We start from the raw sequence: 43,750 nt of genomic DNA on the forward strand, positions 1-43,750 counted from the left end.
ACGCCCGCCGCGCTGCCGCCCGCCCTGCCCGCCGCGCTGCGCCGCCCGCCCCAGCTGGTGGGGCGCGAGGCCCTGTGCCAGGCGCTGGCCCGCCACCTGGCGCTGGGCCGCAGCGCCTTGCTGGCCGGGCCGGGTGGGGTGGGCAAATCGCGCCTGCTGCAGCACCTGGCCGGCGCGGCCGAAGGCTTGGTGTGGGTGGACGCCCGCCCGGGCGATGCGCTGGTGCCAGGCGGCGTGGTGGGGCAGCTTTTGGCGGCGGCGCTGGCGCGCTTTGCACCGGCGCTGGATGCCGCCACGGCGGCCGACCTGCGCATCTGGCTGCCGCACACCGAGACGCGCGCCGTGCCGGACCTGCGCTCAGGCCTGGAGCATCTGCGCACCCTGGAGGCCGTGGTGCGCGCGCTCTCGGCCTGCCACGCGCGCGGCCTGCGCCTGCTGGTGGTGGACGACCTGCAGTTCGCCGACAGCGCCAGCCTGGAGCTGCTGCACCGCCTGCTGGGCCGCTGGCTGGCGCAGGCCGCCGAGGCCCCCGGCCAGGCCCCTCAGCTGCTGATGGGCGCGCGCCCCCAGGAGCTGCCGCCCGCCGGCCTGGCGCTGCTGGCCACGCTGGCCGGCCACGAGCAAGGCCAGGTGTTTGAGATGGTGCCGCTGGAACCCGCGGCGGTGGCCGAGCTGGTGCACAGCCTGCAGCTGCCCGCCGCGCTGGATGCAAGCTGGGGCGCGGACGGCCGCCAGGCCCTTGCCGCCGCCCTGCACGCCACCGTGGGCGGCAGCCCGGCCTATGTGCTCGAAGCCCTGCGCCAGCTCGCGCTGGACGGCTTTGCCAGCTGGCAGCCCGGCCAGCCCCTGCCCGTGCCGGCCTCGCTGCGCGAAACCCTGCGCCGCCGCGTCGAGCGCCTGCCGGCCGAAGCCTTGCAGCTGGCCCAGCTCGCGGCCGTGGCGCAGGCGGATTTCGACATCGAGCTGGCCGAGGCCGCGCTGGGCCGCCCAGCCCTGGCGCTGGCGCCCCTGCTGGCCGCGCTGGAAGCCGCCTGGGTGTTCGATGGCGCGCGCTTCAGCCACGACCTGGTGGCCGAGGCCGTGCACAGCCTGCTGCCCGCCGCTTTGGTGGCGCCACTGCACCGCCGCGTGGCCGAGCACCTGATCGCCCGCGGCGGCCAGCAGGCCGCACGCATCGCCCACCACTTGCAGGCGGCAGGCGCCGCACGCCAGGCCGCGCCCTGGCTGCTGCGCGCCGGCGCGGCGGCGCGCGCACGCTGGCAGCTGGCCGAGGCCGCCGAGGCCTTTGAAGCCGCCTCCCTGGGCCTGGATGCCCCGGAGCAGCAGGCCGCCGCCTTCGATGCCGGCTGCGAGGCGCTGCGCTGCTGGGTGGAACTGCGCCGCTTTGCCCGCACGCAGGCCTTGCTGGAGCGCATGGCCGAACAGCCGCGCAGCATGGCCGAGCGCGCCCGCCTGCGCGCCCGCGCCGTGCTGCACCTCTTCCACAGCCGCCGCATGGGCGAGTCCGTGGCAGCGGCCCAGACCCTGGCCGACGAACTGGCGCAAAGCGTGGCCGAGCTGCCGGCCGAGGAGCTGGTGTACGCGCTGCGCGCGGTCTGCCTGGCGGTGCAGGGCGGCCTGCCCGCGGCGCGCGTGCTGGCCTTGTGCGACGCCCTGGAGCCCGCCGTGCGCGCGCAGGGCGGCGAGTTGCAGGCCGGCTTTGCGTTGGCGCGCGGCGGCACCCTGCTGTGGGACGCCCAGCCCCTGCAGGCCAGCGTGGCGTTGGAGGCCGCCTGGCTGGACCTCGGGCCGGGCTGCGACCCCTTTCTGAAGCGCTCGGTGGGCAACCAGCTGATGCGCGTGCGCCAGGCCCTGGGCGACCTGCCGGGCGCCTGCGCGCTGGGCCAGGCCCTGCTGACCCCGCAGGCCGGCGCGGACGACGCCAGCTTCGCGGCCGATGTGCTGAGCCTGCTGGCGCTGATGCAGGTGGCGCAAGGCCAGGGTGCCGAGGGCCTGCGCAGCATCGAGCGCCTGCGCGCCTGCCTGCAGGCCGCGGGCGAGCCGATGCGCGAGCTCTACGCCATCACCATCGCCCTGTGCCTGCTGATGCTGGGCCGCCCCGGTGACGCGCGCGCCGAGCTGGACGCCCACACCCAGCCACCCGGCCGCGAGGGCTATGCGCTGTACGACTTCGCCCTGCTGGTGGCGCGCGCCCGCCTGGCCCGGGCCGCGGGCGAAGACCTGGCGCCCTGGTGCGCGCGGCTGGAGGCCGTCGGCCCGCTGCCCACCGGTGGCCAGCTGCAGCGCCGCGTGGCCCTGGCGGCCCTGCACCCCGCGCCCCTGGCCGAGCTGGAGGCGCTGCTGCAGGCCTTGCGCGAGCGTGGCCAGCATGGGCTGCTGCGCACCGTGCTGCTGGCCGCGGCCCGCGCCGCGCAAGCCGAAGGGGCGCGGGCGCGCGCTGTGGAACACGCCCAGTCCGCGCTGGCCCTGGCTTCTTGCGTGGAGGCCTGGAGCGACGAGCCCGCCAGCGTGTGGTGGCAGGCCTATGAAGTGCTGCGGGCCTGCGGTGCGCACGACGCGGCGCAGGCAGCGCTTGCCGCCGGCCAGCGCTGGGTTCAAGCCGGTGTGGCGCAGTGGCAGACGCAGGCCGAGCGCCACGCCTGGTGCCAGGGCAACCCGGTGCACCGCACGCTGCTGGCTGGGGGTGCAGAGGGCTGATCAGCCCGGCGCCGTGAAGCGATACCCCACGCCGTAAACGGACTGGATGGCCGCACCGCCGCAGCCGGCGGCCTCCAGCTTGCGGCGCAGGTTCTTCACATGGCTGTCCACGGTGCGGTCGCTGACGTCGCGGAACTCGTCGGCGTGCAGCAGGTCGAGCAGGCTGGCGCGCTCGAACACGCGGCCGGGCTGCTGCACGAAGCCGCGCAGCAGCCGGTACTCCACCGGCGTGAGGTTCAGCCACTGGCCGCGCCAACCCAGGCGCTGACCGGCTTCGTCCAGGCTGAAGCCGCCACTGCCAGGCAGCTCCACGCCGGCCTGGCCGATCAGCCGGCCCTGCGCGCGGCGCAGCAGGGCGCGCACGCGCGCCACCACCTCGCGCGGGCTATAGGGCTTGCAGAGGTAGTCGTCGGCGCCGATCTCCAGGCCGAGCAAGCGGTCGAATTCGTCGATGCGCGCGGTCGCCATCAGGATGGGCACGGCCGAGCGGCTGCGGATGCGCTGGCACAGCTGCAGGCCGTCCAGCCCGGGCAGCATCAGGTCCAGGATCACGCAGTCCCAGGGCCCCTCCTGCTCGAAGCGCTGCCAGGCCAGGGTGCCGTCGGCACAGGGCTCGGGCTGGTAGCCGGCGTGCAGCAGGTAGTCGCGCAGCAGGGCGCTGATGGCGGGGTCGTCCTCCACGACCAGCACGCGCGCCGTCATGGCTGGCGCTCCGGCAGCCACAGGCTCACGCGCAGGCCGCCGAGCGGGCTGGGCCCGGCGTCGATCTGCCCGCCATGGCGCTGCACCCAGGCACGCGCGATGCTTAGGCCCAGGCCGCTGCCGCTGTCTTTGGCACTCCCTCTTTGGCGCGCCGGATCGGCGCGGAACAGCGGGTCGAAGAGGCGCGGCAGCAGCGCCGGCGGCACGCCGGGCGGGCTGTCGTCCAAGGTGATGCGCACGCCCGCGCCCTCGTGGGCTGCGGCCAGGCGCAGCTGGCCCGGGGCGTCGGTGTAGGCGCGGGCGTTGGCGAGCAGGTTGTCCAGCACCTGCACGATGCGCTCGCTGTCCCAGTGCACCCGGCTGGGCAGGGGCTGCAGCGCCAGCTCCAGCTGCAGGCCAGCGGCCTCCAGCGCGGGGCGGTGGCGCTCGGCCAGTTGCTGCAGCAGGGCCGAGGGGTCCAGCGGCGTGGGCTCGCAGGGCAGGGCCTGCAGGTCGGCCAGGGCCAGGTGGTGGAAGTCGTCGGCCAGGCGGCGCAGACGGTTCACTTCGGTGCTGAGCGACTCCAGGCGCGCGCTGTTGAGCGGGCGCACGCCGTCGCGCACGGCGTCCAGCTCGCCGCGCAACACGGTCAGCGGCGTGCGCAGCTCGTGCGAGAGCTCGGCCAGCCAGCGCCGCCGGCTGGCCTCCAGCCCTTGCAGGGCCTCGGCCAGGTGGTTCACGTCGTCCACCAGGGCGTCGAACTCATTGCGCGTGGGGGCATTGCGGCGCGGGAGGCGCACGGCGAAGTCGCCCTGCGCCAGGCGGTGGCTGGCGCCCTGCACCTCGGCCAGCGGGCGCAGCCAGCGCCCGGCCAGGCGCCAGGCCAGCGCCGCGGCCACGGCCGCCACCAGCAGGCCCACGGCCAAGATGCCGAGCAGCTGGCGGCGCAGGAAGCGCTGGTCCAGCACCTCGGGGGCCTCGGGGCGCGGCAGCAGGCGCGCCAGGGCCACCGTCTGGCCGTTCAGCACCACCGGTTCTTCCAGCTGCCGGCGCCCCGGCGGCGGGCTGCGGCCCCAGAGCAGCTCGCCGTCGGGCGTATGCAGCGTCAGGCCGCGGCGCGCGCGTTCGCGCTCGGGGTCGGCGCCGGGCGGGGGTGGGGGTTCGCCGGGGGGACCGTAGCGGCCTTCGCCCCCGCGGGGCGGCCGCCCGCGTGGCGGTGGGCCGGCTTCGGGCGGGGGCTCGCTGCCATCCTGGCCGGGCGGGCGCAGGTGCTCGGGCTGCTGGCGCAGGCCCTCCAGGCCATGGCGCTCGATGGCGGCGCGTGCCGCGCCCGCAAAGGCCGTGAGGCGCTGGCGGTCCTGCGTGGCCAGGTAGTCCGAAAAGCCCTGCTGCAAGTGAAAGGCCATGAAGCCGCCCATGGCCGCCACCGCCAGCAGGGTGGTGGCCAGCAGGGTCAGGGCGAGCTGGTGCGTCAGGCGCATGGCGGCACTCTAGTGCGCGGCGGCCGGGCAACTGTGGAGGGGCTCTCCACAGTTGGCCCATGCTGGCTGCACAGTGCGTGCGCAAGCTGTGCGGCATCCTGTTCCGGAGCCCCGCCATGCGCCCTTGCCGCTCGATCCCTCTGTTGATTGCCTCCTGTCTGGCCCTGGCCGCCTGCGGTGGCGGCGGCCAAGAGGCCAGCCCCACCGTGCAGGCCGAAGCCGCACGCCCCGCACCGCCGCAGCCCCCCGCACCGCCGGTACCACCCGCTCCGCCGCTGCCGCCCACCCCGCCGGCCTCGGTTCCCGCGCCCACTCCGGCCCCGACGCCGACTCCCGATCTCAGCGCCCGCGCCGCCGTGGGCGATCAGCTGTTCCATGAGCGCGCGCTGTCGGCCAGCGGCCAGCTCGCCTGCGCCAGCTGCCACGACCCCGCCCGCGGCCATGCCGATCCGGCTGGGCGCTTCCTGCCCATCGGCGGCGCGGGCCACAACCAGCAGGGCCTGCGCAGCTCGCCCAGCATCCGCTACCTCGACCAAGCCGGCGCCTTCACCCGCGACGCCCAGGGCCAGCCGCGCGGCGGCCTGATGTGGGACGGCCGCTTCAACAGCCGCGTCCAGCAGGCCGCCGGCCCGTTGTTCGCCGCCAACGAGATGGCCAACGCCAACCTGGCCGAGTTCGCCCAGCGCCTGCGCGCCACGCCGGCCTACCCGGCCCTGCTGAGCGCCTACGGCCTGCCGGCCAACGCCAGCGACCAGAGCCTGCTCGCCGCCAGCACCGATGCCCTGGCCCGCTACCAGGCGCAGGATCCGGAGTTCAAGCCCTTCAGCAGCAAGTTCGACGCCGTGCAGGACGGCCGCGCCAGCTTCACGGCCGCCGAGGCGCGCGGCTTCGCCGCCTTCAACGACCCGCAGCGCGGCAACTGCGCCAGCTGCCACAGCAGCCGCCCGGCCGGCAATGGTGTGCGTGCGCTGTTCACCGACTTCAGCTACCACGCGCTCGGCGTGCCGCGCAACCAGAGCCAGGCCACGCTGGATCCCAGCTTCTTCGACCTCGGCCTGTGCGGCCCCACGCGCAGCGACCTGGCGGCCGACGCCACCCTGTGCGGCCGCTTCAAGACCCCGACCCTGCGCAACGTGGCGCTGACCGGCCCCTACTTCCACAACGCGCGCTTCAACAGCCTGGAGGAGGTGGTGAGCTTCTATGCACTGCGCGATGTCGACCCGGCGCGCTTCTACCCGGTACTGAACGGCCAGGTGCAGCGCTTCAACGACCTGCCGGCGCGCTACCAGGGCAATGTGGAGCGCCGCGCCCCCTTCGCCCCGCTGGCCGGCAACCGCCCGCGCCTGAGCGCGCAGGATGTGCAGGATCTGGTGGCCTTCTTGAACACACTGACCGACCAGCCGAACTGAGGCCCTGGCGGTACAGCTGAAACCCCTTGTGACATGATGAACCGGCTGGGCAGAGGGACCACTGCCGGAGGAAACGATGGCCGCTTGGGGCAAAGCCCTGGGACTGTTGCTGCTGCTGACAACCGCCGCATGGGCCCAGGGGCCGAGCGTGCGCCTGGGCGCCGTGCAGGACTGGGTGTACGACCCGCGCAAGCCCGATGCCGCCTTGCAGGGCCCAGGCCTGGAAGTGGCCCGTGCGGCGTTCGGCGTACGCGGCATGGAGGTCGATTTCCAGGTGCTGTCGCAAGGGCAGTGCCTGGCCCAGGTGCGCAGCGGGGCGCTGCCGGCCTGCGTGGCGGTGCTGCGCAGCACCGGCATGGATGAGACCGACCTGCTGTGGCCCCTGCGGCCGATGTTCAAGGTGGTGCCCAAGATCTATGCGCTGGCCTCCAAGCCCGCGCCGCGACAGGCGGTGCGCACGCGCGACCTGGAGGGCCGGCGTGTCGCCTTCAACCACGGGCAAAGCCACGGCCCGGAGTTCGACAGCAATCTGCGCGTGCAGCGCCTGCTGGCCGGCAGCGAGCAGCAGGCCTTCCTGCTGCTGCAGCGCGAGCGTGCGGACTACGCCATCGCGCTGGACTTCGTGGCCCGGGTGCTGTGGCTGAAGCAGCCGCAGCTGGAGGCGCAGTTCCGGGTCGTGGGCTGGGCGCTGCCCACCGAGGTCTACACCGTGTTCTCGCGCCGGCACCCGCAGGGCGAACGCCTGTTGCAAGAGTTCGAGGCCGGCCTGCAGCAACTCGCCGAACTGGGCAGCCTGCAGTCCATCGAGAACGGCTGGGCAGCCGGCTTCTGAGTGTCCCGGGCCGGCCTCAGGGCTGTGGGCGCAGCGTCAGCTCGCAGTCCAGCTGCACCGCATCCTGCACGGCCAGCAGCCCCCCCAGCAGGCTGAAGGGGGCCAAGCCATGCCGGCTGTGCTGCAGCACCAGGGCGCCGTGCAGTTGCAGTTGCTCGGGGCGGTGGGCCACCTGCAGCGGCAGCCAGTAGTCGGCCGCGCGGCCCGCCAGCCAGACGCGCAGTTCCGCCAGCCACCAGGGCGCCGCGCCCTGCAGGCAGCGCAGCTGCAGCCAGACCTCGGGGTGGGCCTGCGCCTGCAGGGCCGTCAGCAGGTTGCGGCGCGTGGCGGCGATGGCCTCGGCCTTCACCGGTTTCTCGTTGAACTCGCCCCCTGCCGCGGCGCGCCACTCAGGGCGGTCCAGCTCCAGCTGGTCCAGACGCACGCGCAAACCGCCCTGCGTGCCCTGCAGGCCCTGGGCGGGCAGCCATAGGCGGGCGTCGAAGGTGCCGGCTTGCAGGATGTGGTGATGCCCCAGGCGCGCCATGGCGCCGCCGCGAAACGCCACGATGCGCAGCCGTGAGGCCGCGGCATCGGCCTGCCACACCTGGCCCCCGGGCGGCAGCGCGGTGGGCAGCAATTGCTGCGGCTGCGCGTCGAGCGTTGGAGACGGTGCTTGGGCCGCACAGCCTGCCAATGGCAGGCTGAGCAGGGCGCGCCTACGCATGGCCCAGGGTCACTTGAAATCCCCGGCCCAGACGAACTGCATGGCGGCAGTTTTGAGGTACTTGCGCACCGCGGCGTTCACCTGCTCCAGCGTGGCGGCCTGCAGCTCGGCATCCACCTCGGCGCTGCGCTGCATGGTGCGGCCCAGGTCGGCCTGGCTCTGCAGGGCGCCGGCCAAGCCGCCGTCCTGTGCGCGGGCCAGGGCGCGGGCGGCCAGCAGGGCGCGCTTGGCATTCGTCAGCTCTTGGGCGCTGAAGCCGTCCTTGGCGGCGCGCTCGAATTCCTCGCGCAGCGCCTTTTCCACGCGCGGGCGGTTCTGCGGCGCAAAGATGGCGCCGAATTCCCACACGCTGTGCGGCTCGTGGGCATTCCAGTCGATGCTGCCGAAGGTGCCATAGCTCAGGCCCTCGCGCTCGCGGATGCGGCTCCACAGGCGCGAGTCGGTGTTCTCGGCCAGGATGTAGTTGGCCAGCATCAGCGGCACGAACTCGGCGTCGCCTTCCTTGACGGGCAGCGAGAGCGCCACCACGCCCATGGCGTTCTGCTTGTCCGGCGTGGCGATGGTCTTTTCCGCGGCGGGCAGCTCGGCCCAGGGGCGGGTCAGGCGCTGCGGCGGCAGCTCGGCGCGCCAGTCGTTCAGCAGCGGCGTCACGGCGGCCTGCACGGCGGCGGCGTCGAAGTCGCCCACCAGGGCCAGGCGCAGCTGGTCGGCGCCGTAGTGGCGGCGGTGGAAGGCGCGCACCTGCTCCAGCGTCACGGCCTTGAGCGCCGGGCCCACTTCGTCGAAGGGGCGGGTGTTGCGCGCGTCCCCGGCGGGGAACTGGCGGCGCAGTTGCTCCAGCAGGTTGGGGGCCAGCTGCTCGGGTTCGGACTTGGCGGCATCCAGCCCCGCCAGGGCGACATTGCGCTGCTCCTCGAACACCGCGGCATCCAGGCGCGGCTCGCGCAGCATCTGCAACGCCAGCTGGGCGGCCGCGGCGGCGTGTTCGCGGGTGGTGGACCAGGCCAGGATCACGCTGTCGCCACCGGCGCCCACCTGCAACTCCATCTTCAGCGCGTCCATGCGGTCGCGCAGCGCGGCGCGGTCCAGGGTCTGGGTGCCTTCGTCCAGCAGCGCGGCGAGCAGATCGGACACCGAGCGCCGGCCGCGCAGGCTGTCGGCATCGCCGAAGCGCAGCTGCAGGCGGGCCTGAACCAGGCCGCCGCGGGTGGGCTTGGGCAGCAGGGCCAGGCGGGCGCCGCTGGGCAGCTGCAGGCGCTGCACCTTGGCCTCGATGGCCAGGGGGGCGGTGTCAAAGGCGGCCACCGCGGCGGCCGCGTTGGCGGGCTTGAAGGTGTCGAGCTGCGCGGCCACGTTCACGGTTTCGGGCTTGGGCGGGCGCTGCGGCAGCTCGGTGGGCACGTAGAGCGCGAGGCTGCGGTTGGCTGGCAGCAGGCGTTCGGTGGCCACGCGCTGCACTTCGGCCAGCGGCATTTGTTTGACGCGGTCGCGCACCAGGAAAAACAGGCGCCAGTCCCCGGCGGCAATGGCCTCGGAGAGTGCGTTGCCCACCTGCTGCGGGTCACCGAACAGCTTGTCCCAGCGGTTCAGCCAGCGCGTGCGGGCGCGCTCCAGCTCCTGTTCGCTGATGGGCTCCGTGGCCACGCTCTCCAGCACCTGCACCAGGGCCTTGGACAGCGGCTGCGGGTCGGCGCCGGGCTGGGCGTCGGCGCCGAAGAGCAGCACGCCGGGTTCGGCAAAGGCGGTGGAGAAGGCACTGACGCTGGCGGCCACGCGCTGCTGCTCCACCAGGCGCTGGTGCAGGCGGCCGGTGGGGGCCTCGCCCAGGATGCCGGTCAGCAGCTCCACCGCGGCGTAATCCGGGTGAGCCGCGGGCGGCACGTGGTAGCCGGCGGTGGCGCTGGGGGTGCCGCCCTTGCGGCGCACCACCACCTCGCGCTCACCGTCCTGCACCGGGTCCAGGGTGTAGAGCTTGGGCAGCTGGCGCACGGGCTTCTTCAGCTTGCCGAAGCTGGCCTCGATCCAGGCCAGGGTCTGCGCCGGCTCGAACTTGCCGGTGACGATCAGGGTGGCGTTGTCCGGCTGGTAGTACTGGCGGTAGAAGGCCTGCAGGCGCTGGATGTCCACCTGCTCGACGTCGGTGCGGGCGCCGATCGGGCTCTTGCCGTAGTTGTGCCACTGGTACATCAGGCCCAGCAGGCGCTCGAACACGATGGTGCCGGGGCTGTTCTCGCCCATTTCCATTTCGTTGCGCACCACCGTCATCTCGGTGTCGAGGTCGCGCCGCGCGATGTAGCTGTTCACCATCGCATCGGCCTGCCAGCCCAGGTACCACTTCAGGTTCTCGGGGTTGGCGGCAAAGCTGGCGAAGTAATTGGTGCGGTCCGTCCAGGTGGTGCCGTTGAAGTCGAAGCCACGCTTGGCGAACTCGGCCATCACGTAACGGTGCGTCGGCGTGCCCTTGAAGATCAGGTGCTCCAGCAGGTGCGCCATGCCGGTTTCGCCGTAGTTCTCGTGCTTGCTGCCCACCCGGTAGGTCATGTTCACCGTCGTGCTGGGCTTGCTGGCGTCGGGTGCCAGCAGCACCTGCAGGCCGTTGGGCAGGCGGTACTCGGTGATGCCCTCGACCGCGCGCACGGGTTTCAGGGGCGCGGCGTGGGCGGCGCCGACGATCAGGGCCAGGCCCAGCATCCAAGTCTTCATGGCGAACGGGTGTGCAGCGAAAAGGCGCGCAGCTTAAGGCGCGCGCGGGCCGGCATCCAAAAGCAAAAGGCCCGCCTTCGACGGAAGGCGGGCCTGCGGATCGAAGCAACCCCGGGGCGCAACCCCGGTGCGGCTTACTGACTGCGTCGTGCGGTGATGACCACGGTGGGAAGCTGGTGCACCACCGCCTTGTGGCCGGTGACCACCACCGTGGGCAGCTGGTGGATGACCGGGGTCACCATTTCCATCGGGGCCGAGGCCAGGGCCGCGGCGCTGGCGAAGGTCAGGCCCACCATGGTGATCAGGGTCAGGCCTTCGGTCAGGGTGTTCAGAACCGGGCGGGTGTTGAAGGACTTGCTCATGGTGTGCTCCTGGGGGGCTTGGGGTTGTCGATGGCTGGACTGTGTCGACCCAGGGTTTTCCCGTAAATCGCGCTGCGATGGATTGCGGCTCAGCGTGAGCCAACTGCGCGCAGGGCCGATCAACCGCGGCCTGGGCGCCTCGTCTGCCTGCTCACCGAGCAGGTCGAACACGCCAGGGCTGCATCAGCGGGCGGAAAGATGCACACCGCACCTTCTGGGTGCGTCGCAGGGCGGGTGGCCGTTGAAGGACCTAGCGCCTATTCACCGGAACCGGGCTTTTGTCAGTGATCTTCTTGATGGCCACGTCCAACCGGTGCATGACGTCCTCGGGAACGCTTTTGCTGCACAGCAAATGCCGGGGCTCGCCGGGTGGCATGTTCTTGTAGCGGATCTGCACGAAGTCGGCGAGTTGGAAACCGGCGGCCTCAATGGCAACGGCCGCTTCCTCGGGCGCCATCAGCATGTAGTCGGCCATCCCCAGCTTGATCTGCCGGACCATCAGCAGGTTCTCGTCCGGAGTGGCCCGGCGGTTGGGCTGCAACCTTTCGATGAGCGAATCTAGCGGTGCACCGTAGGAGTAAGCCAGCTTGACCAGCAAGCGCAGCGACTTGTCATTGAACAAGTCCTCGATCGAGGCGTAGCCCTTGAACCGCTGCTGATTGCTGGCGGCAGCAAGAACCAGTTGCGGCTGATCCTGGTAAACCGGCTTGCTGTAGCGGCCGAACTCCTCCCGCTCGGCCTTCCAGAACATGCCGATCATGCAGTCCTGCCCCGTGTTTTCTTTCAGGGAGCGGAGCTGACGCGCGAAGGGGGTTTCCTCGATGCGCACCGGTACTTGCGCCAGCTTGAACGCTTGGTAGGACGGCCCCCCCGTCAAGCCGACCAGGCCCTCGCCTTGCACCATCATGTAGGGCGGGCGCTGAACGTAATGCAGGGTCACGGGCCGCTCAACGGGTACCTGCGCAGCGGCCATCACCGGCCACAGCAAGCTGCCGACCGCACCCGCTGCACGTGACGCGGTTCGGCGTACATGTCCGCAGACGCGCCGCGTACCACGGCCTAACCGAACAACAAGGCTTGGCATCGCTGAGTTGGGCTTGTCTTTCATGGCCTCGCCGTGGTCTTCAACCCCACCAAAAGCGCATCGGTGCTTGCCGGGTCTGGCGCAGGCTCTCTGCCGGGCTGCGCGCGACCCTGAACCCATGTTACGGCCCTCACACCCCCGCGCCACTCCGGGCGGCACGAACATGCGCCAGCATCTCGTGCACCTCATGCGTCATCACCGCCAGGAAGAGCACCAGCACCAGGTAATAGGCCGCCCACTCCCAGCGTTTGGCCGGGCTGACCTGGTAATAGCCGGCTGCCTGCGGGCTGTTGCGAAACTTCCAGACGCTCCAGGCCTGCGGGGCGGCCAGCAGCATCAGGATCAGCAGCACCGGGCTCGGGTTCCAGAAGAACACCGCACCCAGGATGGGCAGGCCGAGCAGCCAGATCTTGGGTGAGAGCACCGCGGTGATGCGTCCGCCATCGAAAGGCGGCAGCGGCACCAGGTTGAAGAGGTTGAGGAAGAAGCCGCTGTAGGCCACGGCCAGCAGCCAGGGCGTGTCGCCACTGTTTCGCGCCAGGAAGTAGCAGACCAGCGCCCCGATCGTGCCCAGCAGCGGCCCGCCCATGCCCACGAAGGCCTCGGTCTCGGCGTCGTGCGGCATCTTCTTCATCTCGATCCAGGCACCCAGAAAGGGGATGAAGGTGGGCAGCCCCACCGGCAGGCCCTTCACGCGGGCGGCGATGTAGTGGCCCATCTCATGCACGAACAGCAGCGCGATGAAGCCGGCCGCGTAGCGCCAGCCAAAGATGAAGGCGTAGATGACCAGCGAGATCAGCATGCTGCCGCCGCTGGCCAGCAGCGGGCCGAGCTTGGCGCCGGAAAAGAGCAGGGCGAGGAGCTTGAGCATGGGGCGGGATTGTCCGGGCCCAGAAGGGCAAAAGGCCTGGCGGGTGGCCAGGCCTTTGCGTGGGGAACCCGGGGCTGCACCCGGGCGGGGCTTACGCGACGTGGGCGCGCTTGGCGACGACGACCACCGTCGGCAGCTGGTGCTTCTTGACGGTGATCTCGACGGTGGGCAGCTGGTGGACGACGGGTTCCACCATTTCGATCGGGGCCGAGGCCAGGGCCGCGGCGCTGGCGAAGGTCAGGCCGGCCATGGTGATCAGGGTCAGGCCCTCGGTGATCTTGGTCAGGGCGGGGCGGGTGTTGAAGCTCTTGGTCATGGTGTTCTCCTGGGTGCAGCGGGGGTGGTCGATGGCTGGACTGTGAACCTCGACCGCCCGCGCGCCCAGGGCCTTGCGCTGAACCGACGCGGCGGGCGGATGAGCTGCAGCCCGCGCCGTTGAACGGAGTCAGCGCTGCAGGTGGCGCGCCAGCAACTGCTGCAGCTCACCGCTGCGTTCCAGCTGGGACAGCCCCGCTTGCAGCGCCGCTTGCAGCGCCGGCCCGAGCGGGTGCTGGCGGCTGACCATCATGTGGAAGGCATTGGGCCGCTGCACCGCCAGCGGGGCGCGGCCGAGCTCGCGGTCCTGCGCCAGTTCGTAGCCCGGCAGACCGGCCAGGCCGTGGAAGACCTCTTCGCCCACCACGATTACGTCGATGCGGCCCAGATGCAGCATCGCCACCAAGCTGGCGTAGTTCGGGGCGCGCTGCAGGCTGGCCATGTCGATCTGGTCCAGCTGCGAGTAGGTGTAGCCATGCACGCCGCCCAGGCGGTAGCGCTTCAGATCCGCCTGGCCCTGCACCTGCAGGCCCTGGGGGTGCACGCGCTTGCTCCAGAAGTAGTAGGTGCGCGTGCTGTAGATCGGGGCGCTGATGAGGAACTCGCGCTCGCGCTCCGGGTTGCGGGTGGCGTTGAGCAGCATCTGGTAGTTCTGCCCGCGCCGCACCTCCTGCAGGCAGCGGGCCCACGGCAGCAGCTCAATGCGGTACCTCATGCCCAGCGGCTGCAGCAGGCGTTCGAGCAGGTCGACCGAATAGCCCCGCACCCGCCCGGTCTTGCGGCCGTCCTGGCGCTCCACATAGGTATAGGGCGGCCACTCGTTGGCGTCGTCGCAAACTTGCACCGTCCAGCCACGCAGCCGCTCATCCGCCTGGGCCGGCACACCGCCCAGCAGCAGGATGAGGATCAGAAGCAGACGCATGGAGTCCACCTTAGCTCCAAAAAAGCACAAAGGCCTGGCGGATGGCCAGGCCTTTGCGTGGGGAACCCGGGGCTGCACCCGGGCGGGGCTTACGCGACGTGGGCGCGCTTGGCGACGACCACCACCGTCGGCAGCTGGTGCTTCTTGACGGTGATCTCGACGGTGGGCAGCTGGTGGACGACGGGTTCCACCATTTCGATCGGGGCCGAGGCCAGGGCCGCGGCGCTGGCGAAGGTCAGGCCGGCCATGGTGATCAGGGTCAGGCCCTCGGTGATCTTGGTCAGGGCGGGGCGGGTGTTGAAGCTCTTGGTCATGGTGTTCTCCTGGGTGCAGCGGGGGTGGTCGATGGCTGGACTGTGAACCTCGACCGCCCGTGCGCCCAGGGGCGTGCGCTGAACCGACGCGGCGGGCGGATGAACTGCAGCCGGCGGCGGTGAGTGGTTTCACGCGGCCAATCGCTGGGGGCGTCGCATTCCTGAATGCCCACACCCTGCACGGGGCGGAGTCGGGTTCAGCAGAAGGCCCAGCCAGGCGAACCCAGCGCGCGTGGCGCTGCGACCAGCCCGAAAAGCACAAAGGCCTGGCGAATGGCCAGGCCTTTGCACGGGGGAACCCGGGGCTGCACCCGGGCAGGGCTTACGCGGTGTGACTGCGCTTGACCGTCATCACCACTGCGGGCAACTGGTGCTTCTTGACGGTGATCTCGACGGTGGGCAGCTGGTGCACGACCGGCTGCACCATCTGGATGGGTGCGGTGGCCAGGGCGGTGGCGCTGACGAAGGTCAGGCCGACCATGGCGATCAGGGTCAGGCCCTCGGTGATCTTGGTCAGGGCGGGGCGGGTGTTGAAGCTCTTGGTCATGGTGTTCTCCTGGGTGCAGCGGGGTGGTCGATGGCTGGACTGTGAGCCTCGACCGCCCCAGCAACCAGCGCCTTGCGGCGAAGCGACGCCGGGGCCGGATGAACTGCAGCCCGGGGCGCTGAACGGCAGAAAAGAAAACGCCCGCACGGGGCGGGCGTTTCGCGCTCAGGGGGCTTGTCCAGCCCGGCCCCTAGATGGGTCCAGTCCTTCGGCGCGCGTCACCGGGTCCTCAGGACCTCGCTCGGTCGCGACTCGCCCAGCTTGGCCCCCCTAGATGGGTCCAGTCCTTCGTCGCGCGTCACCGGGTCCTCAGGACCCGGCTCGGTCGCGACTCAGCCATTCCACTGGGCCAGCAGGCGCTCCCACTTGGGCATCACGGCCTTCACGTGACGCTCCTTCACATGGCCATAGCCACGGATGTCTTCCGGCAGGCGCGCCAGTTCCACCGCCTGCTCCAGGTTGGCCACGCTGAGCTTGGCCAGCAGCGCGTCGACCATCTTCTTGTAGCGCTGGATCAGCTCGCGCTCCATGCGGCGCTCTTCGGTGTAGCCGAACACGTCCAGCGCCGTGCCGCGCAGGCCCTTGAGCTTGGCCAACACCGCGAAGGCCGGGCGCACCCAGGCGCCGAAGGGCTGCTTGACCAGTTCGCCCTTGTCGTTCTTTTTGGCGAACAGCGGCGGGGCCAGGTGGTGCACCAGCTTGTAGTCGCCCTCGAACTGCGCGGCCACCTTGGCCGTGAAGCTCGGGTCGGTGTGCAGGCGGGCCACCTCGTACTCGTCCTTGTAGGCCATCAGCTTGAACAGGTACTTGGCCACGGCCTCGCTGAGTGCCTTGCCGGCGCCGAGCTTCTCTTCGGCGGCGCGCACCTTGTCCACCACGGCCTTGTAGTCGGCGGCGTAGGCGGCGTTCTGGTAGCCGGTCAGGAACTCGACGCGCTTCGCGACCATCTCGTCCAGGCCGGGGCGCTTGACGATCTGGATCACCGACTCCGCGGCAAACAAGGCCTTGACCTTGGCGTAGTCGGCGGCGCAGCGGCGGCCCCATTCGAAGGCGGCCTTGTTGTTGTCGATCTGCACGCCGTTCAGTTCAATGGCGCGCTGGATGGCGGCGTAAGAGAGCGGGATACGGCCCTGCTGCCAGGCGAAGCCCATCATCAGCGGGTTGGTGTAGATCGAATCGCCCAGCAGCTTGACGGCCACTTCCTCGGCGTCGAACTTGCCCAGCAGCTCCTTGCCGACGGCGTTCTCCAGCGCCTGCTCGCAGGCACCCTCGGGGTGCTGCCAGTCGGGCTGCAGCACGAAGGCGGCGGTCGGGCTGCTGTGCGTGTTCAGCGCCACATAGGTGCGGCCCGGGCGCATGGTCTGCAGCGTGGCCTTGTTGGCGGCCACGATGGCGTCGCAGCCGATGATCAGATCGGCCTCGGCGGTGCCGACCTTGGTGCAGTGGATGGCGTCCTGGGTGTTGGCGATCTGGATATGGCTCCAGGTGCTGCCGCCCTTCTGGGCCAGGCCGGCGGCGTCCTGCGTCACCACGCCCTTGCCTTCCAGATGCGCGGCCATGCCGAGCAGCTGGCCGATGGTGATGACGCCGGTGCCGCCGACGCCGGCCACCACGATGCCCCAGGCCGTCTCGCAGCTCGGCAGGGTGGGGTGGGGCAGCTCGCCCAGCAGGGCGTTGTCGAAGGGCGAGTTCTTCTTGGCCTTGGCCTTCTTCAGCTGGCCGCCTTCCACGGTGACGAAGCTGGGGCAGAAGCCCTTCACGCAGCTCAGGTCCTGGTTGCAGCTGTTCTGGTTGATGGTGCGCTTGCGGCCGAAGTCGGTTTCCAGTGGCTCAATCGACATGCAGTTGCTCTGCACGCCGCAGTCGCCACAGCCCTCGCAGACCAGCTCGTTGATGACGACGCGCTTCTCGCTGACGGCCATCTTGCCGCGCTTGCGGCGGCGGCGCTTCTCGGTGGCGCAGGTCTGGTCGTAGAGGATGGCGGTGGTGCCGGCGATCTCGCGGAACTCGCGCTGGATGCTGTCCAGCTGGTCGCGGTGGTGCACCAGCACGCCCGGGGGCAGGGCCACGCCGGTGTACTTCTCCGGCATGTCGGTGACGATGCAGAACTTCGCCACGCCTTCGCTGATCACGCTCTGCATGATCTGCAGCACCGAGTGCCCTTCGGGGCGCTCGCCGACCTGCTGGCCGCCCGTCATGGCCACCGCGTCGTTGTAGAGGATCTTGTAGGTGATGTTCACGCCCGCGGCGATGCTCTGGCGGATGGCCAGGATGCCGCTGTGGAAGTAGGTGCCATCGCCCAGGTTCGCAAAGATGTGCTTGGCGTTGCTGAAGGGCTGCTGGCCCACCCAGGGCACGCCCTCGCCGCCCATCTGCGTGAAGGTGGCGGTGTTGCGGCCCGGCATCCAGCTCACCATGTAGTGGCAGCCGATGCCCGCCACGGCGCGCGAGCCCTCGGGGACCTTGGTGCTGGTGTTGTGCGGGCAGCCCGAGCAGAACCAGGGCACGCGGTCGGCACCGCCGGCCACTTTGAGCTCGTCGGTCAGGGCGCGGTCCTTGGCCTCGATGACGGCCATGCGCGCATCCAGGCGCGCGGCCACGTCGGCGTCCACGCCCAGGCGCTTGAGGCGGCGGGTGATGGCGCGGGCAATGAGGGCCGGCGTCAGGTCGGCCTGGGCGCGCAGCAGCCAGCGGTCGCTGGGGTTGGGGCTGGCCCATTCGCCGCCGCTGCGGTCGCCTTCGGTTTCCTCGAACTTGCCCAGCACGTTCGGGCGCACGTCCGGGCGCCAGCCGTACAGCTGTTCCTTGATCTGGTATTCGATGACCTGGCGCTTTTCCTCGATGACGAGGATCTCCTGCAGGCCGGTGGCGAAGTCGCGCGTGATGGTCGCTTCCAGCGGCCACACCACGTTCACCTTGTGCAGGCGGATGCCCAGGCGGCGGCAGGTTTCGTCGTCCAAACCCAGGTCGTGCAGGGCCTGGCGGGTGTCGTTGTAGGCCTTGCCGGAGGCGATCAGGCCGAGACGGTCGTGGGCGCCCTCGATGACGTTGTAGTTCAGCTTGTTGGCGCGCACGTACGCCAGGGCCGCGTACCACTTGTAGTCCATCATCCGCGCCTCCTGGTCCAGGGGCGGGTCGGGCCAGCGGATGTGCAGGCCGCCTTGCGGCATCTCGAAGTCCTCGGGCATGAGGATCTTGACGCGGTCGGGGCTCACGTCCACCGTGGCGCCGCTCTCGACGATCTCCTGGATCGTCTTCATGCCGCTCCACAGGCCCGAATAGCGGCTCATGGCGAAGGCGTGCAGGCCCATGTCCAGGATGTCCTGCACCGTGGTCGGGAAGAACACCGGGAAGCCGGCGGCCTTGAACACGTGGTCGGACTGGTGCGCGGCGGTGGAGCTCTTGGCGATGTGGTCGTCACCGGCAATGGCGATCACGCCGCCATGCTTGGCCGTGCCGGCCATATTGGCGTGCTTGAACACGTCGATGCAGCGGTCCACGCCCGGGCCCTTGCCGTACCAGATGCCGTAGACGCCGTCGTACTTCTTCTCCTGCGGGTGCAGGTCCAGCTGCTGCGTGCCCCACACGGCGGTGGCGCCCAGCTCTTCGTTCACGCCCGGCTTGAAGACGACGTGGTTCTTCTCCAGGTGCTTGCGCGCGGCCCACAGGGCTTGGTCATACGTGCCCAGCGGCGAGCCGCGGTAGCCGCTGATGAAGCCGGCGGTGTTCAGGCCGTTCATCGCGTCGCGCGTGCGCTGCAGGATGGGCAGGCGCACCAGGGCCTGCACCCCGCTCATGAAGGCACGTCCTCGCTCCAGCGCGTACTTGTCGTCCAGGGTGACGGATTCGATCGCGCGGCGGATGTGCTCGGGCAAAGGGGCGTTCATGGGTGGAAGCTCCTGAGGCGGGGGCCAGGGTTGGGGAAGTGTGCGCCGCAGGGCCTGCGGCAGGGGGCGGGCAAGCCCTTGTGGGGCCATTCCGGGCAGCCGGCCAGTGTAAGAACGAAGCCCGGATCGATGTTTGCGAACTTTGCCGGTGAAACGGCTGTTTGAGCAAGAATCTTGCTGTCGATACCGATTGGTGGAAACCATGGCTGAAGCAAAACCGCCCCGCACGAAAGACCCGCGCCGAGCCATCGCTGCCGCCAAGGCCGCGGCGGAGGCCCAGGAAGAGCGCGGTGGCGAGGGCCTGGACCGCTATGACATCGCCATCCTGGCCGCGCTGCAGCAGGACGCGCGCCTGACCAATGCCGAGCTGGCTGCGCGCATCGGCCTATCCGCCGCCCCCACCTGGCGGCGCGTGCGCTGGCTGGAGGAGCAGGGCTTCATCACCGGCTACCGCGCCGAAATCGACCGCCGCCGCATCGGCCTGGGCGTGCTGGCCTTCGTCAAGGTGGACGCCGACCGCAACAATGCCGCCGCCACGCGCCAACTGGAAGCCGCCTTGCGGGCCCTGCCCGAGGTCATCAGCTGTCACTACATCAGTGGCGCCGGCACCTTCGAGCTGCAGGTCGTGGCCACGGACCTGGACGCCTTCAGCCGTTTCACGCTCGACACCCTGCTGGTGCTGCCGAACGTTGGCGACGTGCACACCAGCTTCTCCCTCGGGGAGGTGAAGGCTGCGGGGGCCCTGCCTTTGGGGCACCTGCAGCTGCGCTGATACGCTGCCGGGCCGATGAGCCCCAAGCGCCGCCAGACCGACAAGCCCCAGCCCCTGGAGGGCCTGCTGGGGCGCGAGCCCAAGTTGCGCCAGCGCATGGCGCAGCAGCTGCTCTCCTTCGGCCTGGTGCTGGCCAACAGCCTGATGCTGGGTTACGCCGTGCTGCTCGCGCGCACCCCACTGGGCTGGTGGCTGCTCTGGGTGGGCCTGGCGCTGACGGTGCAGCTGGGCATCAGCCTGGCGGTACGCCTGGGCTGGACGGCGCGCCTGCCCGACCCCTCGCTGGCTTCCACGCAGATCGGCCTGATGCTGCTGCTGGGCGCGGCGGCCTACCCGCTCTCCGGCCCGCTGCGCGGCTTGGTGGTGCCGATGATGATGCTGACCCTGGCCTTCGGCATGTTCGCGCCCTCCGGCCGGGCCATGCTGCGGCTCAATGCCCTGGGCCTGGCGCTGATTCTTTCCGCCATGGCCTTTGACTTCTGGGTCTGGCCCGGCCGCGGCCAGCCGGCCGAGACCGTCGGCCATGCGCTCTTCGCCATGGTCTGCTTCCCTGGCCTGGGCCTGCTGCTGCTGCGCATGGCGCGCCTGCGCGAGCGCCAGCGTGAGCAGCGCCAGGCGCTGAACGAGGCGCTCACGCGCATCAACCGCCTGGCCACGCGCGACGACCTCACCGGCCTCTACAACCGCCGCCACGGCAAGCATGTGTTGCAGCAGGCCCTGCAGCGCCAGAAGCGCAAGCCCACCGGCCTGCTGGCCGTGCTGCTGGACCTGGACCACTTCAAGAAGATCAACGACACCAAGGGACATGCGGCCGGTGACGCCGTGCTGCGCTGCTTCGCCAAGGCCCTGCACCAGAGCCTGCGCAAGGGCGACACCGCGGTGCGCTGGGGCGGCGAGGAGTTCGTGGTGGTGCTGGAGCCCACCGCCAGCGAGGGCTTGCTGGCCTGGGTGGCGCGGCTGAAACTGGCCATCGAGCGCCAGCCCCTGGTGACGGAACGCCCCGAGCTGCGCTTCACCTTCAGCGGTGGCGCCGCCTTCTGGCGCCCGGGCGAGACCCTGGAGCAGTGGCTGGAGCGGGCCGACGCCGCGCTCTACCGCGCCAAGGCCGAGGGACGCGATCGCGTCATCGAGGCCTCATGAAACGGCTCGCAGACGCCTTGCTGGGCCTGGAGCCCAAGCTGCGTCTGCGCGCCAGCCAGCAGCTCTTCGCCACGCTGCTGTTCCTGGGCTGCATCCTCATCCTGCATTACGCCGCCACGCTCAGTGGCGCGCCGCGCGGCCTGGTCTGGGCCTGGACGGTGCTGAGCATCGGCGCGCAGCTGCTGTTCTATGGCCTGGTGCGCAGCGGCTGGTCGGCGCGCACGGCCGAGCCCTCGCTGACGGTGCCGCAGATCGTCGTGGCCCAGGCCGCCGCCGCGGCGGCCTATCCCTTGAGCGGACCCCTGAGCCCGCTGGTGCTGCCCATCAGCATGCTGATCCTGGTGTTCGGCATGTTCCGCCTGAGCGGCGCGGCGGCGGTGCGTCTGGCCTGGCTGAGCCTGGCGATGCTGAGCGGCGCCATGGCGCTGGCGGTCTGGGTCTGGCCGCGTGATGTCGCCCTGCCGCTCGTCATCGGCCACTGGATGATGGCCCTGGTCACCTTCCCGGGCGTGGCCATCCTCACCGGGCGCATCTCCACCATGCGGCACCGCCTGCGCGAACAGCGCGAGCAGCTGAACCAGGCGCTGGCGCGCATCGAGGAGCTGGCCACGCGCGACGCGCTGACCGGGCTCTACAACCGCCGCCATGCCCAGAGCCTGCTGGAGCAGGCCTGGCAGCGCCGCCAGCGTGGCGGCAGCCCCTTCTGCGTGGCCCTGATCGACCTGGACCACTTCAAGCGCGTCAACGACTACCACGGCCATGCCGCCGGCGACGCCGTGCTCTGCGCCTTCGCGCACTGCGCCGAACAGGGCCTGCGCACCACCGACACCCTGGCCCGCTGGGGCGGCGAGGAGTTCCTGCTGCTGCTCGACCACACCGACACCTTCGGCGCCCTGCAGGTGCTGGAGCGCATGCAGGCCGCCGTGGCCCAGCTGCTGGTGCCGGTGGGCGAGGAGCTGCTGCGCGTGGGTTTTTCCGCCGGCCTGGCCGCCAGCCAGCCGGACGAGACCCTGCCCAAGATGCTGGAACGCGCCGACCAGGCGCTCTACCGCGCCAAGGCCGAGGGCCGCGGGCGGGTGGTGAGGGTTTGAATCCAAGCATGAGTACCGCCGCCCTGCCACCCCGCCACGCCTTGCTGGCCCTCTCGGTCGTTGCCATCTGGGGCAGCAACTTCGTCGTCATGAAGTGGGCGCTGGCCGCCTTCAGCCCGGTCTGGCTGGCGGCCCTGCGCTTCAGCCTGGCCGCACTGCCCCTGCTGTGGATCGCCCGCCCGGCCGCGCCCTGGCGCATCCTGGCCGGCTACGGCCTGCTGATCGGCGTCGGCCAGTTCGGCCTGCTGTTCTGGGCGCTGCAGAGCGCCATCTCGCCCGGCATGGCCTCGCTGGTGGTGCAGAGCCAGGTCTTCCTGACCCTGCTGCTGGCCCTGCTGCTGCGCGGCCAGCGCCTGCGCGCCATCCAGGGCCTGGCGCTGGCGCTGGCGGCCAGCGGCATCGGCTGGATCGCCTGGCAGCTCGACGGTTCCGCCAGCCCGCTCGGCCTGGCCCTGGTGCTGGCCGCGGCCTTGAGCTGGGCCATCGCCAATCTGGTGGGCCAGGCGGCCGGCAAGGTGGACATGCTCGGCTTCATGGTCTGGAGCAGCGCCTGCGCCGCGCCGGCCCTGATCGCCCTGGCCTTGATCTTCGAAGGCCCGCAGGCGCTGGTGAAGGGCGTGCAGGCCGCGCACTGGGACAGCTGGCTGGCCGTGCTCTGGCAGGCCGTGGGCAACACCCTGTACGGCTACGGCGTCTGGGGCTGGCTGCTGGCGCGCCATGCGGCCGTGCAGGTCGTGCCCATGGCCCTGCTGGTGCCGGTGTTCGGCATGGGCTGCTCGGCCTGGTGGCTGGGCGAGAGCCTGGCGGCCTGGAAGCTGCAGGGCGCGGCGCTCGTCATGGTGGGCTTGGGCCTCAATCTGTGGAGCCAGTGGAGGGCCTCGCGATGAAGCGGCGCGGCCTGATGCTGCTCCTGGCGGCGCCGGCCTGGGCCGGCGACTTGCCGCCCGTCTACGAGCTGGAGCTGCGCTGGGTCGAATGGGGCCGCAGCTCGGGTGGCTTGAGCACCGCCCAACCCCCCGCCCAGGGCCTGAGCACCACGACGCCCGGCATCCCCACCCTGGGCCCGGGCCTGCGCGTGCAGGCCGGCGCCACCGCCGAATGGGAGCTGGAACACCCCGGCGCAGGCTGGCAATGGCTGCAACTGCGCCAGGGCGGCGCCCGCATCCAGTGGAACGCCGCCCAGCCGCAGCCCTGGCGATTGCGCTTCACCCCCACGCCGCGCGGCCAGGCCGTGCAGCTGGCGCTGGAGTTTCAGCAACCCGAAGGCTCCGGCGGCCGCCAGCTCTGGCGCAGCCAGCTCACCGTGCGGCCCGAGCACTGGGTGGTGCTGGCGCGCAGCGGCATGGCCCAGCCCCCGCTGCCGCCGGGTCAGCTCAGCACCCTGGCCCTGGGCCCGCAGCGCGAGCTGCAGATCCGCCTGCGCCAGATCCTCGATCCCTCGGAGTGAAGCAGAACCCATGATCCGCATCGCCCTGGTCGCCCACGACCGCAAGAAGGACGCCATGGTGGCCCTGGCGCGCGAGCACCTGGGCTTTCTGCAGACCTGCCAGCTGATGGGCACCGGCACCACCGGCGGCCGCCTGAAGAGCGAGCTGGGTCTGGCGGTGGAATGCCTGCTCAGCGGCCCGCTGGGCGGCGACCTGCAGATCGGCGCCCGCCTGGCCACCGGCGGACTGGACGCCTTGATCTTCCTCCGCGACCCGATGACGCCGCAGCCGCATGAGCCCGACATCAATGCCCTGGTGCGGGCCTGCGATGTGCACGATGTGCCTTGCGCGACGAATGTGAGCAGTGCGCGGATGGTGTTGGGGGCGTTGCAGCGATATTCGTAATCTGGCGTTAATCGAATAATGCGCCATGACTACTTTCCTGCTCTTAGGCGCTTGAGCATTGAAAACGGAAGCGCCAAATACATGATGGCATAGTCAATTGACGAAACAAGTGCAAGCACTGCGATCGGCCCGATTAGAAACTGACCCACCTCGGACTGTGTCGCGGCAGCAAACAGTTTTCCTCCCCAACTGCTGCTTGCTACGTGTCTCAACGGTGCAAACCAAACAAGACAGCAGAGGGTGATGACAATGGGGATCCACCCGAGATACGCAACTGTCAAGATTTTCGTGGTGCTGTTGCCGGAACCTAGCCGGACGGTGGTAAATCTGTCGGCTGGGCTGGTTTCCATGGCCAGGAATGCCGCCAATGGGAGTGCTGCAATTATCGAGATTCCATAAAAAACTGATGAGCTTGGCGGAAATCTCATTGGCTCCGCCATCATGAGTTCTAAAGAAGGAATGAAAATAAAAAATGAACCTATCAGCTTGGCTGTATTGGCATCAATGGCGACGCAAATGAGAGCCAGCATCTGCAGGCCGATCCAGATCCCTAGATGTCTGTTCATTGTGGAAACCGAAAAAAGCTAATAAAAAAATGCTCATGCATACAGGCCTGCACGAGGCCTTGGATTGGCAATTTTCTTCATTGGCCCGCAGCTTCTTGGCATTCAGTTGCCCTTGGGCGGCGCATACGCCGCCAAACCTGCCTGTCCCCGCGTCCCCAGCGCCTGCACCGCAAACACCCAGTCGTCCCGCGACACGCCCTTGAGCAGCGCCTCGCGCGCCTGCGGCCCCAGGTCCAGCGCCTGCTGCCATTGCGCCGCCTCGCTGCGCCGCCACAGCACGCGGTAGCCGCTCGCACCGGCCACGGGGGCCCATTGCAGCCGGGTGTCGTTGCTGAGCTCGCGCGCATCCACGCGCACCTCGGCGGGCGGGCCCGGGGCCCAGGCCAGGCTGAGCAGGCCGGCCAGATTGGCCTGCGTCACGCGGGCCACATAGGCGGGGTCGACGAACTCGGGCAGGTCGCCAAAGCGTTGACCGTTCTCCACCCGGATGTTCTGGTGCTGGTGGGCGTAGTTCTCGAAGGGTTCGCTGAAGCGCACGGCGGCCAGGCCGCGTTCCAGAAAGGGCAGGTGGTCGCCGCCGCGCAGGGTGCGGTCGCGGCGCTGGATCAGGTTGACCTGAAAGCCCGGCACGTAAGCCTCGACGGCGCGCTGCAGATGGCGGCCGAACTGGGCGGTGGGCAGGTCCTCGGCGCCGCCGGCGGCGGCCAGTTCCTGCTGGGCCTTGAGGCGCGGATGCGTCTCGGCATTGGCGCCGCGCAGCAGCAGGCGCAGCAGCGGGTCCAGGCCGTCGGCAAACAGACGCAGGCTGTGGGGCGCGTGCTCGCCCAGGGCGCCGCGCGGGCTGCCGACGATGTCATTGGTGATCACGCCCTCGACGCCGGCGCCGGCATCGAACTCGCGCGCCAGCTGGGCCGCGCCCAGCAGGCCCTGCTCCTCACCGGCCACGGCGGCGAAGACGATCGTGGCGTCCAGCGGGCGGGTCTTGGCGGCCTGGGCGGCCAGGCAGGCGGCCTCCATCACCGCCACGGTGCCGGAGGCGTCGTCATTCGCGCCCGGGGCCTCGCCCTCGGCGTCCATCACGTCGCCGTTGCGGCTGTCGTAATGGCCCAGCATCAGCAGCACGCGCTGGCTGCCGGCGCGGCCGGGCAGGGTGGCCAGCACGTTGACGATCTCGGTGGGGGCGGCAATGCGCCGCCCCGGCGGCTCGGTGTGGCGGCGCGTCTCCACCTGCAGCGGCGTGCCGGCGGCGCAGGCGCGCAGCTCGGCCTCGATCCAGCGCCAGGCCGCGCCGATGCCGCGCGTGGGATGGCTCTGGCTGGAGGTGGTGTGGCGGGTGCCGAAGGCGGCCAGGCGCTCGATGCGGGCCTGCAGGCGCGTGGGCGAGACCTGCTCCAGCGTCTGGCTCAGCAAGGTATCGGCTGGCGGTGCCGGTGGCGGCGCAGCCTGCGCCGTCGCAGCGAACAGAAAGGAAAGCAGCGTCAGGCGCATCCGGGCCTCCTAGCATCGGGGCCCGCACCCTAACCCAGGAAGCCATCCCCATGCACGCGGCAGACCTTCGCTCCGGCATCCTTGAACTGGCCCCCGAGCCCGAACAACGCCAGACCCTGCTGGCCCTCGCCGGTCTGGATGGCCGGCCCCCCGCGCGCCTGCAGCAGTGGCCGCGCGCGCTGGCGCCGCTGGCTGGCCTGCTGTTCGGCCTGGGCGTGGTGATGTGGGTGGCGGCGAACTGGGCCGATTGGTCGCGCCCGGCGCGCTTTGCGCTGCTGCAGGCCACCTGGCTCATCGCCCTGCTGGGCGCCTGGCGCCTGCCGCGGGCGCGGGCCGGCCTGGGGTTGGCGGCCCTGCTGCTGCAGGGCGGCCTGCTGGCCTTTTTCGGCCAGACCTACCAGACCGGCGCCGACCCCTGGCAGCTGTTTGCCCTGTGGGCGGCCTTGAGCCTGCCGCTGGCGCTGGCCCTGCGCAGTGATTGGGTCTGGGTGCCCTGGACCCTGCTGGTGGCCCTGGGCGTGCAGTTGTGGATGCACACCTACAGTGGCCACCGCTGGGGGCTGGAGGCCAGCACCCTGGGCGTGCAGTTCACGGCCAGCGTGGCCCTGCTGGCGGTCTGGCTGGCGCTGGGGCCCGAGCTGCGCCGCTGGAGTGGCAGCGGGCCCTGGGCCGAGCGCGCCATGGCGCTGTGGCTGGCCATGAGCCTGGGCGGCTGGGGCCTGTTGGCCTTGTTCGCGCGCGAGTGGGGGCTGCTGTACTTCTGGGCCGGTGCGGCGCTGGCGGGCGGCTTTGCGCTGCGCTGGCGCGGCGGGGACCTGGTGCAGCTCTCCATCCTGGCCCTGGCCTGGGACACCTGGGCGGCCTTCGGGCTCGGGCGCATCCTGTTTGAAGGTGCGAGCGGCGACCCCTTCGGGCGGCTGCTGCTGCTCGGTCTGCTGGTGACCGGCCTGCTGGCGGGCAGCGTGAACCTGCTGATGCGCCGTGCGCGCCAAGGAGAAGGCGCATGAAGGGCCCGGAACTGTTGCGCGCCGCCGAGGCGCAGGGCCTGATCGAGCCCGGCCAGGCCTGGCCCGCCGGCCGCCCCTGGCCGGTGCTCTTGATGACGGCGCTGGGCGCCTGGCTGGCGGCCATTCCGCTGCTGGGCGCGGCCGGCGCGCTGTTCGGCGCGGTGTTTGAGCGCTCGGTGGGCCTGTACGGCGTGGGCGCCGCGGCGCTGGCGCTGGCGGTGTGGCTGCTGAAGGACCGTGGCCAGCCCTTGTTCGTGGAGCAGCTCGGCCTGCCCACGCTGCTGGCCGGCTTGCTGTGCATCGGCGTGCGCCTGACCAAGGACCTGCCCGACCGTGGCGCCGCCTTCGTCATGGCCCTGCTTTGCCTGGCCCTGGCCTGGGGCTTCGGGCGGGCCTGGCTGCGCATGCTGCTGGGCGCGGCGGCCGGCGGCCTGTTGCTGGCGGTGCTGCAGTGGGACGGTTTTGGCCGTTCCTCCGTCTGGCCCTCGGCCCTGCTGCTGCTGGGGGGCGTGGCGGCGCTGTGGTGGCTGCGCTGGCCGCAAGGGCGCGCGGCAGCCTGGTCCGATGCTCTGGGCTGCGGTCTGTTCTGCGCCCTGGTGGTGGCCTTGGCCCTGGATGCCGGCATGAGCTGGATGCTGGCCGGCCTGGGCCCGGTGGCCTGGAACTGGGCCTGGATGTGGCGGGAGGGCGCTGCGCTGGCCGTGCTGCCGGTGGCCCTGGGCGCGGCGAGCCTGCTGGCCTGGCGCTGGCCCGCGCTGCGCAGCCCGCGCTGGGCCGCCTGTGCGCTGCTGCTGGCCCTGGCCAGCCTGCCCCTGCCGGGGTTGGCGGTGCTGGCCCTGGCCGCCGCCCTGGCGGCGCTGCAGCAGCGCGCGCGCCTGGCCGTGGCCGCCGGACTGGGCATGCTGTGGGTGCTGGGCAGCTTCTACTACCGCATGGACTGGACACTGCAGGGCAAGGCGATCGGGCTGATCGCCCTGGCCGGCCTGCTGGCGGCGGTGGCGCGCTGGCCGGGCCGGGCCAGCACGGCGCCAGTAGCGCCCGCAGCCCACAGCCTGCCCATCGGCTTGGCGCTGGCCGCGCTGGCCGGCCTGCTGCTGGTGAACATCGGCATCGTGCAGAAGGAGCGCCTGATCGCCAGCGGCGAGCCGCTGTTCGTGGAGCTGGCGCCGGTGGACCCGCGCTCGCTGATGCAGGGCGACTTCATGCGCCTGAACTACAGCCTGCTGGCGCAGGCCGGCGAGCCCGCGCCCCGCCCGGGGGCCGAGCGCCCGCTGCTGGTGCTGCGCCGCGATGCGCGCGGCGTCGGTCGGTTCGTGCGCGTGTTCGGCGCGGGGCCGGCGCTGGCGGCGGACGAACGCCTGCTCGAACTCAGCCCCAAGGACGGGCGCTGGACGGTCGTCAGCGACGCCTGGTTCTTCAAGGAAGGCGAGGGCCAGCGCTGGCAGGGCGCGCGCTATGCCGAGCTGCGCCTGCAGCCCGACGGCCGCGCGCTGCTGGTGGGCCTGCGCGGGGCGGAGCTGCAGCCTTTATAAATGCCGACCGAGGAAGTCGAGCAGGCGCGTCCAGGCCTGCTCGGCGCAGGCGGCGTCGTACACCGGCCGGGTGGCGTTGAAGAAGCCGTGCGCGGCCTCGTAGTAGTGGATCTCGGGGCTGCGGCCGGCGGCACGCATCTCGGCTTCGAGGCCACGCGCCACGGTGGGTGTGCACCAGTCGTCCTGCAGCGCGAAATGGGCCTGGAAGGGGATGCGGATGTCGGCCGGGCGCGCCAGCTCGGCCGGAGGCACGCCATAAAAGCAGCTGGCAGCGGCAAATTCCGGCGCATGCACGGCGGCGGCCACGGTGAGTGCGCCGCCCATGCAAAAGCCCATCACGGCCACCTTGCGGCCGTTGCGCGCCAGGTGGGCGCCGGCGCCGCGCAGGTCCTGGTGCGTGGCGTCCACGAAGTCCAGGCTCTGCATCAGGTGGTTGGCCTCGTCGGCCGCGGTCGTCAGGCGGCCGCGGTAGAGGTCGGGCGCCAGCGCGGAGTAGCCGGCGGCGGCCAGGCGGTCCACCACCGCGCAGATCTGCGGGTTCAGCCCCCACCACTCCTGAATGACCACCACACCGGGCGCATCAGCGCGTGCGGCGGCCTCGAAGTAGGCGGGGGTCTTGGCGCCGTCGGGGCGCTTGAATTCGATCATCGGCATTCGGGGCTCCTGCGGAGGGTCAGGGCGGCAGCATGTGGGGAAGCCACTTTTTGAACAGTTTGGCAAAGCTGCCATCGCGCTTCATTGCGTCCAGCGCCTGCTGCCAGCGCCGCACCTCTTCATCGGGCGTGGCCAGCGAGAACGCCAGGTAGCCCATGGCGCCGGGGTAGACCATGGCCGTGGTCACGGCGTCGGGCGCATAGCCCTCGCGCTTGAGCAGATCGGGCAGGGTCAGCAGTTCCGAGGCCATCAGCGGCGCGCGGCCGACCACCAGCATGCGGATGGCCGCGCCGGGGGTGCTGACCTCGGTCAGGTTCTTGAAGCCGCGCTTTTGCAGCTCCTGCGCCGAGGCCCAGTCGCGGATGACGATGATCTGGCTGGCCTTGGCGGCGTCGTCCAGGCTGCGCAGATGGCGCTCGGTGCCCTTGGCGGTGAACAGCGCGTTCTGGAACTCCACCACCGGGCCGACCCACTTGAACAGCTTCTCGCGATGGGCCGCGCGCGCCATGGTGAACAGGCACACCGGATGCGGGCCCTGGGCCTCCTGGTAGCCGCGCGTCCAGGGCATGAACTCCACCGGGATGTCCAGGCCCAGACGCTTCTGCAGCAGCAGCACCAACTCGCCGGCCATGCCGCTGGGGCGGCCCTGGTCTTCAAAGTTGACAGGCGGGAAATCCTCGCTGAGCAGGCGCAGCGTGGGTGGCTCCTGGGCCAACGCGCCGCGCCCCAGACCCATCCCCAGGCCGGCCAGCACCAAGCCGCGGCGCCGCGGGAAGGGTGACGAAAACATGACGCGATTTTCGCCCCCGGCCCGGGCCACCAAGGGCGGACAAGTACCCGGGGCCCGCCGCGCCCTCACCTGGATGCGGGGGGCTGGGTGCAGGCTGCCTGGCGCGGGGGCGTGGCGCCCTAGACTCGTCCGCCGCGCCGGCACTCGCAGGCTCGGCGGCACACCACTTCATCGGGAGGCATGGCGCCATGGCCACTTTGCAGCAAGGGTCCGTCGGACCCGCCGTCAGCACGCTTCAGGCGCGGCTGAATGCGCTGAATGTCGTTCAACCCCTGCTGGCGGTGGATGGCATCTTCGGGCCCAAGACCAAGGCGGCGGTAGTCAGCTTCCAGAGCCGCACGCCGCCGCTGAAGGCGGACGGCATCGTCGGCCCGAAGACCCAGGCCGCCCTGGCGGCGGCGCAGCCCTTCCCGCCGGCGCCCAGCATCGTGCTGAACTACACCGTGCCCTCGCCCGTGCACATCGCGCAGGACAAGACCATGTCCTGCTGGTTCGCCTCGGCGCAGATGCTGATCCAGTGGAAGCGTCAGCGCACGCAGATGACGGACGCGCGCCACCCCGATCCGGCCGATTCGCCGAAGTGGTCCAAGCTCTACTCGGACAACACCGGCATCACCAACGGCAAGATCCGCGAGTTCGGCCGCGACATGGGCTTCGCCTATGTGCCGCCGATGTCGCCCACGCCCGAGGCCATCATGGGCTGGCTGCGGGCGTTCGGGCCGCTGTGGGTGAATGGCAAGCGGCACATCACCGTCATCGCCGGCATCCGCGGGCCGCGCGAGAACTGCGAGGTGCTGGTGCTCGACCCGGGCCGCCCCGCCGAAAAAGGCGGCTCCTGGCGCAATCTGCGCACCTGGTACGTGCTGGACAAGCACTCGGGGCGCGACACCGCCACCGACGTCGAGGCGGTGTTCTTGCGCCTGCCCTGAGCGCCGCTCAGGGCGTGCTGGCGCGCGGCAGCAGCACCCAGTAGCGCAGCGCCTGCTTCATGCGCCCGGCCTGTGTCTCGGCGGCGGCGCCCCAGCCCCAGAAGTAGTCGGCGCGCACGGCGCCCTGGATGGCGCTGCCGGTGTCCTGCGCCAGCACCAAGCGGCGCAGCGGGGTCTGGCTGAGCGGCTCGGTGCTGTCCAGCCACAGCAGGTGGCCGTATGGGATGGCATTGCGGTCCACCGCCACCGAGCGGCCGGGCGTCAGGGGCAGGCCCTGGCCGCCGCGCGGGCCCTTCTCGGGGTCGGGCAGCGGCTCTTCGCGGAAGAACACCAGGCGCGGGTTGCTCCACAGCATCTCGTTCAGTCGCGCCGGGTTGGCCTGGCCCCAGGCCTTGATGGCCGGCCAATTCGCTTCGTGGGCCTTCAGCAGACCTTGCTCGATCAGCCAGCGACCCACCGAGCGGTAGGGCTGCTCGTTGTGGCCGGCAAAGGCCAGGCGCAGCAGGCGCTCGCGGCCGTCGGGCTCGCGCACCAGCACGCGGCCCGAGCCCTGGATTTGCAGCAGCAGCGCGTCCAGCGTGTCTTCCACGTAGAGCAGGGGCGGCACGCGGCCGCGCCATTGCTGGTCGAACTGCTGGCGCGGCGCGCGCGCCAGCTGCGCGTCGGCCGGTGGCGCAAACAGCGGCACCTTGAACTGCGCATCGGGCTGGCGGCGCGCCCGCAGCTCGGGCTCGAAGTAGCCCGTGGCCAGGCCCTGCGGGTTGCCATCGGCAGCTTCCACGCGGTGCGGCTGCAGCTGTTCCATCAGCCAGCCATGCGCCTGCAGGCGATCGCCGGGGGCCTCTTCCAGGGCGAGGCGGGCACACAGACGCTCCCACTGGGCGGGTGGGCGCTGGCAGTTCTGGCGCAGCGCGGGCCACAGGGTTTCGGCGGCGTCCTCACCCCAGCCGGGCAGTTCACTCCAGCTGGTGGGCACCCAGCGCGCCGGGCCGGGGGCGGGCGGCCTGGGGCTGGGCGGCGTGGACTCGGGGGCCGGTTCGGGTGCCGGCGCGGGCCCTGGGGGCGGTGGCAAGGTGCTGCAGGCGGCCAGGCTGAGCAGCACCAGCGCATGGTGCAATGCCCGCATGGGACTGATCATTCTGGAGCTGCTGCTGGCGCTGGGCCTGGCGGTGTTCATCGTCTGGTGGACGATGTTTTCGGGACGGAACAAGGGCAAGGACGAAGACCGGGATCAGTGAAGGTGGCTGGTGTCGGCCAGCAGGAACTCGGGCACCTCGGCGTAGAAGATCTCGGCGTCTTCGGTGACGCACAGGTAGCGCCCGCTCATGCTGCCCTGCGGGGTGCCGATCTGCGCCCAGGAGCTGTACTGGAAGCGCTGGCCCGGCTGCAGATAGGGCTGGTGGCCCACCACGGCCAGGCCCTTGACCTCCTCGACCTGGCCGCGCGCGTCGAGGATGCGCCACTGCCGGGCCACCAGCTGGGCTGGCACCTTGCCCACGTTCTCGATCGTGACCGTGTACTGGAAGGCCCAGCGCTCCTGCGCGGGGTCGGTCTGCTCGGCCAGCGGCTGCACGACGACGCTGCAGCGAAACTCGGCGGAAGAGGAGCTTGAAGACATGAGAACGATCCTGGGAGAGGACGGCCGGGCGCGCTGCGCCTGGTGCGAGGCGACCGATTTTCCGCTCTACCGCCGCTACCACGACGAGGAGTGGGGCTATCCGGTGGCCGATGAGACGCGGCTGTTTGAAAAGCTCTGCCTGGAAGGCTTCCAGTCGGGCCTGAGCTGGCGCACCATCCTGGCCAAACGCGAGGCGTTCCGGGCCGCCTTTTCCGGCTTTGACGCCGCGCGGGTGGCGGCCTTCGAAGGTGCCGATGTGGCGCGCCTGCTGGGCGACGCCGGCATCGTCCGGCACCGCGGCAAGATCGAGGCCACGATCGGCAACGCGCGGGCGCTGCGCGCACTGCAGGACGGCGGCCGCAGCCTGGCGGCGCTGGTCTGGACCTATGAGGAAAAGCCTGAACCCCCGGTGGTGCGGGCGGAGTCGTCGGCCTCGCAGGCCCTGTCCAAACAGCTGAAGAAGCTGGGTTTCCGCTTCGTCGGCCCCACCACCTGCTACGCCTTCATGCAGGCCATGGGCCTGGTGAACGACCATGCCGAAGGCTGCTGGGCGCGCGCCAAGGCCGAGCAGGCGCGCCGGACCTTCCGGGTGCCTTCCTAGAATCGCGCCCTATGAGCCATCGCATCGCCCCCAGCATCCTCTCCGCCGATTTCGCCCGTTTGGGCGATGAATGCCGCAACGTCCTGGCGGCCGGCGCCGACTGGATCCACTTCGACGTGATGGACAACCATTACGTGCCGAATCTGACCTTCGGGCCGATGGTCTGCCAGGCCCTGCGCCCGCACTGCGTGCTGCCCGATGGCCGCCCGGCACCGATCGATGTGCACCTGATGGTCGAGCCCGTCGATGCCCTGGCCCAGGCCTTCTGCAAGGCCGGCGCCGATCTGGTCAGCTTCCACCCCGAGGCCAGCAAGCACGTGGACCGCACGCTGCAGCTGATCAAGGCCGAGGGCAAGCAGGCCGGCCTGGTGTTCAACCCCGGCACGCCACTGGATGTGCTGGACTGGGTGATCGACAAGGTCGATCTGGTGCTGATCATGAGCGTCAACCCTGGTTTCGGCGGCCAGAGCTTCATCGACTCGGCGCTGCGCAAGTTGGAGAAGGCGCGCAAGCTGATTGAGCAGACCGGGCGCGACATCCGCCTCGAGGTGGACGGTGGCGTCAAGGTGGACAACATCCGCCGCATCGCCGACGCTGGCGCCGACACCTTCGTGGCCGGCTCGGCCATCTTCGGCCAGGGCGACTACAAGGCGGTCATCGACACCATGCGCCAGCAACTCGCGTGAGCTCCGTCCTCCTCGTCTGTCGGGCGAACCTGTGTCGCTCGCCCATGGCCGAGGTGGTCTTTCGTGCCTGCGCACTCGCCCTGGGCCTGCGCCGCGTGGCCTCGGCCGGTGTGTGGGCCTCCAGCCGGCCCGAGCGCATGGACCCGCGCGCCGCCGCCTGCCTGGAGCGGCGCCGCTATGTGTTGGACCCGAAATGGCGCTCGCGCAAGGTGCAGCGCGAGGATCTGGCCAAGTTCGAGGTGTTGCTGGCGCTGGACAACGAGGTGCTGGACGAGCTGCGCCGGATCTTCCCCGAGGCCCCGCCGCAGCGCCTGCGCCTGCTGCTGGACCATGTGCCGGGGATGGCTGGCCAGGACGTGCCCGACCCCTACTACTCCAGCGCGCAGGGCTTCGAGCACGCGCTCGATCTGATCGAGCGCGCGGTCGGTTCGTTCAGGCCTTAGGCAAGCGGGCCAGATTAGCGGCCAGGCGCGCGCCCAGCACGGCGTTGTGCTTCACCAGTTCGATATTGGTGGCCAACGAGCGGCCCTGCGAAAGTTCGGCCAGGCGCTTCAACATGAAGGGCGTGCTGGCCTTGCCGTGGATGCCCTGTTCATCGGCCTCACGCAGCGCCTGGGCGATCCAGACCTCGACCTGGGCGGCCGGGATCTCGTGCGCGGCCGGCACCGGGTTGGCCACCACCACGCCGCTGCTCAGGCCCAGGCCCCAATGGCAGCGCAGGAAGGCGGCCAGTGCGGCCGGCTCGTCGATGCGGAAGTCGGCCTTCAGGCCGCTCTCGCGGCTGTAGAAGGCCGGAAAGCCCTCCTGCCCCACGGCCACCACCGGTACGCCCTGGGTCTCCAGCACTTCCAGCGTCAGCGGCAGGTCCAGGATGCTCTTGGCGCCGGCGCACACCACGGCCACCGGCGTGCGCGCCAGCTCCATCAGGTCGGCGCTGATGTCCATGCTCTGTTGGGCGCCGCGGTGCACGCCGCCGATGCCACCCGTCACGAACACGCGGATGCCGGCGGCCTGCGCGCACAGCATCGTGGCGGCCACGGTGGTGGCGCCCAGACGGCGCTGTGCCACGGCGTAGGCGATATCGCGCCGGCTCAGCTTCAGGGCCTGGGCGCCGGCCTGGGCCAGCTGCTCCAGTTCGGCCGCACTCAGGCCGACGCGGATGGCGCCGTCCATCACCGCAATGGTGGCCGGCACCGCGCCATGCGAACGGATCAGGTCCTCCACAGCCTGGGCGGTGGTCAGGTTCTGCGGATAGGGCATGCCATGGGCCACGATGGTGGACTCCAGCGCCACCACGGGGCAGCCGTCAGCCAGGGCATCGGCCACTTCGGGGGCGCAGCGCAGCCAGTCAGTTTTCATTGCGGTCTTCCAGGTCGTTGAGCAGGGCCGGGTGGATTTCCGGCGCCACGCTCAGGGGGGATTGCAGGCAGATTTGGGCCAGGCGCTGGCCGAAACGGGCGGCGGCCAGCCAGTCGCCCGGCCGCTGCAGCAGCGCGGCCAGCACGCCGGCGCTGAAGGCATCGCCCGCACCGGTCACATCGGCCACCTGCGGCGTGGGCGGGGCCGGCAGGGTCTGCCACTGCCATTGGATCTCGCCCCACTGACCCAGGCGCACGCCTTGCGCGCCCTGGGTCACCAGGGCGCGGCGCAGGCCGCGGCGCGCCAGCTCGGTGTTGCCGCCGGCGGCCCACCATTCGCCGCTGTTGGCGATCAGCAAATCCAGGCGCGAGAGGTCCTCGGGCAGGGCCGCCATCTTGGGCTCGGACACGGCCAGGATCACGGCCAGGCCCTGGCGCTCTTCGGCCAGCCAGGCTTCCAGGGTGTCGCGGCGCAGGTTCAGGTCGGCCAGTTGGATGGCGGCTTGGCTGCGTTTGGGCTGGGTGCGCGTGAGCTTGGCCGGGCCCAGGGTGTTGAGCGCGTCCAGCTGCGCCAGGCCCAGGTGCAGTTCGCCGTTGGGCTCCAGCACGGCGGTGTAGGCACCGGTGGCGGTGTCCGGCACGGTCAGCACGGCGTCGATGTCCAGCCCCAGGCGCAGGCAGTCCATGCGCAGCAGGGCGCCGGCGGCGTCGTCGCCCCAGGCGCTCAGCAAGGCCACGGGCAGACCCAGCAGGCTGAGGTTGTGCGCCACATTGCGCGCCACGCCGCCGGGGTGAGAGGTTTCGCTCACCGGGTTCGAGCTGGCCAGCACCGGCGGCGCCTCCAGGCGCAGCTTGCGGTCCCAGACGGCGCCACCCAGGCACCAGATATTCGGCTCAGAAGCTGACACGGCGACACTGACCCCCATGAAGATTGAAGCCCTGTTGGTGGACCTGGATGGCACCCTGCTTGACACGGTGGGCGACTTCGTCGCCGCGCTCACGCCCCTGGCTGCCGAACTGGGCGCCCCGGCGCCCTCCGAAGCGCTGGTGCGGCGCTTGATCGGCCGTGGCGGCGCGCAGCTGCTGCGCGACCTGCTGGCCCATTGGGGTCTGACGGTGCAGGACTTCGAGGCCCTGCGGGAGCGGTACGAGTGCCATTACAGAGCGGTCAACGGGCAGCGAGCCCGGCTGTTCGAGGGGGTGGTGGTGGGCCTGGAGGGCCTGCGAGCCCTGGGTCTGCGGCTGGCCTGCGTCACCAACAAGCCGCAGGCGAATGCGCAGGCGCTATTGGAACGCTTCCAGCTGGCCGCGTATTTCGAACTGTTAGTGGGTGGCGCCCAGGGTCTGCGCGCCAAGCCTGCGCCGGACAGCCTGCTGCAGGCCTGCGCCGGCCTGGGCCTGCCGCCCGCGCGCTGCCTGATGGTGGGGGATTCCGCAAACGACGCGGCGGCCGCGCGGGCCGCCGGTTGTGCAGGTGTGGTGCTGCTGCGCCATGGCTACAACCATGGCGAGCCGATCGAGGCGGTGCCGGCCGAGGCCCATCTGGATGGGCTCGACCAGCTGCCCGCCTGGCTCAGCGACCGCGCTTTTCTTTGCCCAGCAGCTGGTTCTTGAGGTCGTCGTCGGCAGGCTTCTCGCCCAGCCAGATGCGCAGCAGGGCGTTGAAGAACTCGGGCTCTGGGATGACCTCACCCACCGGCTTGTAGTCCACGAACACCTGGGCGCCGGTGCCGGGGATCCAGTCGATGCCAATGGCGGCGCCCGAGGGGGCCTTCTTCATGTCGTTGAAGATCTGGCCGAACTTGAAGATGCCATTGATGGTCTTGGCGCGCTCTTCGGGCAGGGCGTTCTTCTGCATGCCGTCGGTGAAGGCCTTGCCGAGGTCCTTGCCGTCCACATCGCGCAGCATCTTCAGCAGCACGCGCTTGGGGCCATCCTGCTTGATCAGGCCGTCCGGCGTGTCGGCCTTCTGCTTGAAATAGAAGCCCACGGTGTAGACCTTGAAGATGGCCTTGTAGCGCACCCCCAGGCCATTCAAGACCAGTTTCTGACCGGCCACTTCGGCCGTGGTGTCGAACTTCGCCCCCCCGGCCTCGACGGTCTCGGCCAGGGCGCCCAAGGGCAGGGTGGGCAGGGCAAGGGCTAGCAGGGTGCTCAGAAAGGCTCGGCGCATGCGGGTCTCCAACGCGGCGGGTGAAAGGCAATTGTGGCGAGATGTTGCGCTCGCTACCCCAGGGGAAGTGCTTGCCTGCAACGCGAATACGGGTGCATTGGTTCACGAAGCCTGGCTCCATGGGCATGGCTACACTCCGCCGCATGTTCGTGAACCGCAAACTCACCAAGGGGTCTGGCGACCGGGGAGCCTGGCCCTGGCGACCCTGCACTCTGCGAAGCTGAGTGGGCGTGGCGTGGCCGCGCCCGGGTGAACCCTTGCGTGCAGGACCCGCTGTGATCACGAACGAACAAGACTTTTTGCGTCTGGCCGAAGCCGGCCACAACCGCATTCCCCTGGTGCGCCAGGCCTTTGCGGACCTCGAAACCCCGCTCTCCCTGTACCTGAAGCTCTGCGCCGGTCGGCCGCTGAGCTTCCTGCTCGAATCCGTCATCGGCGGCGAGCGCTTCGGGCGCTACTCATTCATCGGCCTGCCAGCGCGCAGCCTGCTGCGCGCCCGCGGCTCGGTCTGCGAGATCGTGCGCGACGGCGAGGTCATCGAGCGCCACGAGGGCAACCCGCTCGACTTCATCGCTGCCTACCAGGAGCGCCTGAAGCCGGCGGTGCTGCCCGGCCTGCCGCGTTTCTGCGGCGGCCTGGCCGGCTACTTCGGTTATGACACCGTGCGCGCCATCGAGCCGCGCCTGGCCAAGAGCCGCCCTGCCGGTGGTCTGGGTCTGCCGGATATCCAGCTGCTGCTGAGCGAGGAGGTGGCCGTCATCGACAACCTCAGCGGCCGGCTCTACCTGATCGTCTGGGCCGATCCTGCGGTGCCCGAGGCCTACGCCAAGGCCCAGGCGCGCCTGGACGAGCTGGCCGGCAGCCTGCGCCGTGGCGTCGGCCTGCCCGAGGTCAAGCCCAGTGCGCCGCAGCCCGTGCAGCGCGAACGCGACCCGGCCGAGTTCATGCAGGCGGTCGAAAAAGCCAAGGAATTCATCGCCGCCGGCGACTGTATGCAGGTGGTGATCGGCCAGCGCTTGAAGAAGCGTTTTGACGCCGACCCCTTGAGCCTGTATCGCGCGCTGCGCTCGCTGAACCCCAGCCCGTACATGTATTACTACGACATGGGGGATCACCAGATCGTCGGCGCCTCGCCGGAGATCCTCGTGCGCGAGGAGCATCGTTCAATCGAGGATGGCGGCGGCCGCAAGATCACCATCCGCCCGCTGGCCGGCACCCGCCCACGCGGCGCCACGCCGCAGGCCGACGCCCTGCTGGAAGCCGAGCTGCGCGGCGACGCCAAGGAGCGCGCCGAGCACCTGATGCTGATCGACCTGGCGCGCAACGACATCGGCCGCATCGCCCGCACCGGCAGCGTCAAGGTGACGGCGGCCTTCGAGGTTGAGCGTTACTCGCACGTGATGCACATCGTCAGCAACGTCGAAGGTGTGCTGCGGCCCGAGGTGGGGCAACTGGACGTGCTGAAGGCGAGCTTCCCGGCCGGCACGCTGACCGGCGCGCCCAAGGTGCGCGCGATGGAGCTGATCGACGAGCTGGAACCCGTGGAACGCGGCATCTACGGCGGCGCCTGCGGCTACCTGAGCTTCGCTGGCGACATGGACCTGGCCATCGCCATCCGCACCGGCATCGTCAAGGACGGCACGCTGTACGTGCAGGCCGCGGCCGGCGTGGTGGCCGATTCGGTCCCTGAGCTGGAGTGGAAGGAAACCGAGGCCAAGGCGCGTGCCGTGCTGGCGGCGGCCGAGCTGGTGGAAGGGGGGTTCTGAAATGATCTTGATGATCGACAACTACGACAGCTTCACCTTCAACCTGGTGCAGTACCTGGGCGAACTGGGGGCCGAGGTGAAGGTGCTGCGCAACGACGAGATCGACGTCGCCGGCATCGCCGCGCTGAACCCCAGCCACCTGATCCTCTCCCCCGGCCCCTGCACGCCCACCGAGGCCGGTGTGTGCGTGCCGGCCATCCAGGCCTTCAAGGGCAAGCTGCCCATCCTGGGCGTGTGCCTGGGCCACCAGAGCATCGGCCAGGCCCTGGGCGGCAAGGTCGTGCGGGCGCAGCGCCAGATGCATGGCAAGGCCAGCACCATCACGAACGACGGCCGCGGCGTGTTCAAGGGCCTGCCGTCGCAGTTCAGCGTGATCCGCTACCACTCGCTGGTGATTGAGCCCGCGAGCTGCCCGCCCGAGCTGGAGGTCAGCGCGCGCAGCGAGGACGGCGAGATCATGGCCGTGCGCCACCGGGAGCTGGCGGGCACGAAGACGCCGATCGAGGGCGTGCAGTACCACCCCGAATCGATCCTTTCCGAGCATGGCCATGCCCAGCTGAAGAACTTCTTGGAGCTGGCCCCATGAGCGCGCTTGTGGACCTGCGCAGCGACACCGTCACCCGCCCGACGGCCGGGATGCGCGCCGCCATGGCCGCGGCGCCCTTGGGCGACGACGTGTTTGGTGACGACCCGAGCGTCAAGGCCCTGCAGGCGGCCGTGGCTGAGCGCCTGGGTTTCGAGGCCGCGCTCTTCCTGCCCAGCGGCACGCAAAGCAATCTGGTGGCCCTGATGAGCCACTGCGAGCGGGGCGACGAATACATCGTCGGCCAGCAGCAGCATTGCTACCGCTGGGAGGCCGGCGGTGCGGCGGTGCTGGGCTCCATCCAGCCGCAGCCGCTGACCCAGCAGCCGGACGGCAGCCTGCTGCTGGCGGACATCGAGGCCGCGATCAAGCCGGATGACCCGCACTTTGCCCGCACGCGCCTGCTCTGCCTGGAAAACACGATTGGCGGCCAGGTGCTGGACCCGGTCTACGTACGCGAGACCCAGGCGCTGGTGCGCCGCCATGGCCTGAGCCTGCATCTGGACGGTGCGCGGCTCTTCAATGCCGCCGCTGCTCCGTCGGGTGAGGTGCTGGCCAATGCCCGAGCGATTTGTGCTGGCTTCGATTCGGTCTCGGTCTGCTTTTCCAAGGGCCTGGGCGCGCCGGTCGGCTCGGTGCTTTGCGGCTCGGCCGCCTTCATCGGCCGCGCCCGGCGCTGGCGCAAGATGTGCGGCGGGGCGATGCGCCAGGCCGGCCTGCTGGCCGCGGCGGCGCAATACGCGCTCGACCACCACCTGGAGCGCCTGCGCGAGGACCATGCGCGCGCGCAGCGACTCGCCGCGGGCCTGCAAGGCCTGCCCGGCCTGGCAGTGCAGATGCCGCAGACCAACATCGTGTTTGCCGATGTCGCGCCCGAGCGCGGCGCCGGCCTGATCCCGTTCTTGAAGGAGCGCGGCGTGCTGGCCACCGGCCTGTACCGCCTGCGCTTTGTCACCCATCTGGATGTGGACGAGGCCGGTGTGGACCGTGCCATCGCCGCCGTCCGTGCCTATTTCAGCGAGGCCTGAGATGCCGATCACCGACCAAGAAGCCCTGCAGCGCGTCATCGAACACCGCGAGATCTTTCCCGACGAGATGCTGGCGCTGATGCGCCGCATCATGACGGGCGAGATGTCGCCGGTGGTGGCGGCGGCGCTCATCACCGGCTTGCGTGTGAAGAAGGAAACCGTGGGCGAGATCGCCGCCGCCGCCGAGGTGATGCGCGAGCTCAGCCGCAAGGTGCCGGTGGCACCGCACCCGCACCTGGTTGACGTGGTGGGCACCGGCGGCGACGGTGCGCACAGCTTCAACATCAGCACCTGCTCGATGTTCGTGGCCGCCGCCGCTGGTGCCGTGGTGGCCAAGCACGGCAACCGCAGCGTCAGCAGCAAGAGCGGCAGTGCCGATGTGCTGGAGAGCCTGGGGGCTCGCATCGACCTGCAGCCCGAGGCCGTGGCGCGCTGCCTGGCCGAGGCCGGCATGGGTTTCATGTTTGCGCCCAACCACCACCCGGCGATGAAGAACATCGCCCCGGTGCGTAAGGAGTTGGGCGTGCGCACGATCTTCAACATCCTGGGCCCGCTGACCAATCCGGCTGGTGCGCCCAACATCCTGATGGGCGTGTTCCACCCGGATCTGGTCGGCATCCAGGTGCGTGTGCTGCAGCGCTTGGGCGCCAAGCATGCACTGGTCGTTTATGGGCAGGACGGGCTGGACGAGGTCTCGCTCGGCGCCGCCACCCTGGTGGGCGAACTGCGCGACGGCCAAGTCACCGAGTACAGCATCCACCCCGAGGACTACGGCATCGCCATGGCGGCCACGCGCAATCTGAGAGTCGAGAACGCCGAGGCCTCGAAGGCCATGCTGCTGGGTGTGCTGGAGGGCAAGACCGGCCCGGCGCGCGACATCGTGCTGCTGAATGCGGGGGCGGCGCTGTACGCCGCCGATGTCGCCGAATCCATCGCCGCGGGCATCGAACGGGCCCGCACGGCCCTCGACAGCGGCGCTGCACGCGCCAAGCTGGACCAGTTCGTGAACGCGACTCAGCGGGGCTGAGTGATGGAAGACGTGTTGCGCCGCATCGTGGCGGTCAAGCAAGAAGAAGTGGCGGCGCTGCGCCTGCGCGCGGCCGAGCTGCGCCGCAGCGCCGAGCAGGCACCGCCCGCGCGCGGCTTTGCCGCCGCGCTGCAAGGCCGTGTGGCAACGGGCCGGTCGGCAGTGATTGCGGAGGTCAAGAAGGCCAGCCCCAGCAAGGGCGTGCTGCGCGAGTCCTTCGATCCGGCCGCCATTGCCGCCAGCTACGCCCGGCACGGCGCGGCTTGCCTGTCCGTGCTGACCGATGAACGCTTCTTCCAAGGCTGCACGGCCTATCTGCAGCAGGCGCATGCCGCCTGCAGCCTGCCCGTGCTCCGCAAGGACTTCATGATCGACGAGCTGCAGATCATGGACGCCAAGGCCATGGGGGCGGACGCCATCCTGCTGATCGTGGCCTGCCTGGACGATGCGCAGCTGCGGGATCTGGAGGCTTGTGCGCTGGCCCTGGGCCTGGACGTGCTGGTGGAGTCCCACGACGCGGCCGAGCTGGACCGTGCGCTGCGCCTGAAGACGCCGCTGATGGGCATCAACAACCGCAACCTGCGCACCTTCGAGGTCAGCCTGGACACCACGCTGAGCCTGCGGGGTGCGATCGGCCCCGAGCGGCTGCTGATCACCGAATCGGGCGTGCTGGTGCGCGCTGACGTCGAGCGGCTGCGTGCGGCCGATGTGCGGGCCTTTCTGGTGGGCGAGGCCTTCATGCGCGCTCCGGACCCTGGCCAGGCGCTGGCCGAGCTTTTCGCTTGAGCGCCCTGCAGGAACCGCTGGGGGCGGCGCTGGCGCGCGCCCGGCTGGACGCGGGGTGGCAGTCGCCCCTTGTGCAGTGGCGCGAAGGTGCGCAGCCGCTGATCGATCGCATCGAGGCGTGGCAACGGGCGGGTGCGCAGATCTACCCGGCGCAGCCCCTGCGGGCGCTGGAGCTGACGCCCTTGTCCGCTTGCCGGGTGGTGATCCTGGGTCAGGATCCCTATCACGGCCCAGGTCAGGCCGAGGGGCTGGCCTTTTCCGTGCCGGTGGGCCAGAAGCTGCCGCCCAGCCTGCGCAACATCTACAAGGAGTTGCAGCGCGACCTCGGGCTGGCGCCCGCCGCGCACGGGCACCTGGGCGGCTGGGCGCGCCGCGGGGTGCTGCTGCTCAATACGGTGCTCACGGTCGAGGATGGCCAGGCCGGTGCTCATGCCGGCTGGGGCTGGGAGGCGCTGACGGACGCGCTGATCCGTGCCGTGGCGGCCGATCCGCGGCCCAAGGCCTTCCTGCTCTGGGGGGCGCATGCGCAGTCCAAGCAGCCGCTGCTGCAGGGCGGCCAGCACCTGGTGCTGACGGCCAACCATCCTTCGCCGCTTTCGGCCCTGCGTCCGCCGCGCCCCTTCATCGGCTGCGGTCACTTCGGTGCCGTCCAACGCTGGCTGGAGGCGCAAGGACAGAGCTGGAGCTGGGCTGTCGGGTCAGCCTGAGAGGCAGGGGCTTGCGGGGCGAGAAACCTCTGCTATAGTCGCGGGCTCGCTCCCGGAGGGGTGGCCGAGTGGTTAAAGGCAGCAGACTGTAAATCTGCCCGCTAACGCGTACGCTGGTTCGAATCCAGCCTCCTCCACCAAAGCGATGCTCCTTCAGCGGGAGTAGTTCAATGGTAGAACCTTAGCCTTCCAAGCTAATGACGCGGGTTCGATTCCCGTCTCCCGCTCCAGAGCGGTTGGCTTGTGGGGCGAGGCGGCACCGGATTGCGGATTGCGAAGTCCTCAGCCCTGTGTCGCTGCCCATGTGGCTCAGTGGTAGAGCACTCCCTTGGTAAGGGAGAGGTCGCGGGTCCGATTCCCGCCATGGGCACCACCCTTTTTCGTCTTTTCTTCCCTTCTTTCTGGGCGGAGCGCCAGGAGCACCAAATGGCAAAAGGTAAGTTCGAACGCACCAAGCCGCACGTGAACGTGGGCACCATCGGTCACGTGGACCATGGCAAGACCACGCTGACGGCAGCGATTGCGACCGTTCTGTCGAAGAAGTTCGGTGGCGAGGCCAAGGCCTACGACCAGATCGACGCGGCGCCGGAAGAGAAGGCGCGCGGCATCACCATCAACACCGCCCACGTCGAGTACGAGACGGCCAACCGCCACTACGCGCACGTTGACTGCCCGGGCCACGCCGACTACGTCAAGAACATGATCACCGGTGCCGCCCAGATGGACGGCGCCATCCTGGTGTGCTCGGCCGCTGACGGCCCGATGCCCCAGACCCGCGAGCACATCCTGCTGGCGCGTCAGGTCG

At 70.4% G+C, this 43,750-nt stretch carries 44 protein-coding genes and 3 tRNA genes; 26 read left to right on the forward strand and 21 right to left on the reverse strand.

Annotated features, from left to right (window positions below; translation table 11 throughout):
- A partial coding sequence (locus I7X39_RS21770) for an AAA family ATPase (RefSeq protein WP_198113484.1) occupies positions 1-2,697 on the forward strand: 2,697 nt, incomplete at its 5' end.
- On the opposite strand, the gene I7X39_RS21775 is transcribed toward I7X39_RS21770, so the two are convergent.
- Both I7X39_RS21775 and I7X39_RS21780 read right to left on the reverse strand, forming a co-directional pair.
- Positions 2,698-3,399 (reverse strand): response regulator, encoded by a 702-nt coding sequence (locus I7X39_RS21775; protein ID WP_198113485.1) that lies wholly within the window; start codon positions 3,397-3,399, stop codon positions 2,698-2,700.
- Positions 3,396-4,859 carry an ATP-binding protein gene (locus I7X39_RS21780; protein ID WP_198113486.1) on the reverse strand — a complete coding sequence of 488 codons (1,464 nt, stop codon included), beginning with the start codon at positions 4,857-4,859 and terminating at the stop codon, positions 3,396-3,398. The genes I7X39_RS21775 and I7X39_RS21780 overlap by 4 nt, the downstream gene beginning before the upstream one ends.
- A gap of 116 nt (positions 4,860-4,975) precedes the next feature.
- Between I7X39_RS21780 and I7X39_RS21785 the strand changes: the two genes are divergently transcribed.
- Together I7X39_RS21785 and I7X39_RS21790 are read left to right on the forward strand one after the other, a co-directional pair.
- Positions 4,976-6,268 carry a cytochrome-c peroxidase gene (locus tag I7X39_RS21785; RefSeq protein ID WP_198113487.1) on the forward strand — a complete coding sequence of 431 codons (1,293 nt, stop codon included), beginning with the start codon at positions 4,976-4,978 and terminating at the stop codon, positions 6,266-6,268.
- Between the two features lie 76 nt (positions 6,269-6,344).
- On the forward strand, positions 6,345-7,100 hold the full coding sequence (locus I7X39_RS21790; RefSeq protein ID WP_198113488.1) for a substrate-binding periplasmic protein: 756 nt from the start codon (positions 6,345-6,347) through the stop codon (positions 7,098-7,100).
- A gap of 16 nt (positions 7,101-7,116) precedes the next feature.
- Here the strand turns inward: I7X39_RS21790 and I7X39_RS21795 are convergent, their stop codons facing one another.
- From I7X39_RS21795 to I7X39_RS21840, 10 genes are all read right to left on the reverse strand, one after another.
- Complete coding sequence (locus I7X39_RS21795; protein WP_198113489.1) at positions 7,117-7,806, reverse strand: hypothetical protein; 690 nt, start codon at positions 7,804-7,806, stop codon at positions 7,117-7,119.
- A gap of 9 nt (positions 7,807-7,815) precedes the next feature.
- The gene (locus I7X39_RS21800) at positions 7,816-10,509 is read right to left on the reverse strand and encodes a M16 family metallopeptidase (protein ID WP_198113490.1); all 2,694 of its coding nucleotides are present in this window, start codon (positions 10,507-10,509) and stop codon (positions 7,816-7,818) included.
- A gap of 134 nt (positions 10,510-10,643) precedes the next feature.
- Positions 10,644-10,871: a hypothetical protein gene (locus I7X39_RS21805; RefSeq protein ID WP_198113491.1), complete on the reverse strand. Its 228-nt coding sequence runs from the start codon at positions 10,869-10,871 to the stop codon at positions 10,644-10,646.
- Between the two features lie 250 nt (positions 10,872-11,121).
- Positions 11,122-11,811: a substrate-binding periplasmic protein gene (locus I7X39_RS21810; protein WP_198113492.1), complete on the reverse strand. Its 690-nt coding sequence runs from the start codon at positions 11,809-11,811 to the stop codon at positions 11,122-11,124.
- 274 nt (positions 11,812-12,085) lie between these two features.
- Positions 12,086-12,826 (reverse strand): site-2 protease family protein, encoded by a 741-nt coding sequence (locus I7X39_RS21815; protein ID WP_198113493.1) that lies wholly within the window; start codon positions 12,824-12,826, stop codon positions 12,086-12,088.
- Between the two features lie 91 nt (positions 12,827-12,917).
- Positions 12,918-13,142, reverse strand: coding sequence for a hypothetical protein (locus tag I7X39_RS21820; protein WP_198113494.1), 225 nt, complete (start codon positions 13,140-13,142; stop codon positions 12,918-12,920).
- Between the two features lie 129 nt (positions 13,143-13,271).
- Positions 13,272-14,063, reverse strand: coding sequence for a substrate-binding periplasmic protein (locus tag I7X39_RS21825; RefSeq protein ID WP_198113495.1), 792 nt, complete (start codon positions 14,061-14,063; stop codon positions 13,272-13,274).
- Between the two features lie 89 nt (positions 14,064-14,152).
- Positions 14,153-14,377 carry a hypothetical protein gene (locus tag I7X39_RS21830; protein ID WP_198113494.1) on the reverse strand — a complete coding sequence of 75 codons (225 nt, stop codon included), beginning with the start codon at positions 14,375-14,377 and terminating at the stop codon, positions 14,153-14,155.
- A 322-nt stretch (positions 14,378-14,699) separates the two neighbouring features.
- On the reverse strand, positions 14,700-14,924 hold the full coding sequence (locus tag I7X39_RS21835; RefSeq protein ID WP_198113496.1) for a hypothetical protein: 225 nt from the start codon (positions 14,922-14,924) through the stop codon (positions 14,700-14,702).
- A gap of 332 nt (positions 14,925-15,256) precedes the next feature.
- Positions 15,257-18,811 (reverse strand): indolepyruvate ferredoxin oxidoreductase family protein, encoded by a 3,555-nt coding sequence (locus I7X39_RS21840; RefSeq protein ID WP_198113497.1) that lies wholly within the window; start codon positions 18,809-18,811, stop codon positions 15,257-15,259.
- Positions 18,812-19,013: 202 nt separating this feature from the next.
- Here I7X39_RS21840 and I7X39_RS21845 point away from each other — a divergent pair, with 202 nt between their 5' ends.
- From I7X39_RS21845 to I7X39_RS21870, 6 genes are read left to right on the forward strand one after another with little or no spacing between them, the layout of a single operon-like run.
- On the forward strand, positions 19,014-19,583 hold the full coding sequence (locus I7X39_RS21845; RefSeq protein ID WP_198113498.1) for an Lrp/AsnC family transcriptional regulator: 570 nt from the start codon (positions 19,014-19,016) through the stop codon (positions 19,581-19,583).
- Between the two features lie 15 nt (positions 19,584-19,598).
- Positions 19,599-20,723, forward strand: coding sequence for a GGDEF domain-containing protein (locus tag I7X39_RS21850; protein WP_198113499.1), 1,125 nt, complete (start codon positions 19,599-19,601; stop codon positions 20,721-20,723).
- Entirely contained in the window at positions 20,720-21,814 is a 1,095-nt protein-coding gene (locus I7X39_RS21855; protein WP_198113500.1) for a GGDEF domain-containing protein, read from the forward strand. The genes I7X39_RS21850 and I7X39_RS21855 overlap by 4 nt, the downstream gene beginning before the upstream one ends.
- Before the next feature lie 23 nt (positions 21,815-21,837).
- A complete protein-coding gene (locus tag I7X39_RS21860; protein WP_198113524.1) occupies positions 21,838-22,701 on the forward strand; it encodes an EamA family transporter in 864 nt (287 codons plus the stop codon).
- Entirely contained in the window at positions 22,698-23,261 is a 564-nt protein-coding gene (locus I7X39_RS21865; protein WP_198113501.1) for an SAF domain-containing protein, read from the forward strand. Before I7X39_RS21860 ends, I7X39_RS21865 begins: the two co-directional genes overlap by 4 nt.
- Before the next feature lie 10 nt (positions 23,262-23,271).
- Positions 23,272-23,646: a methylglyoxal synthase gene (locus tag I7X39_RS21870; RefSeq protein WP_198113502.1), complete on the forward strand. Its 375-nt coding sequence runs from the start codon at positions 23,272-23,274 to the stop codon at positions 23,644-23,646.
- A gap of 29 nt (positions 23,647-23,675) precedes the next feature.
- Here I7X39_RS21870 and I7X39_RS21875 read toward each other — a convergent pair whose 3' ends face one another.
- Both I7X39_RS21875 and I7X39_RS21880 read right to left on the reverse strand, forming a co-directional pair.
- On the reverse strand, positions 23,676-24,212 hold the full coding sequence (locus tag I7X39_RS21875) for a hypothetical protein (RefSeq protein WP_198113503.1): 537 nt from the start codon (positions 24,210-24,212) through the stop codon (positions 23,676-23,678).
- Between the two features lie 102 nt (positions 24,213-24,314).
- On the reverse strand, positions 24,315-25,700 hold the full coding sequence (locus I7X39_RS21880) for a M28 family metallopeptidase (protein ID WP_198113504.1): 1,386 nt from the start codon (positions 25,698-25,700) through the stop codon (positions 24,315-24,317).
- 50 nt (positions 25,701-25,750) lie between these two features.
- Between I7X39_RS21880 and I7X39_RS21885 the strand changes: the two genes are divergently transcribed.
- Together I7X39_RS21885 and I7X39_RS21890 are read left to right on the forward strand one after the other, a co-directional pair.
- Positions 25,751-26,707 (forward strand): DUF2157 domain-containing protein, encoded by a 957-nt coding sequence (locus I7X39_RS21885; RefSeq protein ID WP_198113505.1) that lies wholly within the window; start codon positions 25,751-25,753, stop codon positions 26,705-26,707.
- On the forward strand, positions 26,704-28,239 hold the full coding sequence (locus I7X39_RS21890) for a GDYXXLXY domain-containing protein (RefSeq protein WP_198113506.1): 1,536 nt from the start codon (positions 26,704-26,706) through the stop codon (positions 28,237-28,239). The genes I7X39_RS21885 and I7X39_RS21890 overlap by 4 nt, the downstream gene beginning before the upstream one ends.
- Here I7X39_RS21890 and I7X39_RS21895 read toward each other — a convergent pair.
- Together I7X39_RS21895 and I7X39_RS21900 are read right to left on the reverse strand one after the other, a co-directional pair.
- Positions 28,234-28,893, reverse strand: coding sequence for a dienelactone hydrolase family protein (locus tag I7X39_RS21895; protein ID WP_232352125.1), 660 nt, complete (start codon positions 28,891-28,893; stop codon positions 28,234-28,236). The two genes, I7X39_RS21890 and I7X39_RS21895, sit on opposite strands and share 6 nt — an antisense overlap.
- Before the next feature lie 19 nt (positions 28,894-28,912).
- On the reverse strand, positions 28,913-29,683 hold the full coding sequence (locus I7X39_RS21900) for a substrate-binding periplasmic protein (RefSeq protein ID WP_198113507.1): 771 nt from the start codon (positions 29,681-29,683) through the stop codon (positions 28,913-28,915).
- A 188-nt stretch (positions 29,684-29,871) separates the two neighbouring features.
- On the opposite strand from I7X39_RS21900, the gene I7X39_RS21905 reads away from it, so the two are divergent.
- Positions 29,872-30,612 carry a peptidoglycan-binding protein gene (locus I7X39_RS21905; protein ID WP_198113508.1) on the forward strand — a complete coding sequence of 247 codons (741 nt, stop codon included), beginning with the start codon at positions 29,872-29,874 and terminating at the stop codon, positions 30,610-30,612.
- 7 nt (positions 30,613-30,619) lie between these two features.
- Here the strand turns inward: I7X39_RS21905 and mltA are convergent, their stop codons facing one another.
- Both mltA and apaG read right to left on the reverse strand, forming a co-directional pair.
- Positions 30,620-31,738 (reverse strand): murein transglycosylase A, encoded by a 1,119-nt coding sequence (mltA, locus tag I7X39_RS21910; protein ID WP_198113509.1) that lies wholly within the window; start codon positions 31,736-31,738, stop codon positions 30,620-30,622.
- Positions 31,739-31,843: 105 nt separating this feature from the next.
- Positions 31,844-32,230, reverse strand: a complete 387-nt coding sequence (gene apaG / locus I7X39_RS21915) for a Co2+/Mg2+ efflux facilitator ApaG/CorD (RefSeq protein ID WP_198113510.1) — start codon at positions 32,228-32,230, stop codon at positions 31,844-31,846.
- Between apaG and I7X39_RS21920 the strand changes: the two genes are divergently transcribed.
- The 3 genes from I7X39_RS21920 to I7X39_RS21930 are packed head-to-tail and all read left to right on the forward strand — an operon-like array spanning position 32,229 to position 33,960.
- Positions 32,229-32,831 carry a DNA-3-methyladenine glycosylase I gene (locus I7X39_RS21920; protein ID WP_198113511.1) on the forward strand — a complete coding sequence of 201 codons (603 nt, stop codon included), beginning with the start codon at positions 32,229-32,231 and terminating at the stop codon, positions 32,829-32,831. The two genes, apaG and I7X39_RS21920, sit on opposite strands and share 2 nt — an antisense overlap.
- Positions 32,832-32,842: 11 nt before the next feature.
- Positions 32,843-33,517, forward strand: a complete 675-nt coding sequence (gene rpe / locus I7X39_RS21925) for a ribulose-phosphate 3-epimerase (RefSeq protein WP_198113512.1) — start codon at positions 32,843-32,845, stop codon at positions 33,515-33,517.
- Positions 33,514-33,960, forward strand: a complete 447-nt coding sequence (locus I7X39_RS21930) for a low molecular weight protein-tyrosine-phosphatase (RefSeq protein WP_198113513.1) — start codon at positions 33,514-33,516, stop codon at positions 33,958-33,960. The genes rpe and I7X39_RS21930 overlap by 4 nt, the downstream gene beginning before the upstream one ends.
- Here I7X39_RS21930 and I7X39_RS21935 read toward each other — a convergent pair.
- Positions 33,950-34,876 (reverse strand): pseudouridine-5'-phosphate glycosidase, encoded by a 927-nt coding sequence (locus tag I7X39_RS21935; protein ID WP_198113514.1) that lies wholly within the window; start codon positions 34,874-34,876, stop codon positions 33,950-33,952. The genes I7X39_RS21930 and I7X39_RS21935 overlap by 11 nt on opposite strands.
- Entirely contained in the window at positions 34,866-35,783 is a 918-nt protein-coding gene (locus I7X39_RS21940; RefSeq protein ID WP_198113515.1) for a PfkB family carbohydrate kinase, read from the reverse strand. The genes I7X39_RS21935 and I7X39_RS21940 overlap by 11 nt, the downstream gene beginning before the upstream one ends.
- A 16-nt stretch (positions 35,784-35,799) precedes the next feature.
- Between I7X39_RS21940 and I7X39_RS21945 the strand changes: the two genes are divergently transcribed.
- Positions 35,800-36,489 carry an HAD-IA family hydrolase gene (locus I7X39_RS21945; RefSeq protein WP_198113516.1) on the forward strand — a complete coding sequence of 230 codons (690 nt, stop codon included), beginning with the start codon at positions 35,800-35,802 and terminating at the stop codon, positions 36,487-36,489.
- Here I7X39_RS21945 and I7X39_RS21950 read toward each other — a convergent pair.
- Positions 36,449-37,048 carry a chalcone isomerase family protein gene (locus tag I7X39_RS21950; protein WP_198113517.1) on the reverse strand — a complete coding sequence of 200 codons (600 nt, stop codon included), beginning with the start codon at positions 37,046-37,048 and terminating at the stop codon, positions 36,449-36,451. The genes I7X39_RS21945 and I7X39_RS21950 overlap by 41 nt on opposite strands.
- A 278-nt stretch (positions 37,049-37,326) precedes the next feature.
- On the opposite strand from I7X39_RS21950, the gene trpE reads away from it, so the two are divergent.
- From trpE to I7X39_RS22000, 10 genes are all read left to right on the forward strand, one after another.
- Positions 37,327-38,814 (forward strand): anthranilate synthase component I, encoded by a 1,488-nt coding sequence (gene trpE, locus I7X39_RS21955; RefSeq protein ID WP_198113526.1) that lies wholly within the window; start codon positions 37,327-37,329, stop codon positions 38,812-38,814.
- 1 nt (position 38,815) lies between these two features.
- Positions 38,816-39,400: an anthranilate synthase component II gene (locus I7X39_RS21960; protein WP_198113518.1), complete on the forward strand. Its 585-nt coding sequence runs from the start codon at positions 38,816-38,818 to the stop codon at positions 39,398-39,400.
- Entirely contained in the window at positions 39,397-40,425 is a 1,029-nt protein-coding gene (gene ltaE / locus I7X39_RS21965) for a low-specificity L-threonine aldolase (RefSeq protein WP_198113519.1), read from the forward strand. Before I7X39_RS21960 ends, ltaE begins: the two co-directional genes overlap by 4 nt.
- A 1-nt stretch (position 40,426) precedes the next feature.
- Positions 40,427-41,452 carry an anthranilate phosphoribosyltransferase gene (gene trpD / locus I7X39_RS21970; protein WP_198113520.1) on the forward strand — a complete coding sequence of 342 codons (1,026 nt, stop codon included), beginning with the start codon at positions 40,427-40,429 and terminating at the stop codon, positions 41,450-41,452.
- 3 nt (positions 41,453-41,455) lie between these two features.
- Positions 41,456-42,238 carry an indole-3-glycerol phosphate synthase TrpC gene (trpC, locus tag I7X39_RS21975; protein WP_198113521.1) on the forward strand — a complete coding sequence of 261 codons (783 nt, stop codon included), beginning with the start codon at positions 41,456-41,458 and terminating at the stop codon, positions 42,236-42,238.
- On the forward strand, positions 42,235-42,945 hold the full coding sequence (locus I7X39_RS21980) for a uracil-DNA glycosylase (RefSeq protein WP_198113522.1): 711 nt from the start codon (positions 42,235-42,237) through the stop codon (positions 42,943-42,945). The genes trpC and I7X39_RS21980 overlap by 4 nt, the downstream gene beginning before the upstream one ends.
- A 54-nt stretch (positions 42,946-42,999) precedes the next feature.
- Positions 43,000-43,085: transfer RNA gene (locus tag I7X39_RS21985), tRNA-Tyr, on the forward strand.
- A 16-nt stretch (positions 43,086-43,101) separates the two neighbouring features.
- Positions 43,102-43,175: transfer RNA gene (locus tag I7X39_RS21990), tRNA-Gly, on the forward strand.
- Positions 43,176-43,243: 68 nt separating this feature from the next.
- Positions 43,244-43,318, forward strand: a tRNA-Thr gene (locus I7X39_RS21995).
- Positions 43,319-43,371: 53 nt separating this feature from the next.
- A partial coding sequence (locus tag I7X39_RS22000; protein ID WP_198113523.1) for a GTP-binding protein occupies positions 43,372-43,750 on the forward strand: 379 nt, incomplete at its 3' end.

It is taken from the genome of Inhella proteolytica (assembly GCF_016093275.1).
Classification (GTDB): Bacteria; Pseudomonadota; Gammaproteobacteria; order Burkholderiales; family Burkholderiaceae_C; genus Inhella; species Inhella proteolytica.

Coding starts and splice junctions, on each gene's coding strand:
- I7X39_RS21900 (WP_198113507.1), bottom strand. CDS start 29,683: ATGTTTTCGTCACCCTTCCCGCGGCGCCGCGGCTTGGTGCTGGCCGGC.
- I7X39_RS21820 (WP_198113494.1), bottom strand. CDS start 13,142: ATGACCAAGAGCTTCAACACCCGCCCCGCCCTGACCAAGATCACCGAG.
- I7X39_RS21840 (WP_198113497.1), bottom strand. CDS start 18,811: ATGAACGCCCCTTTGCCCGAGCACATCCGCCGCGCGATCGAATCCGTC.
- I7X39_RS21780 (WP_198113486.1), bottom strand. CDS start 4,859: ATGCGCCTGACGCACCAGCTCGCCCTGACCCTGCTGGCCACCACCCTG.
- I7X39_RS21835 (WP_198113496.1), bottom strand. CDS start 14,924: ATGACCAAGAGCTTCAACACCCGCCCCGCCCTGACCAAGATCACCGAG.
- trpD (WP_198113520.1), top strand. CDS start 40,427: ATGCCGATCACCGACCAAGAAGCCCTGCAGCGCGTCATCGAACACCGC.
- I7X39_RS21935 (WP_198113514.1), bottom strand. CDS start 34,876: ATGAAAACTGACTGGCTGCGCTGCGCCCCCGAAGTGGCCGATGCCCTG.
- I7X39_RS21895 (WP_232352125.1), bottom strand. CDS start 28,893: ATGCCGATGATCGAATTCAAGCGCCCCGACGGCGCCAAGACCCCCGCC.
- I7X39_RS21880 (WP_198113504.1), bottom strand. CDS start 25,700: ATGCGCCTGACGCTGCTTTCCTTTCTGTTCGCTGCGACGGCGCAGGCT.
- I7X39_RS21855 (WP_198113500.1), top strand. CDS start 20,720: ATGAAACGGCTCGCAGACGCCTTGCTGGGCCTGGAGCCCAAGCTGCGT.
- I7X39_RS21885 (WP_198113505.1), top strand. CDS start 25,751: ATGCACGCGGCAGACCTTCGCTCCGGCATCCTTGAACTGGCCCCCGAG.
- I7X39_RS21960 (WP_198113518.1), top strand. CDS start 38,816: ATGATCTTGATGATCGACAACTACGACAGCTTCACCTTCAACCTGGTG.
- rpe (WP_198113512.1), top strand. CDS start 32,843: ATGAGCCATCGCATCGCCCCCAGCATCCTCTCCGCCGATTTCGCCCGT.
- I7X39_RS21795 (WP_198113489.1), bottom strand. CDS start 7,806: ATGCGTAGGCGCGCCCTGCTCAGCCTGCCATTGGCAGGCTGTGCGGCC.
- apaG (WP_198113510.1), bottom strand. CDS start 32,230: ATGTCTTCAAGCTCCTCTTCCGCCGAGTTTCGCTGCAGCGTCGTCGTG.
- I7X39_RS21920 (WP_198113511.1), top strand. CDS start 32,229: ATGAGAACGATCCTGGGAGAGGACGGCCGGGCGCGCTGCGCCTGGTGC.
- I7X39_RS21845 (WP_198113498.1), top strand. CDS start 19,014: ATGGCTGAAGCAAAACCGCCCCGCACGAAAGACCCGCGCCGAGCCATC.
- I7X39_RS21815 (WP_198113493.1), bottom strand. CDS start 12,826: ATGCTCAAGCTCCTCGCCCTGCTCTTTTCCGGCGCCAAGCTCGGCCCG.
- I7X39_RS21890 (WP_198113506.1), top strand. CDS start 26,704: ATGAAGGGCCCGGAACTGTTGCGCGCCGCCGAGGCGCAGGGCCTGATC.
- I7X39_RS21775 (WP_198113485.1), bottom strand. CDS start 3,399: ATGACGGCGCGCGTGCTGGTCGTGGAGGACGACCCCGCCATCAGCGCC.
- I7X39_RS21905 (WP_198113508.1), top strand. CDS start 29,872: ATGGCCACTTTGCAGCAAGGGTCCGTCGGACCCGCCGTCAGCACGCTT.
- I7X39_RS21785 (WP_198113487.1), top strand. CDS start 4,976: ATGCGCCCTTGCCGCTCGATCCCTCTGTTGATTGCCTCCTGTCTGGCC.
- I7X39_RS21945 (WP_198113516.1), top strand. CDS start 35,800: ATGAAGATTGAAGCCCTGTTGGTGGACCTGGATGGCACCCTGCTTGAC.
- I7X39_RS21950 (WP_198113517.1), bottom strand. CDS start 37,048: ATGCGCCGAGCCTTTCTGAGCACCCTGCTAGCCCTTGCCCTGCCCACC.
- I7X39_RS21875 (WP_198113503.1), bottom strand. CDS start 24,212: ATGAACAGACATCTAGGGATCTGGATCGGCCTGCAGATGCTGGCTCTC.
- I7X39_RS21850 (WP_198113499.1), top strand. CDS start 19,599: ATGAGCCCCAAGCGCCGCCAGACCGACAAGCCCCAGCCCCTGGAGGGC.
- trpC (WP_198113521.1), top strand. CDS start 41,456: ATGGAAGACGTGTTGCGCCGCATCGTGGCGGTCAAGCAAGAAGAAGTG.
- I7X39_RS21800 (WP_198113490.1), bottom strand. CDS start 10,509: ATGAAGACTTGGATGCTGGGCCTGGCCCTGATCGTCGGCGCCGCCCAC.
- I7X39_RS21870 (WP_198113502.1), top strand. CDS start 23,272: ATGATCCGCATCGCCCTGGTCGCCCACGACCGCAAGAAGGACGCCATG.
- I7X39_RS21865 (WP_198113501.1), top strand. CDS start 22,698: ATGAAGCGGCGCGGCCTGATGCTGCTCCTGGCGGCGCCGGCCTGGGCC.
- mltA (WP_198113509.1), bottom strand. CDS start 31,738: ATGCGGGCATTGCACCATGCGCTGGTGCTGCTCAGCCTGGCCGCCTGC.
- I7X39_RS21790 (WP_198113488.1), top strand. CDS start 6,345: ATGGCCGCTTGGGGCAAAGCCCTGGGACTGTTGCTGCTGCTGACAACC.
- I7X39_RS21825 (WP_198113495.1), bottom strand. CDS start 14,063: ATGCGTCTGCTTCTGATCCTCATCCTGCTGCTGGGCGGTGTGCCGGCC.
- ltaE (WP_198113519.1), top strand. CDS start 39,397: ATGAGCGCGCTTGTGGACCTGCGCAGCGACACCGTCACCCGCCCGACG.
- I7X39_RS21830 (WP_198113494.1), bottom strand. CDS start 14,377: ATGACCAAGAGCTTCAACACCCGCCCCGCCCTGACCAAGATCACCGAG.
- I7X39_RS21805 (WP_198113491.1), bottom strand. CDS start 10,871: ATGAGCAAGTCCTTCAACACCCGCCCGGTTCTGAACACCCTGACCGAA.